The sequence below is a fragment of the Massilia sp. TWR1-2-2 genome, assembly GCF_049897565.1.
GTDB lineage: Bacteria > Pseudomonadota > Gammaproteobacteria > Burkholderiales > Burkholderiaceae_D > JAFCUW01.
Genome location: NZ_JAFCWM010000008.1, coordinates 114,056 through 171,063 on the forward strand (window position 1 = coordinate 114,056; position 57,008 = coordinate 171,063).

The window sequence follows — 57,008 nt, forward strand, 5'->3', positions numbered from 1 at the left end:
TGATGGATCTGATGGAACACGCGCCACAGCCAGTCGCTCTCATGCCCCGCGCTGCTCCTCGCGCCGTGCGCGAGGAGCAGCGCGCACAGCGTCGCGGCAGCGAACAGGGGCAAGTGGACGAGCGAGCGCTTCATTTGGTCCCCGGGTCGGATGCCAGATTGCTGCATTGGTCCGCATGGTGCGACTCTTGTCGGGCAAGTCGCCAGTTTCGCCAACCCGGGCAGCATTATTCGATACCCAATCATGACCGAAGTGACCCAAATCTTCGCAACGCTCAAGCGCCAGCTGAAACTGCAGGGCAAGACCTACCGCGACGTTGCTGCCGCGACGGGCTTGTCGGAGCCGAGCGTCAAGCGCCTGTTTTCGTCGGGGACGCTGTCGATCGACCGGCTCGTCGAAGTGTGCAGCCTGCTCGGCTTCACGCTGGCCGAACTGGCGCAGCAGGCCAGCATCGGCGACAGCCGCCTGCGTACCTTGAGCAGCGCGCAGCAAAAAGAGCTGATGTCGGACCCGCTGCTGCTGCTGCTGGCGGTGTGCGCGCTGAATCACTGGACGCTGCAAGACATGCTGGCTGTGTAGCGCCTGAGCGAAACACACTGCCTGCAACGACTGCTGCGACTGGACCGACTGAAGCTCATTTCTGTGTTGCCGGGCAACCGTATCCGGCTTAACGTGGCGCGCGAATTCGACTGGCTCGTCGACGGCCCGATCCGCCGGTATTTCCGCGAGCAGGGCCTGGTCGACTTCCTCGACAGCAGCTTCGCGCGTGCGAAGGAATCGCTGACGTTTTCGCACGGCATGCTGACCGACGCGGCGATCGACAAGATGCAGGCGGCGCTGCGCCAGCTGCGCCAGACCTTCGCCGAACTGCACGAAGAGAGCCTGGCGTCGCCGCTGCCCAAGCGCGCCGGCAGCGGATTGCTGCTGGCGATGCGCGATTGGGAGCCGGCCAGCTTCACCGGCTTGCGGCGGGCAGCCTGACCCGGCCGGCGCGCTTCACCGTCACTCGGTCAGCACGCTGACCTTGTCGATGACGAACGATGTTTGCAGCGAAAAATCCTCGCGCGAGTCGAACGTCAGAATGACGGTCTGGCCCTTGTAGGCCAGCAGACTGAACCTGCGCATCTGGTAGCCGCTGGCCTGGCTCAGGTTGGTGTAGCTCGCCAGGGTTCTGAGCACCTCGCCTGCAGCATTCCGCACCGACAACGTGATTCGGTCGTACGCCATGTTCGGCGCATTGTCCTCGGCCGTGTCGATGTGCAGGGCGAAACTGAGCTTGGCCGAAGTGGCCTCGGCCGGAATCGATACCGGCTGCGAGATGAGCTCGCGCGCGCCGAAACCGTTGCCGCCGAGCCAGGCGTAGCGAACGCCGTCGTACGGCGCCTGGCCCGCGTGGCTGCCGATGGCGCTGGTCGAGCCGCTCCAGCCGGTGCTGCCGGACTCGAAGCTGCCGTTGCGAATCCGCTCGGTGGCGCTGCTGGACAACACCGTCAGCGTGGCCGTGGCGCTCGTCACGCTGGACGGCGAGGTGGCCGAATCGCTGATGCGCACGCTGTAGCCGGCCCCGTTGTCGGCGCTCAGTGGAACCACGCTGTAGGTCGGGCCGGTCGCGCCGGCGATGGCGGCGCCGTTGCGCAGCCACTGGTAGCGGTACGGTGCGGCGCCGCCGCTGGCGGTGACGGCGAAGGTGGCTGTCGCGCCAGGCGCAACAGTGACGTTGGCCGGTTGCGCGATGATCGACAGCGACGCGCCGCTGCCGGCTTCGTCGATGTCGATGCCGACGTTGATCGCCGCGTAGGCGCGCTGCACGGCAATGGCCTCACGGCTGCCGGTACCGTACAGTTCCTGCGCCGCCAGCAGCACCTTGGCGCGGGCGTCGGCATAGTTGGTCGACGCGGTGAACTTGGTGGTGTTGGCGCGGAACCAGATGCGAAACGCCTTGCCGGTGCCGATGCCGGTCATCGCCCGCGGCAACCTCGTCAGATAGGAGCTGTAGCGCTCGCTCGACGTGCTGGCCTCCGATCCCTGCGCCAGGAAGTAGAACATGCGGTTGTTCGGGCCGCTGATGTAGTGGACGTCGAGGTTGCCCAGGCCGGCGCGCCACGCATCCGGGCTCATCCCGTCCTTGCCGGGCTTGTACATCCAGCGCAGCGGCGTGCCGGTGCGGCTGATTTCGGCGCCGATCAGCCAGTCGTTGCCCGTGCTGGGAATGGTGGTGCCGGTGCCGCCGGCGCGCGCGTAGGCCTCGGTGACTTCGCCGCCGATGTCCGAACTCGATTCGTTCAGCCCGCCCGACTCGCCGAAGTAGGTCAGGTTGGACGTGGCGGCGGTGACGCCGTGCGACATTTCGTGGCCGATGACGTCGATCGAGCCGAGGTTGGTGAAGGACGAGCCGTCGCCGATGAACATGCAGCGGCAGGTGTCGTCGTAGTAGGCGTTGTCGTAGGCGGTGTTGACGTGGACGGCAATGTAGGTGGAGGTATCGTTGCCGTCGAGCGAACGCCAGCCGAGCGTGTTTCGCAGCATGTCGTAGGTGTTCATCACCCCCCACATGGCGTTGACCGCGGCGGTCTGGCCGTTGGCGTTGATGGTGCTGCCGCCCGCGATGTACTGCTGGCCGTCGCCCCAGGTATCGGTGAGACTGGTGTAGATGCTGCCGGCAGTGGTGCCATGGTCGGCGTTGGTGACCGTCATTGCGCCGAAGGTGCCGCCGCTGCCGCGCAACGGATCGCGCAGCAGGTAGATGCCGCCCGACAGCGTGGTGCTGAGCGGAAGCGTGCCGTTGTACTGGCTGTAGCCGCTGCCGACCGCCGTCTGCAGGGCGTTCCACTGCGTGCGCACCCGGCCGTCGGTGGCGCTGACAATGCTGTCGCGGTACAGCGGCCGGCCGCCGGCCAGCATGCGGGTACGCACCAGGTAGGCCAGCTCATAGCCGGTGACCTGTTCTTCCAGGTCCAATGCGTTCAGCTCGCCGTCGGTCTTGTTGACCGCCGCGGGGACCCGCACCGACGCCACCAGCGGATAGACGATCAGTTCGGCGCTCGGCTTGGTGACGTCGATCGCCCTGGGCGCCAGCGCGGTGGCCACCGAGTTCAGCGCGGCGGACGCCGAGATGGCTGGCTGCACGCTGAAGGCGGCGAAGCGGCCGCCCATGGTGGCGCTTGCCGGGCCGTAGCCGAGGCCGGCGCGGCGGTCGCTGGCCGACTCGCTGACGATCTTGCCGATGTCGTTGGTCACCAGCACCGATTCGGACTGGAACACGCGCACGCCTTTGTAGGTGTGCGCCATGCGCGTGATGCGGGTGCCGTCGACGCCGGGATGGTGGCGCTCGACGCGGTAGCCGTGGTCGGGGTCGAGGCCGCGCTTGACGTCGGCGCCGCGCAGGCGCGCGGCCAGCGCCGCGGTGTCGGTCGCGCCGGCGACCAGCGGCGCGGCCATCAGCGGGCCGGCCGCTTGCGCCTGGCCCCACAGCATCAGCGGCAGCACGGCCAGCGAAGCGGCGATCAGGGATCTGCTTATGTGCATTTTTATTCTCCGTCAACTAGGTCGGTGGAATTAGAGTTTTCGGCGCCAGGACAAGCTGTGACTTTTTCAGGACAACACTGCCGCACTGACTCCGCACGCTTTGGGCGCGCTCCAATTCGACCCAGCGGCGTCGCACTTTGTTCAATTTCTCGAAATGCCGCCGTCGCGGGTCGCATTATTTTCGTTTAACTAACAAAAGTAATAGCTATTGAAAGAGTGGCTTGCGTCGGCATTGGCCAAATTAAATATTGTTCAGCGCCATACATATGCTTTCCGGGTGGCATACAGACGTGATGCGGCGAAATTGATACATTCGGAAATTTTTGATGGCGCGATTCGATTGCTATTTTTCCGATGTGCGCGCTACACTCGTTTCCAAAGTAGCCGGCAATCAACGCCAGGCGACATCGATACAAAGCGCGCGGGCACCACTCGCACATAAAGCGCGGTTATTCACGGGAAAAACATGAGCTCATCTACGTACCTGGCATTCGTCTGCTCCTCGCCGCCGACCGCGCCCCCCGGCTTGCCCTGACCGGGCCCCGCCCCGCTGCCGCATCCGCCGTGCAGCCCGCCAGCGAATCCGTCGCGCCGCAAGGCCGCGTCGGCGCGCTGCCTGCCACCGATACAGCGTCCCTTCCAGGGACTGGATGGATATGCTCTCGATCACAAACAAAGTTGAGCAACTGGTGTCCGAATCGCCGTTCCTGACCGAAGGGATGGCGCTGGGCCTGATCAACCTGTCCGAGCTGGCGCGGCAATTGCGCCCGCGCCTCGAGTTGGATCTGTGGAAGCCGGTCGGCCAGGCCGCCGTCGTGATGGCGCTGCGCCGCATCGCCGAGCGCCTGCCGCAGCAGGGCCTGTCGGCGCCGATCGTGCTGGCGCCGCGGATGGGCGAACTGACCACCCGCAGCGACCTGTCGATCACCACCTTCCGGCTATCGGACAACAGCAACGAATGCCAGCGCCAGCTGCTGGCGCTGGCCGAGCCGTATCCGGCCAACTTCATCACCGTCACGCGCGGCGTGCACGAAGTGCTGGTCGTGTGCAGCCGGCCGCTGGCGCACCTGGTCGATGAAGCATTCGATGGCGAGCGGCTGCTCGCGCGGGTCGAGAACCTGACGGCGCTGACCTTGCGGCTCAGTCCCGAGTCGCGCAAGACGCCTGGCGTGTATCACGCGGTGCTCAAGAAGCTGGCGTGGGACAAGATCAGCGTGGTCAACATGATGTGCACGTTTTCCGAGCTGACCATCCTGCTGGAGCAATCGCACACGGCCGCGGCGTTCTCGGCGCTGTCGCACGTCGTCGGCCACTGACGCCGGCGCGCCCGCTAGATCACTGCCGCTTCGAGCAACGTCAGCGTCTGCCGCTCCGTGTCGAGCGTGGCGCGAATTCCCATCGGCAGGGTGAACTGGTGGCGGATGTGGCCGAACGAATAGCCCGTCACCGCCGGTATCGTCAGCGGCTTCAGATGGATGTCGAGCGTCTGGTCGAGCGTCAGCGAACTGGGCTCGTCGCCCGGCCCGCACTTGTCGCAGATGCCGATCATCACGCCGGCCGCGTTCGCCAGGCCGACCGCCAGGTCGAGCTGCGTCATCCAGCGGTCGATCCGGTACGGCGCCTCGTTGACGTCTTCGAGGAACAGGATGCTGTGGCGGAAATCGGCCGCGTACGGCGTGCCGGCCAGCGCGCTGACCATGCTCAGGTTGCCGCCCATTAGCGGGCCGGTGGCCGTGCCGCCCTGTACCGCGCGGATCGCGTAATGCGGCTCGGCCCGCGCGCGCCGCTGGTTTTCCATCGCCATCGGAATGGTGTAGGTCGGCAGCGGATCCATCAGCACCGCCAGCATGTGCGCGGTCGAATAATCGGACTGGCCAGACGACGCCACCGGCCCGTGGAAGGTGACCAGGCCGGCGCGGCGGAAAATGGCCAGGTGCAGCGCGGTGATGTCCGAATAGCCGAGCAGGATCTTCGGATTGGCGCGCACCAGTGCATAGTCGAGCCCGGCCAGCAGCGAGATGCAGCCGGAGCCGCCGCGAATGCACCAGATTGCCTTCACGTCCGGATCGGCGAACATGGCGTGCAGGTCGGCCAGGCGCTGCTGCACCGAGCCGGCATAGTTGCCGTGCACTTCGCGCAGGTGGGCGCCGAGCCGCACCCGAAAGCCGAGCGCTTCGATCTTCGTCACCGACTTCTCGATCGAGGCGTCGCTGGTAAAGCCGCCCGGTGCGATCAGGCCGATCAGGTCGCCATCGCGCAGGCGGGGTGGCTTGAGCAACAGTCGTTTCATCGCATGGCCGGGGCGCCGGGGCGACGATGCCGCGCCAGCGCCGCCGGGCAGCGCCAGCGCGGCGGCGACGAAGGTGCCGAAACCGCGCCGGCTGATCTGTTTGCTACTGCTGGACATCGCTGCTCGCTCGGGCTGTGGGCGCAAAGAAAAGAAAGCCCGTCGCACAGTGCAGAAAGGCAAGTGCGACGGGCCATCAGAATCCTACTTTGACGCAATTACATGAACTTGTAGTTGGCGAACAGATTCAGCGAACGGCCGCGCGGGTCGGCAACGCGTGGCTCCCATGAGCTGCCGGCGCCGGTGTTGCTGTCGTAGGTGATGGCGAACGGTGGATCCTGGTCGAAGATGTTCTTGACGCCCGCGGTCAGGGTCAGGTTCTTGATGCCGGTGTAGCTGACGCTGGCGTGGAAGATCGAGTACGCATCGACGTCGGGGTTGTAATTGCTTGGCTTAACCAAACCGTTGGCAACACCTGGCAACACCTGGTCTTTATACCCGGCGCGGTAGACGTTGTACAAGGCAGCGCTCCAGACACCTTTCTTGAATGTTACGTTGGCGGTGTGCTTCCACTTCAGGCCGAGGTCGCCGGTGAACGTGAATCTGCCCACTTCGCTGGCGCCGAACGGGGTGTTGTCGGTGGCGCGCGATTTCTTCTCCAGCAGGTACGAGCCGTCGATGCCGGCCGACCAAGTGCCGTCCCAAACCTTGCCGTTGGTGCGGGCGCCGACTTCTACGCCGCGCGTGATGCGGGTGCCCGCATTGACCCAGCGCTGGTCGATCTGCACCAGGGTACCGGCGCTGTCGCGGATGAAGTTACCCTGGAACAGATTGTAGTTGGCGAGCAGCGTGGCCAGGGTGAACGAGTCGATCGTGTTTTCCTTGCGCACTTCCCACACGTCGAGGTTGGCCGAGAAACGTGCCGACGGCTCGAACACGACGCCGACGGTGGCCTGCTTGGCCGTTTCCGGACCGAGCGTGGTCTTGCCGCCGGTCAGGGTGTTCGGCGTGATCGATTCGCAGCCTGGCTTGGTGCTGTCGACTTTCAGCGTTGGGCACTTGGCCGGGTCGGCCAGGTCCTTGCCGGCGTACGGCGACTCGGTGATGCCGTTGAACAGCTGATTGAACGACGGCGCGCGGAAACCGGTGTTGTACGAACCACGGAACAGCAGTTGCTCGACCGGCTGGAAACGGAACGACACTTTCGGATTGAACGTGTTGCCAAAGCCGGTGTAATGATCCTGGCGGCCGGCCAGCGTCACTTCGAGCGACTTCAGTACCGGGATCATCACTTCGCCGTAGAAAGCGCGGATGTCGCGCTGGGCGTGTTGCAGCGCATTGGCATCGTCGAACGGCGCGTTGAGGATCACCGGGCGCGCGCTGGCGGCGCGGGCGTCGCCGTTGAACGAGTATTCTTCGCGGCGGATATCGGTGCCGATGGCGCCGAGGATGGCGCCGGCCGGCAGCGTGTACAGCTCGCCCGACATCGAGGCGTCGGCCTGGGTCAGCGTGGTCTTGCCGCCGTACAGGATGACGCCTTTGGCCGACGTGCTGTTGATCAGGTCGATCGCCGCCTGGGTCTGCTTTTCGCCGGCCTTCAGGAACGGGTTGATGATGCCGGTGCCGAGGGCGTTGGCCAGCGCGACCGTGTAGTTGTAGCCGCTGCCGACCCTCGATTGCGACTCGCTGGACGCGCGCGAAATGCCGACGCGGTAGTCAAACTTGCCGATCGTGCCATCGGCGCCGAGCAGGAAGCGGCCGGCCTTGGTGGTCGTCTCGATTTCGCGGTTGCCGCACTCCATGCAGCGCCAGCGGTAAGCCAGCGGCAGGCCACGGTTCGCTTCCAGCGTCGGGAATACCGCGATCAGGCCGTTGACCACGCCGTTGTAGGCCGCGCCGGTGCTCGGGTAGAACGAACTGGCGGTAAATGTCGTCGTGCCCGGCGAAATCTGGTTCGGCGAGAAACTCTTCTTCACCGTGGTCTCCGAACCGACGGCTTCGGCGAACACCTGGGCGCTGCCCAGCTTCATCGTGGCGCGGATCACCCCGTTATCGCTCGAGACGGGCTGCTGCAGCACGGCGGCGCGGCCGGTATCCCAGGCGCAACCATATTTCGCGGAAGCGGTATCCCACAGTTTTTCGTCGTACGCGCCCATCCCGTCGATGGTGGCGCAACCGGCGCCGCCGGGCAGATCGAGCAGGCTGATGCCGTTGTAGGTCTGGGTGCCGCCGCCCGGGATGGTCGGGCCGCTGCTACCCGTGCGCGCCAGGAACGACGGGCCGACGGTCGTGGCGAACAGGTTGGCGAACGGCGCGCCGCGGGTGTCGACCGACAGGCCGCGGTCGGGCTGGAAGGTGTTGACGAAGTCGCGCTGGTTGCCGCGCAGCGCGTCGTTCTGGCTGTGGGCAGCGGTGGCAAGCACGTTAAAGCCGTTGACATTGAGGTCGCCGAAGCCGCCGACCACGGACACCCGTTTGATGTTGCCGCCGCCCGCCTCGGTGACATCGGTAAACGCCTGCGCCTCGAGGCCAGTGTAGTTTTTCTTCAGGATGAAGTTGATCACGCCGCCGATGGCGTCGGTGCCGTAGATTGCCGAGGCGCCGTCTTTCAGCACTTCAACGCGCTCGACGGCCGCAAACGGGATCGAATTGAGGTCGACCGTGGAGCCCTTCATGCCGTATGTCGCGACCCGGCGGCCATTGAGCAGGACCAGGGTACTATCGGCGCCTTGGCCGCGCAGGTTGGCCGACGACGCGCCGTTGTTGCCGCGTTGGGCGCCGGAGGTGACGTCGGCGTTACTGGCCAGATTGTCGGAACCGTTGCCGTTGACGTTGAGCGTCATGATCAGCTGCTCGGCGGAGACGATGCCCTGTTCTTCCAGCTGCTTGCGGGAGATGATCTCGACCGGCAACGCGCCTTCCTTGGCGATCCGCTTGATCGAGCTACCCGTGATCTCCACGCGCTGCATGGCCTGCTGCGCGGGCTGAACCGGTTGCACTACTTGCGACATGGCGGGACCGGCAGCGCCGATCAGTGCAATCAGGTGAGCGAGTTTCTTTAACTTCACGGGTGTATCTCCTTGGGTTTCTCTTGAGCGGTGTATCCAAACTTCTGCCTGGACGACGAATCTTTTTTACGCGTAATGTCTTTGCAATACGTTAAGGTCCATTTCAGAGTAAGCGCAGCGGCGCGCCGCAATCCAATGAAATAACCTGTTGCAACTATAACTTTTAGGAATGTATGCCCGGTGCATAGTTAGCGAGCCATTCTACTGACTCGTTGACGCTGTGCAAGGTCGACATCCAGATAACGCCAATTGGTCAATTCAACCGGGTGACGCTTGTAGTTTTTAAGCCACGGTTGACGCAGGTCGGCCGAAATCACATGGCTTAATGGCACCCACGGGTTGTACGCGTGGATCAGCTGGTTCATCTCCAGGAACAGCTTCTGGCGCGCCGGCGAATCGGCCAGCGCGCGCGCCTGCTCGTAGCGCTGGTTGTAATCAGGCAGGTTGAAGCGCGCGTAGTTGGCGCGCCCGGCGTTCGGCCCGTACAGCAACTGGTAGAAGTTGTCGCCGTCCGGGAAGTCGGCGATCCAGTTGCTCTCGAACATCATCACCTTGCCGAGGCGCGACGCCTTGATGATTTCGGTCTTCTTGTCGGTAACGAAGGTGACGCGCAGGCCGATCGCGTTCAGGTTCTTGCGCCACAGTTCGTCGCGCAGGCGCCCGCCCGCGGTCGCTTCGCTGTGCATCGTCAACGTCAGCGGCACGTTGCCCGGCGCGCGCCGAAAGCCATCCTGGTCGCGCTTGTCGTAGCCGAAACGGTCCAGCAGCGCGTTGGCCAGCACCGGGTCGTACGGCACCGGGCTGCGGTAGGCCGGATCGTAGCCGAGCACGTTCGGCGGCAGCGGTGACTGCGCCTTGATGGCGAAGCCCTTCTTGAGCAGGCGGATGTCCTCGGCGCTGTCGTAGCCGAGCGCGATGGCGCGCCGCAGCGCCACCTTGTCCTTGCCGTAGCCGCCCAGCACCGGGTCGTCCATGTTCATCCACATGTAATACGTCTGCATCACCGGGAAGCGGTACAGCTGCACGCCCTGTGCCGCCAGCGCCGGTTTCAGCTTGCCGTCGGCGATCACCATGTCGGTCATCGATTCGGGCACCTGCTCGAGGTAGTCGTAGTCGCCGCCGAGAAAACCGAGCATGCGGCCCTGGAACTCCTCGGCAATCTTGACTTCGACGCGGTCGACTATCGGCAGGCGCTTGCCTTCGAGCGCGCCGGCGATGGCCTGGTCGGCGGCGTCGGCGCCGGCCGTGGCGTGAAACACCGCCTGCGCATCGCGGTTGGCCAGCAGCACGATCTTGTCGCTGCGCTTCCATTCGCCGATCCTGAACGGGCCGGTGCCGACCGGGTGGTTGCCGACCTGGCCCGGGTAGGCTTCGATGACCTCGCGGGCGACGACGGCGCTGGCGGGCGTGGCCATATAGAACAGGAAATTGTTGTCCGGCGCCGACAGCCGGATGCGCAAGGTGTAGCGGTCGACCGCCTTGATGCCCTCGAACGGGGCGTCGTAGCTGAACTTGTCCTTGAGGGCGGCGTCGCCGGCGATCTTCCCCTCGAACAGGCTCAGCCATGGCGACTTGAGCATCGGGTCGTACAGCCGTTTCAGGCTGTATACATAGTCGGCAGCGGTCAGTTCGCGCTGGGCGCCCTTGAAGGCGGGGTCGGGCGTGAAATGGATGCCCGGCCGGATCTTGAACGTATAGGTCAGGCCGCCATCGCCGACGATGGGCATGGCGACGGCTGTGTTTTCGCGCAACTTGAGAGGACGCGCCAGGTAATCGTAGCGCAGCAGTGGGTCGAACAGGTTCTCGAGCAGGCTGAGCGACGCGATGTCGGACGCCACCGCCGGATCGAGGCCGGTTTCGCTGGTCGACAGGAACAAGTGCAGCGTCTTGACGCCGTCAGGCGCCGCCTGGGCGAGCGGCGTTGCGATGCAAGACGCGGCAAACAACAGGGCGGCGGCGGTTTGGCTGAGTTTCATGGTTGAAGTCCGAATTGGGCGATGGCTATGATATGCGAGCGCGAGCCGGCCGCGCAGAAAATTCCTCCCTTAACGCTGGGGTCAGGTCTGACATTTCGGACATTTTCACGGGGTCAGGTCTGACAGAGGGGGAATGTCAGACCTGACCCCAGCGTTGGCGGGGCTCCGGGCCTTCGCCTGCATAACTTTTTTGCATACAATCAATGCAATCTTTCATCGTTCTCGGCTAACCTGCGCCTATACTCTCGCTGCACAATCGCGCTCACCCAACACGAACATAGTCGACGAATATGGCACTAAATTACATCTGGTCTGGTTTCTTCCTGGTTGGTTTCGTGGCGGCGCTGGGTCAATGGCTGTTTCTTGGCGATAGCGAAATCTTCAAGCGCGTCGTCGACGGCACCTTCAGTTCGGCCAAGATAGCGGTGATGGACATCGCCTTGCCGCTGGCCGGCGTCATGACCTTGTGGCTGGGCATCATGAATATCGGCGAACGGGCCGGCGCGGTCGACCTCATCGCCAGGGTGATCGCGCCGTTCTTTGCGCGCATTTTCCCCGGCGTGCCGCGCAATCATCCGGCCAATGGCCACATGGTGATGAATTTTTCGGCAAACATGCTCGGCCTCGATAATGCGGCCACCCCGTTCGGCCTGAAGGCGATGGAGAGCCTGCAGTCGATCAATCCGAACAAGGACGAAGCCAGTGACGCCCAGATCATGTTCCTGGTGCTGCAGACGTCCGGACTGACCATCATCCCACTGTCGATCATGGCCCAGCGCGCCATTCTCGGCGCCAAGGATCCGTCCGACATCTTTATTCCGTGCCTGATCGCTACCTTCTTCTCCACCCTCACCGCCATCATCACGGTGGCCCTGCGTCAGCGCATCAACCTGTTCGACCGGGTCGTCGTCGCATGGCTTGGCGGCACCACCGCTGTCATCGGCGGCGGTGTCTGGTATCTGGCCAACTTCCTCACCAAGCCCGAAATTGAACTGTTTTCGAAGATCACCAGTAACCTGGTGCTGTTCTCGATCATCGCCGTCTTCATCGCCGGCGCGCTGCGCAAGCGGGTCAACGTCTACGAAGCCTTCATCGAAGGCGCCAAGGGCGGCATCCAGACCTCGCTGACCATCATCCCCTACCTGGTCGGCATGCTGGTGGCGATCAGCGTGATCCGCAATTCCGGCGTGCTCGGCATGATCGTCGGCGCCGTCGACTGGGTGCTGATCAACCTGGGCATCAATAACGACTGGACCGGCGCGCTGCCGACCGCGCTGATGAAGCCGCTGTCGGGCAGCGGCTCGAAGGCGATGATGATCGATACCATGACGACCTACGGCGTCGATTCCTTCGTCGGCCGCCTGTCGGCCATCATGCAAGGCGCCGCGGACACCACGTTCTACATCATCGCCCTGTACTTCGGCTCGGTTGGAATCCGCAAGACCCGCTACGCCATTTCGGCCGGCCTGATCGCCGACGTTGCCGGCGTCGTTGCCGCCATCTTCGTCGCTTACCTTTTCTTCGGCTAATCAAGGACGCCACCATGTTTCGACGCATCGCCATTGCCGCCGCCCTGTTCGCCTGGCTACCGCTTGCCCAGGCGCAGTTGCCTGAACCGGTCGCCTCCCGGATGGCCACCGGCGGCATCGCGCTTGACGCGATCAGCGTGCTGGTGCTGCGCGGCGACACCACGGTCGTGTCGCACCTGGCCGACCGCCCGATGCAGCCGGCCTCGACGATGAAGCTGGTGACCACCCTGGTCGGCCTCGAGCAGCTCGGGCCGGCGTTCAAGGGCCGCACCGAACTGCGCGCCAGCGCCGATGTCGTGCGCGACGTGCTCAAGGGCGACCTGGTGCTGCGCGGCGGCGCCGACGCTGACTTCAGCGGCGAGGTGCTGGAAAAGATGCTGCAGACCTTGCGCAACCAGGGCATCCGCCGCATCGACGGCAACCTGGTGCTGGACCGCTCGCTGTTTTCGCCCAGCCGCACCGACGTCGGCCTGCCGCCGTTCGACGGGTCGCCCGACGCGTACTACAACGTCATCCCCGACGCGCTGCTGGTCAACAAGAACATGCTGCAGATCGACATGCGCTCGACCGACCGCAAGCTGGCGCTGGTGATGCAGCCGCCGCTCGACCGCGTCACGCTCGATTCGGCCATGACCTTGATCGACGCCGACTGCGCCAAGTGGGAAGACGGCTGGAAGCAGCCGCAGGTCCAACAAATGGGCGGCAAGCTGAAGGTGGTGCTGCAGGGCACCTTCCCGAAAAACTGCGCCAAGGGGTACAGCATCAACGTCGTCGACCGCCAGGATTACGTCGGCCGGCTGTTCCGCGGCACCTGGAAAAAGCTGGGTGGCTCGTTCAGCGGCGACGTCACCGAAGGCGTTGCCGCGCCGGACACACGCATCCTCGCCGAGCACGCCTCGCGCCCGCTGCCTGAAGTGGTGCGCGACATCAACAAGCCGTCCGACAACGCGCTGGCGCGCACCGTGTTCCTCAGCCTGGGCAGCCTCGAGGCCGATCCGGTGCTGGGCAGCCGCCCGATCGCCGCCAGCGCCGAAACGACCTTTTCGCGCGCCGACCGCGCGGTGCGCCAGTGGATGCGCCAGCACAATATCAACGACGAAGGCCTGGTGATGGAAAACGGCTCCGGCCTGTCGCGCACCGAACGGATCACCGCGGTGCAGATGGGCGGCCTGCTGCAAGCCGGCCTGCGCAGCGACTGGGCGCCGGAGTTCCAGGCCAGCATGCCGATTGTCGCCGTTGACGGCACCATGCGCCGGCGCCTGAAGGACAGTCCGGCCGCCGGCCGCGCGCGCCTGAAGACCGGCACCTTGAACAACGTGACGGCGGTGGCCGGCTACGTGCGCGATGCCGCCGGCCAGCAGTGCGTGGTGGTGGCGATGCTCAACGGCGACAACATCGGCAGCGGCAAGGGCCGCGTGGTACTCGACGCGCTGGTCGACTGGGTCGCGCGCAGCGGCGTCGAGCCGGCCACGTTAGTGGCCAGGCCACAGTGATCGGCCGCAAGGTCACTGCAGGGGTCCGACCCGTTTTTTTCTGTTAGGGTCAGACCCCGGAGTTACCGGCGTCAACCAAGATGTCAACAGCACCGATGGCGCACAAACGATTCTACTCCGGCATGTTCGCGAACGACATGAACAGAACCAGCGGATTCGATGGGAGGGGAATGAAGCCATACTTCCGATAGAAACCTGCCGCCTGGTCGTCCTTCGCATCGACGAACAATGACCATCCCCCGACCTCCAGCGCGGCGGCGCGCGCTCGTCTCATCGCATCAACTAACAAATATTCGCCGTAGTGCTTTCCCTGTTCGCCTTGCTGAACGCCGAGCCGGGCCAGCGTTATTCCGGGTAGGTTCCTTGGCAATTTTTTCGCTATTTCTCGGGGTAGCGCTTCCTTGGGTGTCATGCTGCGCAGAGCGAGCGCATAATATCCCAGCACTACTTGGGGGAAGTCAGCGTCCACTAAGACAAATGTTTGCGAAAGTGAATTGTCTTGATGCTGCCTGGCGATCGATCCCAACCAATTGTTCAGCACATCGTTCCCGCAATTAAAACTTTTTACGTCATGTATTTTTTCCAGTGCGACTACGAACGGAGTCATCATTTGCCTTATTTCCATGTCTTCCGAACGCTTTCTTCAGCGCTGAATTTGGCGGCGTAGGGTTGTCGAGCATTTTTATGAATAAGGCTGCATCCTCGCGGGAAAAATATATCGTTCGTTCGTGATCGATAATCTTGTCCGCTTTTTCGATCGCAGCTTGGATCAAGAACTGATTCAAAGTTGCGCCCGTCAAGTCTGCTGCCGCCTGCAGCTTTGTTGCTATGGGTTGGGATACGCGAGCCGTGATCCGATCCCTGTTTTCCGTGGCGCTCATAGGTACACCCTTGCGTTTGCGTTTCCGTCATTTTCGCCGCCCTTCTTGACCGCGACAGAGCGAGCATAGCACGCGTGGCGCCATCTTGGCACCAGGCTGGCGCCAAATTGACGGCAGTTAAAGTTTTCCGAAAGTCTGGCACCTCAGCGGCGAAAAGGTCTCAGGGCTAAGGGGAGCGAGAGCGAAGTTGATCAAAGAACGCGCCGGAACGTCTGCCGCACCACGTTGCGGTCGCCGCAATCGTAATGCCACCACTCCGTGGTGATGCCCTGAAAGCCCGCCTGCACCATGGCGTCGCGCAGCAGTTGGCGGTTGGCCACCTGTGCCGCCGTGATCTCGCCGCGCGCCAGGAACTGCGGTTCGAGCGCAGGATGCGAACGGTCCGTCATGTCGTCGAACCCGGTGCCCATGTCGAGCTCGCGCCCGGCCTCATCGAGAATCGTGATGTCGAGCGCCATGCCGAACGAGTGGATCGAGCCGCGCTCCGGATTGGCCAGGTACATCTGCAATTCGGTGCCGGCCAGCGCCTCCCACAGCTGCTCCTGCACCCGCTGCGGGCGCAGCGCGTCGAGCACCAGCGCCGTGCAGCCGGGCCGCTGCTGTGCCAGCCACGCCACCACTTTTTCCAGCGCCGCCGCCGCATCGCGGTGCAGCCAGGCGCAGTCGAACGGAGAGTACAGGTCGCGCCCGACAAAGTTGTCGGCGCCGGCGTATCGCAGGTCCACCGCAATGCCGGCAATCGTCGACAGGTGGCGGAACTCTTCGCTGCCGGCGATGTCTTCGCTGGCCACTGTGTGCTTCATTTGAACCATTCCTATTCGATACAGGCGCGCGCGGTTGCGCCGATGCTGTTGGCCAGTTCGCGTGCGCCGTGCGACAGCGGCGCGTGGCTCGCGGTCAGCAAGAACAGCTGCACCGGAATTGCCGGCGCCCAGGCGCGCCGCTGCACCTTGCTGTCGACCGCCGAGGCGGCCGTGAACGGGTCGACAACGGCCATGCCGGCGCCGGCTTCCACCAGCGAACGGGCGATCTGGTACGTCTGCACCACCGTGTGAAACAGCGGATGCACGCCCTGCGCCTCGCAGGCGGCCACGACCATGTCGCCGAGCGGATCGTTGTCGGCGTGGCCGATCAGTTCGCCGCTGAGGCCGTCCGCCGACACCGGCAGCAGGCTGTCGGCCGCGCTCCAGCTGCCGGCCGGCGCAATCACCGTCATCACGCCTTGCGCGATCGGTTCGGCCACGATGCCGGGGTGGCGCGGATCCTGCAGCGACAGCGCCATGTCCGCTTCGCCGAGGCGCAGCGCGTTGACGATCTCGCTGGTGTGGAACGTGGCCAGCTCGCAGCGCGTGGCCGGAAAATCGCGCCGCCAGGCCGACATCGCCGCCGGCAGCACGCTGATGGCAATCGTCGGCGTCGACACCAGCCGGATGGTTTCCACCGCGCGGCCCTTCAGGCTGGCGGCGAGGCGGCGGATGCCCTGCAGGTCGCGGTTCAGCTTTTCGGTCTCGACGAACAGGCGGTGCGCTTCGGGCTTCGGATACAGCTTGCCGCGCACGCGCTCGAACAGCGGCATGCCCAGTTGCAGCTCGGCGTGCTGCAGCACCTTCGTCACCGCCGGCTGCGAAATATGCAGCACCTGGGCGGCGCCGCTGATCGTGCCAACTTGCATGATCGCGTGAAAGACTTCGATATGACGCAGGCGCATGGCCTCAACCTTCCATTAACGGCAACCCGCGGGCGCCAATCCATTCAGCATATAACAAATAGCTGGCGGCGGCGCCTCAAGGCGCCTTCGGCGCCGGCGTCGTCAGCACTTCGAGCAGCGCCGCCGTCTCGGCGTCCGGTGTGCCGTCGATGATGGCAGGGCGGTATTTCATCTGGAACGACGTGATCACCGACTTGGTGACAGCGTCGAGTTCGCCGGTCTTCGGCACCGCGTAACCGTGCGTGGCCAGCTTCTGCTGGAACCAGGCCACGTCCGGCAGCTGCAGGTCGTACTGCGGCCGCACCGCCACCACGCGCGCCGCGTCCGGCCACACGATCAGGCCGGCTTGCGCCAGCTGGAACCACGGGAACATCGGCCCCGGGTCCTGCTTGCGGCCCGGCGCGATGTCGCTGTGGCCGAGAATGTTCTCCGGCGGCACCTGGTGCTTGGCGACGATTTCCTTCAGCAGCAAGATCAGCTGGTCGATCTGCGCTTGCGGGAACGGATACCAGATGCGCCCGTTCGGCCCTTCGGTAAAGCCCGGGTTGACGATCTCGATGCCGACCGAACTGCCGTTGATCATCGTGTAGCCTTTCCAGTTCGACACGCCGGCGTGGTTGGCCTGGCGCGTCTCGTCGACCAGCTTGTAGATGACCGGCTCGGCCTGGTCGGTCAGCAGGTAGTGGCTGCTGACAACCTGCGTGGTCAGTATCTTGATCGAGCTGGGCAGGTTGCTGACTGTGTAATGAATCACGATGAATTTCACGCGGCTGCTCTGGCCGACGGCGTTGAGCGACGTGTCGATGCGCGGCCCCTGGCTGGCACAACCGGAGAGCAGGGCGATGATCAGGGCGGCAAGCAGTGTTTTCGTTTTCATGGTCGGAATGTGAAGTGGGTTATTTGGCAATCCGCGCCGCGGCGTGGTGCGCCTGGCTGACGGTCTGGGTCAGTGCTATGTCGGACGGCAAGGCGGCGCGCATGGCGCCGAAAATACTCGGGTGCAGCGCGGCCGCGCGGCCTGCCAGCGCCACCGGGCGCACGCCGAAGCGCTCGGTCAGCGCGCGCGCCAGCCGCGCCAGCTCGAGTCCGGCGCTGTGCAAAATGGCGGCGGCGGCCGGGTCTTCGACACTGGCGGCGACGGCCAGCGCCAGCTTGCCCACTTCGCCGCGTTCCTGGCCGTAGATGAACTGGCGCGAGAACGACCAGTCGTCGCCGCCGACGTGCTCAAACACCGCGCGCGCCATCGCCGACTGCCGCCAGCGGCCCGGGCACTCGTCTTCGTTGCGCCAGATCTGGCGCAGCGCTTCGCGGGCGATCCAGAAGCCGCCGCCGCCGTCATCCAGCATCACGCCGCGTCCGCCGGCGCGGTGGAACTGCTGCTCGGCGTCGATGAAGGCGCCGATCGAGCCGGTGCCGGCGTACACCAGGTAGCCTTCGCCCGGCGCGAAACTGTCGAGGTAGGCAATTTCGATATCGTTGCACAGCGTGACGGCCTGGGCATTCAGCCCGAGCAGCTCGGCCAGCCAGCGCTGCAACTGTTCGCCGTCGCCGCCGAACCCGGTCATGCCGGCGCGCACGCAGACCGGACGGCCATGCAGCAGCACCGCGCGGGCCAGCTCGGCAAAATTGGCGTGCACCGTCTGGCGGCCGGCCGCGCTGCCCATCTGCAATGCCGACAGGCCGGCCACCTGGCCTTCGGCGACGATGGCGCCGACCGCGTCGGCCAGCGCCCAGCGCGTCTGGGTGCCGCCGGCGTCGATGCCGAGGCCGAACGCGCCTGGAACAACTGCTTGGTTCATGCTGATCGGTCCTCTATTTGACCGATACCGGCACGCGCGCGCTCTCGTTGCCCAGGCGGTCGACCGCGTTGACGAACACCGCGCTGGCGGCGCCCAGTTTCGGGTCGTCGGCGATGCTGATGTCGGCGCGCGACGCCGGCGTCACGGCGAAGCGCCACTCATTGCCGTAGCGCGACCAGATCGCATACTGTGTGTTGTCCTTGCCTGGCGACAGCTTCAGGCTGACGCCCTTGCCGTCGCGCCGGGCGCTGACGCTCGGCACGCCAGGCGCGACGGTACCGAGCCACGGCGTTGCCGGCACCAGCGCCGGCCCCGCGTAGTGACTCGCCTTGAGCTGGTCGGTGATGCCCTTGCGGTTGCCCATCAGCGCAGCCATGCTGAAGTGCACGTGGCCGGTGGCGCCCGGGCGCGTGCGAGTCACGCCGACCTGCTGGACGATTTCTTGCGGCTGGAAATCCTTGGTCGGCGCGCCGATCCGGCTGGTAAACAGCCCCGGCCAGATGTGGCGGCCCTTGCGGTTCTGCGCTACCCAGTAGTCGAGCAGCACCGGATACGACTGCGGCGGCGCCGCGATCGACCAGTACAGCTGCGGCGACAGGTAGTCGAGCCAGCCGTTTTCCAGCCACAGCTCGGCGTCCGCGTACAGCTTGTCGTACTGGCTGAAGCCGACGATGCCGGCCGGGCGCAGCGCCGGCTTGCCCAGGCCAAACGGGCTGATGCCGAACAGCACCCAGTTCTTTTCGCGGTGAATGCCGGTGTACAGCGCCTCGATCAGGCGGTTGACGTTGTCGCGCCGCCAGGCCGAGCGATCGAGCTTGCCGCCGGACTGCAGGTAGCGCTGCCAGGCCGGCTGGTCGGGGAAGTCGAGCTCGGTCCTCGGCGCATTGCCGTCGAGCGCCGCCGCTTCACCGGCAGCGCCGGGCGCCTCGATCGGGTACGGATAGAAGTAGTCATCGATGTGCACGCCGTCGATGTCGTAGCGGCGCACCACGTCGAGCACGACGTCGAGCGTCTGCTTCGACGCCGATTCCTCGGCCGGGTCCATCCACAGGAACTTGCCGTAGGTCTTCACCGCAGCGGGATTGAGCTTGGCGATGTGGTTGGCGGACACCGGCGACTTGGCGCCCGAGTGGCGTGCCCGGTATGGGTTGAACCAGGCGTGCAGCTGCAGGCCGCGCGCATGCGCTTCGGTCACCCAGAACTTCAGCGGATCGTACATCGGCTGCGGCGCCGCGCCTTGCGTGCCGGTCAGGTATTCGGTCCACGGCTCCAGCTTGGACGGGTAGATCGCGTCGGCGCTCGGGCGCACCTGCAGCACCACCGCGTTCAGGTTCATCGCGCGGGCGCGGTCGAGGATGGCGATCGCCTCGGCCTGCTGCTGCGCCGGATTCAAATTCGGCTTGGTCGGCCAGTCGATGTTGGCCACCGTCGACACCCAGGCGGCGCGAAATTCGCGCGGCGCCGCCGGCGGCAACGACGTCGGACCGGCCGGCAGCGCGCCTGGCGTGACGGCGCCCGGTGCGGCGACGACCGCGGGATCTTTTGGCTTGACCGTGGTGCAGCTTGCCAACAGCGCGGCAATCGACAGCGCGCCGGCGAGCCAGCCGATTTTTTTGGTAGTAGGTTGCACGAGAACTCCGTTTTTTAAACTTTGACAAACCATTTATTGCGCCACATGATCCAGGCGATGCCGAACATGAAGGCGTTAAACAGCAGAGCATAAAGCAAGGACGTATTCACCGGCGCGATCGGCAGCGCGCGGATCGGCGCATACAGCATCCTGCCGAGCGACAGCAAGCTGCCGTCGGGCTGAGTGAATTTGATAAAGCCGAGCATCTTGGCGATCAGCCCGGACATCGCGAAGATGAACAGCGCGTTCATGCCGTAGATGACGAACGGGCGGCTCCAGCGGCCGGCCGCTTCGCGCAGCGCCGCGCTGGGCGTCACGTCCAGCAGCCAGTAAAAAGCGGCGAACGCCAGCAGCGCCCAGCCGCTCATCAACAGGCAGTACGACGGCGTCCACAGGCTCTTGTTGATCGGCATAAGGGTGGCGTCGAGAATCGAGCCGAGCGCCAGCAGCACCAGGCCGGCCAGCAGCAGCCACACGGTCTGTTCGCTGCGCGGCGTGTTCGATAACAGCCAGCGCCCGGCCAGCACGCCGACCAGTTGGCTGCACAGCGCGGGAATGGTGCTGACCAGCCCTTCCGGGTCCCACGTTTTTGCCTGCACCCACAGGTGCTTGCCCAGCACGAGCCGGTCGAGCCAGGCGCCGATGTCCTTGCCCGGCTCCAGTACGCCGGCGCCGATGCCGGGCACCGGCACCCACAGCATCAGCACCGAATACGCAGCCAGAAGGGCGGCGATCCAGCCGAGCTGCTGGCGCCAGCTGCAATACACGACGATCGGCGCGGCCAGCAGGGTGCACACGGCAATGCGCTGCAGCACGCCGGGAATCCGCACGGTGGCGAAATTAAAATTGGGCATCAGGTTCAGCGCGAAGCCGATCAGGAAGATCAGCAGAGCGCGCACGGCCAGCTTGCGCAGCAACGTCGGCTTGTCGAAACCGGCCGCGGCCAGGCGCCCCAGCGACAACGCCATCGACACGCCGCCGATAAACAGAAAGAACGCAAAGATCGTGTCGGTGAAGGTCCAGCCGTTCCACTTGGCATGGGCCAGCTGCGGATACAGGTTGCCCCAGTCGCCGGGATTATTCACCAGCACCATGGCGGCGATGGTGAAGCCGCGAAATGCGTCCAGCGATGTCAGGCGGGTCCCGGTATCCTTCATCGGCGCTACTTCTTGCCGAACTCTGGGTCGATCTTCACCATCGCCGCCATGATGAACGCCGGAATCGTCATCACGCAGACGTAGATGAAGAAGTGCTGGTAGCCAAGGTATTCCTGGATGCGGCCGCTGACCATGCCCGGCACCATCATGCCGAGCGCCATCAGGCCGGTGCAGATGGCGTAGTGGGCGGTCTTGTGCTCGCCGTCGGCCACCATGATCATGTACATCATCATGGCGGTAAAGCCGAAGCCATAGCCGAACTGTTCAAGCGCCAGGAAGGCCGACACCACCACCAGGTCCTGCGGCTGTGCGCTGGCCAGGTAGACGAACACCAGGTCGGGAATGTGCACCGAGAACACCATCAACCACAGGCAGCGCTTCAGGCCAAGCCGCGAAATGACGTAGCCGCCGAGCAGTCCGCCGAGCACCAGCGCGCTCACGCCGACGGTGCTGTAGGCAATGCCAACCTGCGTGGTAGTCAGGCCCAGCCCGCCCTTGACGACCGGATCCATCAGGAACGGCGCGACCAGCTTGAGCAGTTGCGACTCGCCCAGCCGGTACGTCAAGATGAAGCCGAGGATCAGCCAGATGTCGCGTCGCTTGAAGAACGCGCCGAAGGTGGCGAAGAATTCCTTTAAGTAATTATCGGTCTGCACCACCGCGTGGTCCTCGAGCGGGCGCGGCAGCACGAAGCGGTGGTACACGCACAACAGCAGGAACATGGCCGCCAGCACGAAAAAGACAACCGACCAGGCGAAGTGGACATCGCCCGTACGCTCGGTCAGCTGGCCGGCCAGGTACACCAGGCCGCCCTGGCCGGCCAGCATGCCGAGCCGGTAGAAGGTGCTGCGCACGCCGACGAACGCGGCCTGCTGCTGCTGGCGCAGGCCCAGCATGTAGAAGCCGTCGGCGGCAATGTCATGGGTGGCCGAACTGAACGCCATCAGCCACATCACCGCCAGGCTGGCCTGGAAAAAGCCGGGCAGGCGCATCGTCAGCGCCACCATCGCCAGCGACGCGCCGATCACCAGCTGCAGGCCGACGATCCACCAGCGCTTGGTGCGGAACATGTCGACCACGGGCGACCACAGCGGCTTGATCACCCACGGCAGGTACAGCCAGCTGGTGTAGAGCGCGATGTCGGTGTTCGAAATGCCGAGGTCCTTGTACATCACCACCGAGAGCATCATCACGATGACGTACGGAATCGACTGGCTGAAATACAGGGACGGGATCCATGCCCACGGACGGCTCTTCACTGGTGCTTTTTGCATAGGTCTTTCGTGATCGAGCCGTGCATCGTGCTTTATGCGGCGAGTGCCTGGCGCACGCTGCCGCGCGCCACCTCGAGCAAGGCCCTGGCCTGGTCGATACTGGTTTTTTTAGACAGGGCCACGATGGCGACCTTGACGTGGAAATCACATTGTTCCAACGCCGCGCGGGCCGCGCTTTCGTCGGCGCCGGTGGCAAACATCGTCAGCCGTACCGCGCGCAGCACCAGCTTGGCGTTGGTCGGCTTCAAGTCTACCATCAGGTTGCCATAGACCTTGTTCAAACGCACCATCAGCGCCGACGAAAATGTGTTCAGCGCGATCTTTTGCGAGGTGCCCGCTTTCAGCCGCGTGCTGCCGGAAATGATTTCGGCGCCGGTGTCGAGCGTGACGCCGATCTCGGCTTCGCCGGCCACCGGCGAATCGGTATTGTTGGCAAAGCCGACCGTCAACGCACCGGCCGCGCGGGCGGCGCGCAGCGCGCCCAGCACGTACGGCGTGGCGCCGGACGCGGCCAGCAGCAGCACCACGTCGTTGGCCGTCGGCTTGGTGGCGATCAGGTCGGCGGCGCCCTGCTCGAGGTCGTCCTCGGCGCCTTCGACGGCGACGAACATGGCCTGCTGGCCGCCGGCCAGCAGCGCCAGCGCGCGCTCATGCGGCCAGGAAAAGGTCGGGTACAACTCCACGCTGTCGAGCAGGCCAAGGCGGCCCGACGTGCCGGCGCCGACATAGATCAGGCGCCCGCCCGCTTCCATCCGCGGCACCGCGGCGGTGACGGCGGCGGCCAGGCGCGGCGCCGCCGCGCGCACCGCCTTGACGGCGTTGGTCTGGTCGTCGACCAGCGTATTGATCAGTTCGGTCGTCGGATACTGGTCGAGCTGCGCGTGTTCCGCGGAGGGAGTTTCTGTTTTGAGCATGCCGTCTGACGTGGATGGGTGGTTGCTACCAGTGTAATACCAACCACCGGGCGCATCCCATGAAAGGAGATGCCGCGGCCATTCCGAAAAGTTATGCAGACTTCACCATCGTTTTACGAAACCCGTCGCATTTCCGCTACAAAATCGTAGTGGTCGCTGCGGCAATACGAGTGCGTCAGCTCGACCGCCTGGCCCGACTCGAGATAGCCGATGCGCGTAATGAACAGCACCGCCTGGCCTTCCGGAATGCCGAGCTGGCCGGCCAGGATCGCCGGCGCGTTCATCGCGCGGATGTGCTGCAGCGCGCGCACCGGCATGTGGCCCGTCAGCGCCAGGTGTTCGTACAGCGAGCCGCCGACGCTGTCCGGGCGCGGCAGCACGCTGGCCGGAATCACGCTGACCTCGTAGGCCATGACGACGTCATCGGCCAGGCGCAGCCGTTCGAGGCGGGCGACGCGCGCGTGCGGCGACAGCCCCAGGCTCAGTTGCTCGTCGGCGGCGGCGACGACGATGGCGCGCTTCAGCCATTGCGAGCGCGGCCGGTAGCCGCGCTGCAGCAGCTGCTCGGAAAAACTCGACAGGTTCGACAGCGGCTGCTCGATGCGCGGCGCGATGTAGTTGCCCGAGCCGCGGCGGCGCACCACCAGCCCCTGGCCGACCAGCTGGTCGATCGCCTTGCGCGCCGTCACGCGCGACACGTCGAGCTGCTCCGACAGCAGGCGCTCCGACGGCAGCGCCTGATCGACCTGGTAGCGGCCTTCCCGCACATCCTGGATCAGCTTGCGCGCCACCTGCATATATAGAGGGGAATTGTCGTTCAAGTTGGCCCTGAAGTCGGTACTCGTATCGCTCATTGTTGTCTTTCGATCGGTCCGGCACCGGCCTGACCCCGCGTGGCAGCATTTTATCCCGACTTGATCGGCCCAGTCATCAGGCATGATGCCGTATCAAAAGTTATAGCACATTAACTTCAATTCATTGGCTCCCGCCCGAAGCTGTCCCTTATGCTGTGATGAAAACAACCAAGGAGACCACGATGCAACAGGGTAGGCGTACATTGCTTGGACTGGCCCTGCTGGGCGGCATGAGCCGGCTGGTCAATGCGGCGCCGGCCGGCGACGGCGCGCTCGACCGCGAGCTGGCCGCCATTGCCGCCGACCCCGATTGCACCCTGGCCAGCCTGTCGGTGCTCGCCATCCGCGCCGGCAAGGTCGTGTACGAGCGCCAGTTCGGCCAGCGCTTCCTCGGCGCCGCCGCCGCGCCGTCCCGCCCGGCCGACCAGCACACCTTGTACCGCATCGCCTCGATCTCGAAGATGATGACCACGCTGGGTGTGATGATGCTCGTCGAGCAGGGCAAGCTCGCGCTCGACGCCGACGCCGGCGCCTACCTCGGCTTCCCGCTGCGCAATCCCAACTTCCCGCAGCGCGTCGTCACCTTGCGCACCCTGCTGAACCACACCTCGTCGCTGCGCGACGACGCCGGCTATTCGTGGCCGGCCGACACCGCCCTGTCGACCATCCTGGTGCCCGGCGCCAGAGGCCACGGCAAGGGCGGGATGTGGGCCGCCAACGCCGGCCCCGGCGCCTACTTCACCTACTGCAACCTGAACTGGGGCGTCATCGGCACGGTGATGGAGCGCGTCACCGGCGAGCGCTTCGACCGCCTGATGAAGCGCCTGCTGCAGGGCCCGATGGGACTGCACGGCGGCTTCAACGTGTCCGAACTGTCGCCGCAGGACCTGGCCAACCTCGCCACGCTGTACCGCAAGCGCACCGTCGACACCGAGGTCTGGGACACCGCCGGCCCGTGGATCGCCCAGGTCGACGACTACAGCGCCGGGCCGCCCGCGCCGCCGGCCGGTGTCGCCAGCTACGTCGCCGGCACCAACGCCACGCCGTTCAGCCCCACCGGCGGACTGCGCATCTCGGCCCACGACATGGGACAGGTGATGCTGATGCTGATGAACGGCGGGCGCCACCAGGGCCGCCAGATGCTCTCGCCAGCCAGCATCGAACGCATCTTCGCGCGCGAGTGGACCTACGACGGCAGCAACGGCGACACTTCCGGCGGCCTGTTTCAATGCTGGGGGCTGGGCAACCAGCAGTTCCCCGATCCGCAGCTGGTCGAAGGCGCCGCCTTCAAGGGCTTCGGCCACCTCGGCGAAGCGTACGGCCTGATGTCGGTATTCGTGTTCGACCCGGTGACGAAGAACGGCATGGTGGCGCTGGTCGGCGGCAGCTCGTCCGATCCGGCCGCGCGCAAGGGCCGCTATTCGTCGATGGCGCGCTTCGAGGAGCGCATCCTGACGGCGCTGTACCGCCGCGCGATTATCGGCAAAAACCCGCGCAAGAACCTCCGCTAGCATGAATGTTGGTTATGACCGCACCATCTTCATTCATTAGCCCGAACCACGGCCAGCCCCTAAGCTGGATGTATGTATACAAGAATAATGGGTCGGCATGCAGGACGTAATAGTAATTGGCGGGGGTGTGATAGGTCTGACCTCGGCATGGTGGCTGCTGGAAGCGGGCTACGGCGTCACGCTGCTTGAACGCGAAGCGGTGCTCGGCAGCGCCGCCAGCTTCCGCAATGGCGGCCAGCTAAGCTACCGTTACGTCTCGCCGCTGGCCGATCAGGGCGTGCCGCTGAAGGCCGTCCAATGGATGTTCCAGGCTGACGGGCCGCTGCACTTCCGTCCCGAAGCCGACCTGCGCCAGTGGCGCTGGCTGGCCAGCTTCCTGGCCAGCTGCACCGCCGCGTCGAACCGCAAGACCACCGCCAAGCTGCTCGAACTGGGCGAACTGTCGCGCCGCGCGATGGGCGAACTCGAGCTGCGCATTCCGCTCGAGGCGTTTTCGTGGCGCGACGCCGGCAAGATGGTGGTCTACCGCTCCAAAAAAGTATTCGACAAGGCCGTCGCCCGGCCCGACTCGGAAGACGCGCGCCAGGTGCTCTCGCCCGAAGAATGCGTCGCCCGCGAGCCGGCGCTGGCGGCGGCCTTGCCGCAGCTGGCCGGCGGCATCTTCAACCAGGGCGAAGCGGTGGCCGACTGCCACGCCTTCTGCCAGGCGCTGGCCGACCGCCTGCGCGAGCACCCGCGCTTTCGCGGCGTGGTCAACGGCGAGGCGCGCCGCTTCGTCGTCGATGGCGGCAAGGTGATTGGCCTCGACACCAGCGCCGGCATGCTGACGGCCGATGCGTACGTGCTGGCCGCCGGCATCCAGAGCCGCGACCTGGCCGCCAGCGCAGACATCTACCTGCCGCTGTATCCGCTCAAGGGCTACAGCCTGACCGCGCCGATCCGCGCCACCGACTGCGCGCCCGAGATCTCCGTCACCGACTTCGAACGCAAGGTGCTGTATGCGCGCATCGGCGACTCGCTGCGCGTGGCGGCGATGGTCGACATGGTCGGCGAAGACCTGTCATTGGATGCGAAGCGCATCGCCGGCCTGACGCGCCAGGTGCGCGAGACGATGCCCAACGCGGCCGACTACGACCGCATCTCGCCGTGGGCCGGGCTGCGGCCGGCCACGCCCGACAGCGCGCCGATCATCGGCGCCACACGCTATTCGAACCTGTGGCTCAACGTCGGCCAGGGCCCGCTCGGCTTCACCTTCGCTTGCGGCTCGGCCAAGCTGCTGGCCGACTGCGTCAGCGGCAACGCCCCGCCGTTCTCGATGGACGGCCTGACGCTGCGCTAGCAACGCAGTTTCGCCAATAGGCCCGTCGTCCTCGCGAGCGCGAGGACCCCATTTCGGCGAGTCGTCCGCGCCCGGCCACGCAGTCTTCGTCTCCGGAAAGCAACGTGTTCCGCACACACGAAAAAAACTAGAGGTCTCTCACTCGTGAAGTTGCCTCAGATTTCCGTTTGGGCCGGTAATCACGTCAGCGAACTGATCAAGCGAGCGCCACACGCCGTCAGATCATCATGGTAGGCATACGGTGTGCCTTTGTGCTTGGCTCCGGCGCCATCGGGCTTGATTGGAAACTCGCCCTTGCACTGCGGGCAAAAAGTCATGTCTCCCGCAAGCGCCGCGGTAATGCCCATCACGATAGTACCGGATGAGACGGCCGTTACGTGACCGCCATGATCCGTCTTGTCGTTCAAGCGAATAACGCCACGTCCCTTGTGTTTCATGGTTTGCCCGCTCGAGAGTCAATTCTTCGGCTGAAGATGATACGAACCTTCGGAAGCGCCGGGAACCTTGACGCGGAACTTCAATCCAGAAAGGAGCTTGTCCCAAAGAGCTACTGCCTCGTCGTCAGTGACGGACGCTGACTTCGCCGCCCCGACGGTGTTGTGTTCAACTTTGGTGAACATCGTCACGCCAAATTCTGACGGATTGGCGACATCCCGCGGCGTACCCACAAATGCCCATTCAAAATCGTGGACGCCGTCAGCGCGCTTGATGAGAGACTCCTCGCCGTGCCAGTGCTGCACATTGCGCTCGCCCTCGCGTAAAACTGTTCGGCTTGGGTAGTGCATGCCCTGGTCCGTTTTCGCTTGCTTGATGCGAGAAAGCAGCGACAATTCTTTCTTGTATTTTTCGAACTCCGCTGGGGGATAGTCACCATACGCGTCTTTGTTCGAACTGATCGAAAAAGTCACGTCCGGGACGCTTGGCAGGAATAGGCCAGCGCTGGCGGTTTCCTGATCTGAATACAACTTTTCAGGAATGAAAGCATGCTTGATACAAAAGCCGGATTCGGCCGGGACCTCGTCTTCTGCGCGCAACCTAAGGTTTGTGGCCAAGACGGCCTGCCTCCTGGCCGCAGCCGATTCAGTGTCCATTTTTTCATCAAATTTCTTTTCAAGCCTCACGGAATCGTCAATGAGGAATGTAATATCCCCTTTGTTAATATAGGTTTGAAAGTAAAGAGCGCCGCGCTTCTTGTTGTACTCATCTTCAAAGTAACGAAGTTGCCAGCTTGCGTCGACCGGGCCTCTCCCGTTATAAACGATTTCAGCCGTGTTATTATCAGCTTTTATCTTGGCGATATCCCCAGCGACCCATACTTTGCTGGCCTCCTGCCCGCCATTCATGGTCTTAACAAGGGCTGGAAGGCCTACCGATCCGGTGATCAGTTCTGCCTCTAGGGGCACCTCGACCGCATAACGACCGAAGCAGACTAGCTTCGTTTTTGCAAACAGCAACTGCAGACGTGGGCTAAGTTTTACAGACTCTGGCACGGGGTTCTCCTTGAAGGAATAGTTTGGAGTACAAGCTGTGAGTAGTGATAACGCAGCCACCGTCGCGCGAAAGCGAAGTCCGTCCTTATCTTCTGTGTGTAAGGTCATGATCTATGCCCACTTTGCTGTTTTTGCAATCTGAACGATGGAATACAACATTGAAGCTAATACGTGAGGGTCGGCATAGCTATTTTGATGTTCGTAGCCTTGTCCTTCGACACCGTGGGTGAACAGCGTTCCGTTGATGTTTTTTGCTGATCTGTTTGACGGCACCGTTTCATCGCCGGCGGCGCTTGCAGGTTGCAGTTGCAGGGTCAACATTTCGCGCCCGGCCTGAACCGTGATTTTGCCCTTCGCATCATCGGTAAGAAGGGTCCATGTTTCTGGCGGTGGCAGGGTAAAACCGGCGTCGGAAGTGATCTTGAAAACGATCTCCCCGTAACTTAGGCGATTCTGTGACGCGCAATAGCTAGCGAAAGTGTTGGTATGAAACGTCGTTTCAATGGAATGCAGGAATTTGCTCGCTTCCGTTAAGCGCTTCTTTACTTTTTCGATTCCGCCGCCTGCTTTTTCGTTCAAGTTTCCCGGATTTACCCAAAGAGGATTAAGTAGACGCCACCACGCATTTTCCGGTTGTAGATAGATGTGTTCGAGTGCCGTTTGCTTCTCGCTCGGCCAACTCGCTAGCGGTCTATTGAGGCCGTCGATGACCTTTAACCAATTTGCGCCGTAGCCAGCACCAGGCATCATTTCAAGCGGCGCAGGTGCGTTTGCGAGAATCGCCGTGGCATGCCGACCGTCAATCCCGAGGATTTTCGCTTCGGTTTCCGCTGTAAAACCCGACTTTTCTTGGAAACCGAAGCGCATCCGCTTGTACGCGCCTGCAGCTCCCAAGGTCGGCATGACGTTGTGATAGATGCCGAGCACTTTAAGGCTGCTGTCCTTAAGTAAATTTCCGTAGCTCGGATGGATAAGCGCACGCGCCAACAACCCTCCCATGCTGTGCGTAACAATGATCACCTCATCACACTTGAATCCGCGCTGCTGATAGCCCTTAACCATTCCGCGAATCCGCTCCGCAATAATTTTAGCGGACTGACCATTACTCCGGACGAAGTTGTAGCCCATCGCATGGACTGGATACCAACACGGCGCGATTTTCTTGATGTCGCTTTCAGTGATCGCTTTGCCCGCCGCTCCGCCAAACGCCTGAGGTTTTTGGAGCAGAAGCTTGCTCAGCGGCCGGTCCGCGACTGCCAACATCGGCTTGCCATTTTCGTCGGTCGGCATCGATTGCCACAAAGGACCGACGCGACCTTTCGTCATCATATTGTTGAGAAAAAGCTCCGCCGTTTTAAGCATCGTGCCATACGCACCACCGAACAAGACTTCGCTCCAACCTCGCCAACGGGCGATTTGTGCAGGGCTAGCCCTTCTGCTCCGCCCAGTGTTTGGTTTGGCGGCAAAGTCTGCCATGCTCAGTCGAGCGCCCATCAGCGGCGGAATTGCGGAAAGATCGTGTGGCACGTTGTGGTGACGAACATCCTCCGCCAACGTTTCCTTCCCTTCAGGATCGAAACGATCCTTACTTTCGGTGTAGTGGTAGTACTCGACCTCAGTTTCGTTCTGGTCGAAAATGAGCTGACGCTGGGCTGGCGTCGCGTTCTTGAACCATCCGCCGTAACCCCTCCCAGATAGAATATCTGACTTGCTACTAACGATGTCGTCCGGACGCCACGAACGATTATCGTCACGCCGCAGTTCGTCTTGTCGCCGCTTGCTTACACGCAAGTTGCTCCCCATAACACCTGGGAGAAAGATGACGGGAATGACTTTGCCCGGCGGAACAGCAACGTCGTGTCTCACCGTGTCATCGATCTTGGTCATCACGACGGAATATTCAGCCCATCCGCCTACGCCCTGCGTAAACTCGCCCGGTTGATTGCCGTGTTCGTTTAAATTCGACCCTGCGCCGCTCATGGCAGTTCCCCTTTATAGCGGACGGTATATCTCTCCATATCCATTCCTTTCTGCACTTCGGTTGTGCCGCTGACGCCAGTCTTACCACTCAAGGTGGCACCATCTTCCCGTATGAGCTCGTACTCGATATGGGGTGCCGGCGTCCCGTCCACCTGGAGCATCCGGATTTCCTGGTCAAATCGACTAGTCGGCTTTTCGTTGAACGACTGAGAGATGCTTTTCGGCGCCAGCGTTTCCAGATTCCCATGGAACAAAACGGGTGAGGACGTGAAAAACTGGACCTTATCGCTGATTTCCAACATGTGGTTGGCGCCGTGCAGCCGGACTCCCTTCTTGCCGCGGATTTCCACCCAGTCCGTCTCGCTCATCAGGGCGATCACCTTTTTAGCGATGACTTCGACGTCATCGCTTTGCGCCTGGATGCTCACTTTGCCCGCTGCAGCAATGAGCTTCATCCCAGCGTTATGCACAAACAACCGAAATGTCTTGCGGACGCTGGCGAAAAGGCTGTCGCCGGTGGAGATCGACAGGTCTTTGCCGGTTGTCAGTGCGGTATGAGCGGCACTCGCAATATGGGTCGATTGCGAAGTCGTCGTCTCAATGCCGGCGGGACTGGCAAGTACCAGGTGCGGTGCCGAAAGCTCAGGGAAACTACCGCCCGCGCCCTTGATGGCTTCGTTCTGCACTTTGATGACTTCGGCAACATCTTCTTGTTGCCCGCGTTCCTGCGCCTCGTGCTCAACTGCTGCGTCGGCCAAGGCCGAATGCAGCAGCTGCGCGGTACTCAGTTGCTGTACGGTCTCCGCCATATCTTTCATAGGCGAAGCAGCCGAAGGGCGGGCTTCTGTCGTGATCAGCATGCCTTTGCCCGCGCGCGCTACACCCCAGGAATCGGAAAACAGTTCCCATCCTTCGCCGCGCGTGGTGGTGCGTCCTGCATTGTTGTCAATCCGCGTAATGTGTCCAAGCGAAAGCTGGCTGTGCTGATGATCGCTCTTGAGCTGGGCCTGGATTTGTTCGTGGGTGTCGTCAAGAATCAGATGGTTACTTCGGCCGGCCGAGGTGTTACCGCCTTCGCCCTTCAGTTCGCGGCTGCGAAAGCCGGTCAACGCGCGCTGCGAGGGGAGCTTCCAGGGCGGCATGTAGACCTGGTTGTGAACGCAGCCGGTCACAATGGGACGATCTGGCGATCCGTCAAGCCATTGGACGATAACTTCCGAGCCCACTCTGGGAACAGCCGCCGCTCCTAACTCAGCGCCGGCCCAAGAAGTCGACACGCGTATCCAACCCGAACTGAGTTCATTCCCTTCGCCCGCCCGATCCCAGTGGAATTGCACCCGGATTCGTCCATACTCGTCGGTATAGATGCTCCCCTGTCCCTCGGGGCCGACCACTATCGCGGTCTGAGGGGCGAGGATCTTTGTCTCGACACTATTGAAGCCGCGGCCCGGGCGCCACGGAATTGCCTTGCGACTGCAGATCAGACGATTGCTGTAGCGCGGTTGCTCGGCCTTTTGAAGGTAGTTATTGGTCGCCACATGATTGACCTCGACTATGAGGAACTCGTTCATGCTCCCGCCCCTTGATTCCTCGAACGGATATTTCCCGAAGCGGTCAGTGACGCTAAAAGAACGACCGGGCATGACGCGACTGTTGCTGCCAGCAGCCTCGAAGTATTTGGCCGCGCTTTCCATCTCCTCAAGCCGGAGTCTTACCACGCTGTCACCGTTTGTGAAACCCGTGAAACCGTACGCCCCTGCGTATTCGTATGCCTCGACGTTTAACACGCTGCCTTGTTTGTTGAGGGTCGGCAGGTTGAGTTCCGCCGGCCTGGGATCCTTGAAATTGAAACTTCTCAACGTTACGCTTGCCGGCTGCAGGAAGCGCACTGAGGACCACTCGCTAATTGCGTCTGCCTCTTGTGCTCCGCCGACATGCGCATGGAACCGAATTTCAGGATCGCCGTCGATCGTTGCGGCGCGGGTTGAATCGTCCGCAAAAACTAGTTTGTGTCCTTTGTCGTCATGTTCGTAATGATAGTAAATGCCCGCAGATTCCCAGCGCCTGTGCAGATAATTGGCGTCAGTTTCGTTGAACTGACAGGCGTCGGTCATCGCCTTATCTTCGCCATAAATTTTGCAATCCCATACCGCATAGGCACCGTAATCCCTGAAAATGCTTTCGGTCTGTCGGCGCAGGTTCGCGCTATGAAAGAGATAGCAATCCTTTCGCAACGATAGGAATTTCAGCCATGGGCCTAGCTTCGCTTCGTAGAAAGCAATGTTCTCGGCCTTCTTCCGTTGAAAGCTGAAGCAGTAGCCTGAAAAAAAACGCAGCGTGCCTCCCTGCTGAACCAATTCAATGCTGAGGAGCTTCCCCTGAATGTCCTTGAGCTCGATGTTCGGGTTGTTCGACAGGATTTCGACGCTAAATTCGAAATCGCGCGACAGTCCTTCAAATGCCTCAAGCGCCTCGACGACGAACTCGCACTGCGGTCCATCGTCGTTAGGAAAAGATAGGCGAAGAATACGGTTATTCTGACGCGCTTTAATGAGGTCGCGCAGGCTGTCGACAATGTCGCCCATAACTTTTCCCTTTGCAGGCAAGTGAGCATTGATACTAACTAATGACAGAGCCGTGCGTTTCAGAAACACCAGCGACCTTGCGAATTATCAATCGCTTCCAAGTACATCTTTATACGAACAACTCCCAACCAAAAATCGAACTGGCCGCGCCTTTAGCGACAGTGCGGTCGCGCGCCACGCCTGCTACTTAAATGGCGGATAATGAAGCCTTCCGCCAGCAGCTAACTACCATGCACATACCCTCCAATCCAGCTGCCTGCCCGTGCGGCGGCGGCCCCTTTGCCGCCTGCTGCGGCCCGTTCCTGGCCGGCGCCGCGGTCCCGCCATCGGCCGAACTGCTGATGCGCTCGCGCTACTCGGCCTACACGCTGCGCGACGAAGCCTACCTGCGCGCGACCTGGCATCCGAGCACGCTGCCGGCCGGGCCCATCGTCGACCCCGATGAGAGGTTACAGTGGCTCGGACTTGAGGTAGAATCTGCTTTACGTTTACGTCAACGTAAAGCAGACTTGCCTGACTCGCCAGACCGCGATACCGTAGAATTCGTCGCCCGCTACAAGATCGGCGGACGCGCGCATCGCCTGCACGAAGTAAGCCGTTTCGTGCGCGAGCACGGCCCCGGCGCGGCACGCTGGTTTTACCTCGACGGCAGCTTCCCGAACAAGTAGCGCATAGAAGAAGGACAGGAATGCCTCATATCGACAGCAAGCTCAATCCACGCAGCGATGATTTCAAGGCCAACGCGGCCGCCATGCAGATCATCGTCGACGACCTGCACGCCAGGGTCACCGCCGTAGCGGCCGGCGGCGGCGCTGCCGCCAGCGCCAAACATGTCGCGCGCGGCAAGCTGCTGCCGCGCGACCGCGTGCAGATGCTGCTCGATCCGGGCACGCCCTTCCTCGAATTTTCCCAGCTGGCCGCCTACGGCATGTACCAGGATGCCAAGGGCGCCGACTCGGCCCCGAGCGCCGGCATCATCACCGGCATCGGCCGCGTCTCGGGCCAGGAATGCGTAATCGTCTGTAACGACGCCACCGTCAAGGGCGGCACCTACTACCCGATCACCGTCAAGAAGCACCTGCGCGCGCAGGAGATCGCCGACCAGAACAACCTGCCGTGCATCTACCTGGTCGACTCGGGCGGCGCCAACCTGCCCAACCAGGACGACGTGTTCCCCGACCGCGATCACTTCGGCCGCATCTTCTTCAACCAGGCCAATTTGTCGGCCAAGGGTATCCCGCAGATCGCCGTCGTCATGGGTTCGTGCACCGCCGGCGGCGCCTACGTGCCGGCCATGAGCGACGAGTCGATCATCGTGAAAGAGCAAGGCACCATTTTCCTCGGCGGCCCGCCGCTCGTCAAAGCGGCCACCGGTGAAGTCGTCAGCGCCGAAGACCTCGGCGGCGGTGACGTCCACACCCGCCTGTCCGGCGTGGTCGACCACCTGGCGCAAAACGACCTGCACGCACTGTCGCTGGCGCGCACGATCGTGTCGAACCTGAACCGCACCAAGCCGCAGCAGATGGCGCTGAAAGAGTCGGTCGAGCCGAAGTATCCGGCCAAGGAGCTGTACGGCGTGATCCCGGTCGACACCCGCAAGCCGTTCGACGTGCGCGAAGTCATCGCCCGCATCGTCGACGGCAGCGAGTTCGACGAATTCAAGGCGCGCTACGGCACCACCCTGATCTGCGGCTTCGCCCATATCTACGGCGTCAAGGTCGGCATCATCGCCAACAACGGCATCCTGTTCTCGGAGTCGGCCCTCAAGGCGACCCACTTCATCGAGCTGTGCTGCCAGCGCAAGATCCCGCTGGTCTTTTTACAGAACATCACCGGCTTCATGGTCGGACGCAAATACGAAAACGAAGGCATCGCCCGCAACGGCGCCAAGATGGTCACCGCGGTGGCCACCGCGTCGGTGCCGAAGTTCACCGTCATCATCGGCGGCAGCTTCGGCGCCGGCAACTACGGCATGTGCGGCCGCGCCTTCTCGCCGCGCTTCCTGTGGATGTGGCCGAACGCGCGCATCTCCGTGATGGGCGGCGACCAGGCCGCCAGCGTGCTGGCAACCGTCAAGCGCGACGGCATCGAAGGCAAGGGCGGCGCCTGGAGCGCCGCGGAAGAAGCGGCGTTCAAGCAGCCGATCAAGGAACAGTACGAACACCAGGGCCACCCGTACTACGCCACCGCGCGCTTGTGGGACGACGGCGTGATCGATCCGGCCGACACGCGCATGGTGCTCGGCCTCGGTTTGTCGGCCGCGCTCAACGCCGAAATCGGCGACACGAAGTTCGGCGTCTTCCGGATGTAAGGGGAACACAGATGAACTGGCAGGCTATCGACATCACGATGCACGAACGCGTCGCCACCGTCACGCTCGACCGCCCCGACGTGCGCAACGCCTTCAACGAAGCGACCATCGCCGAACTGGCGCTCGCTTTCGATGAACTGGGCCGCGACGAGGATGTGCGCGCCATCGTGCTGGCCGCGAACGGCAGCGCGTTCTGCGCCGGCGGCGACTTGAACTGGATGAAGCAGATGGCCGGCTACTCGGACGCCGAAAACCGCGCCGACGCCGCCAAGCTGGCCGCCATGCTGCGCACGATTTACCTGTGCCCGAAACCGGTCGTCGCCCGCATCCAGGGCGACTGCTACGCCGGCGGCATGGGCCTGGTCGCCGCCTGCGACATCGCCGTGGCGCTCGAGGAAGCGAACTTCTGCCTCAGCGAAGTCAAGCTCGGGCTGATCCCGGCCACCATTTCACCATACGTCATCAAGGCGATGGGCGAGAACGCTGCGCGCCGCTACTTCCTCACGGCCGAACGCTTTTCCGCGCGCGAGGCGCACCGCATCGGCTTCGTGCATGAAGTGGTGCCGGCGGCCGACCTCGATACCACCGTTGCCGCCATCATCAAGGCGCTCGTTGGCAACAGCCCGAACGCGGTGAAGGAAGCGAAGGTACTGGTGCGCGACATGGCCGGGCGCCCGGTCGACGATGCGCTGCTGGCCGACAGCGCCGAGCGCATCGCCGCCATCCGCGCATCGGGCGAAGGACGCGAAGGCGTCGCTTCCTTCCTCGAAAAACGCAAGCCTTCATGGCTGGACTGAGTCCCGTGGAAGCCGATAACTCCGCCACCGACTGGGTCGCCCGCAGCCTGAAAAGCGTCTGGCATCCCTGCACGCAGATGCAGCACCACGAAACGGTGCCGCTGGTGGCGGTCAGCCATGGCCGCGGCGCCTGGCTGTACGACCATGACGGCAAGCGCTATCTGGACGCCATCAGCTCCTGGTGGGTCAACCTGTTCGGCCACGCCAACGCGCGCATCAACGCCGAACTGAAGGACCAGCTCGACCGGCTCGAGCACGCGATGCTGGCCGGCTTCACGCACGAGCCGGTGGTGCGCCTGTCGGAGCAGCTGTCGAACATGACCGGCAATGTGCTTGGCCACGCGTTCTACGCATCCGACGGCGCCTCGGCGGTGGAAATTGCGCTGAAGATGAGCTTTCACGCGTGGCGCAACGCCGGCCGCGCCGCCAAGCAGGAATTCGTCTGCCTGAAGGGCAGTTACCACGGCGAGACGATCGGTGCACTGGCCGTCACCGACGTCGCGCTGTTCAAGGACGCCTACGGCCCGCTGCTGCGCGCCGCCCGCGTGGTCGCCTCGCCCGACGCGCGCGGCGCGCTGGAAGGCGAATCTGCGCAGGACGTCGCCCGCCGCGCCGCGCAGGATGTCGAAGCGCTGTTTGCCGAGCGGGCCGACCACATCGCCGCCATCATCGTCGAGCCGCTGGTGCAGTGCGCCACCGGCATGGCGATGCACGACCCGCTGTACCTGCAGCTGGTGCGCGCGCTGTGCGACCGCTACCAGGTGCACATGATCGTCGACGAGATCGCGGTCGGCTGCGGTCGCACCGGCACCTTTTTCGCCTGCGAGCAGGCCGCCATCTGGCCGGACTTCTTGTGCCTGTCGAAGGGCATCAGCGGCGGCTACCTGCCGCTGTCGCTGGTACTGACGCGCGACGAGATCTACCAGGCCTTCTACAGCACCGACGTCACGCGCGGCTTCCTGCATTCGCACTCGTACACCGGCAATCCGCTGGCCTGCCGCGCGGCGCTGGCGACGCTGGCGATCTTCCGCGACGACGATGTCCTGAACCGCAACAAGCTGCGCGCGGCCAGACTGACTGCGGCGCTCGCGCCACTGGCCGACGACGCGCGCGTGCGCCACTTCCGACAGCGCGGCATGATCTGGGCGTTCGACGCCGTCGAACCGGATCCGGCACGCGCCGCCACTTTCTCGCGCCGCTTCTTTGCCGCCGCGCTCGAGAACGAACTGCTGCTGCGCCCGATCGGCACCACTGTCTACCTGATGCCGCCGTACGTGCTGGATGACGACGAGAGCGCGCTGCTGGCCGCGCGCACCCGCAAGGTATTCGACCAGGTGATGCAAGCCTGATGGACATGATCGCCAACATCGACCGCCTGCTGCTCGACCTCGACGAGCGCAGCCTGACGCGCCGCCGCCGCGCGGTCGACACGCCGTGCGCGCCGCGCCTGGAAGTCGAAGGCCGGCCGCTGCTGGCGTTCTGCAGCAATGACTACCTTGGCCTGGCGTCCCATCCTGCGGTGGTCGCCGCGCTGCGAGAAGGCGCCGCGCTGTACGGCGCCGGCAGCGGCGCGTCGCACCTGATCAGCGGCCATGGCCTCGCCCACACTCAGCTGGAAGAGCGCCTGGCCGAATTCGAAAGCCCCCACCTCGACAACGCCCGCGCCATCACTTTCTCCACCGGCTACATGGCCAACCTGGCGATCCTGACCGCGCTTGGCGCCGACGCCGGCGCGGAGATATTTTCCGAGCAGCTCAATCACGCCTCGCTGATCGACGGTGCCCGCCTGGCGCGCGCGCAGGTGAAGGTGTATCCGCACGCCGGCGTCGCCGAACTGGCGGCGCTGCTGGCAGCCAGCACGGCGCCGACCAAAATCGTCGTCACCGACAGCGTCTTCAGCATGGACGGCGACCTGGCGCCGCTGCCGGACCTGCTGGCGCTGTGCGAACGCCACAACGCCTGGCTGGTGGTGGACGACGCGCACGGCTTCGGCACCCTCGGCGCCAACGGCCGCGGCGCGCTCGAACACTTCGACCTGCGCTCGCCCAACCTGGTCTACATGGGCACCCTCGGCAAGGCGGCCGGCGTGGCCGGCGCGTTTGTCGCCGCGCACGCCAGCGTGATCGAATTGATGATCCAGCGCGCGCGCCCATACATCTACACCACCGCTGCGCCGCCGGCGCTGGCGCATGCGCTCTTGACCAGCCTCGATATCATCAGCGGCGCCGAGGGCGCGGCCCGCCGCGCGCACCTGGCGTCGCTGGTCGGGCGTTTTCGCGCCGGTCTGCGGCTGGAGCGCTGGCAGCACCCGCCGTCGGATACGGCGATCCAGCCGATCATCATCGGCGCCAACGACGAAGCGCTGCGCGCCGGCGCCGGCCTGTACGGCCAGGGCCTGTGGGTGCCGGCGATCCGCCCGCCGACCGTCCCTGCCGATACCGCGCGCCTGCGCGTGACGCTGTCGGCCGCCCACACCCACGAAGACGTCGCGCAGCTTGCCGCGGCGCTCAACCAGCTGGAAAGGACTTGAGATGAGCCTTAACGATCCCGTCGACCCCGCGGTCGCCACCGTCACCGCCGGCGCCCCTGTGCTCGAAACCGAGCCGAAAGCCCAGGCAGTGGGCGGCCTGCCGTCGCGCTTTTCCTGTTTCGTCACCGGCACCGACACCGAAATCGGCAAGACGCTGGTGTCGTCTGCGATCCTTCACAAGCTGGTGTCGGGCGGCGTGCGCGCCTGCGGCATGAAGCCGATTGCCGCCGGCGCCGTGATGGTTGACGGCGAATTGCACAACGACGACGCCGACGCGCTGATCGCCGCCTCCAACGTGCACCTGCCGGCCAACCTGACCACGCCGTACATGCTGCGCGCGGCGGCGGCGCCGCACATCGCCGCCGCGCTCGACGGCGTGACGATCGAATCGGTACCGATCATCGCCGCCTACGCCGAAATCGCCGCCGCCTCCGACGCCGTGGTGGTCGAAGGCGTGGGCGGCTTCCGCGTGCCGCTGTCCGACGACTTCGACAGCGCCGACCTGGCCGCGCAACTGAACCTGCCGATGGTGCTGGTGGTCGGCCTGCGCCTCGGCTGCATCAGCCACAGCCTGCTGACGATCGAGGCAATCGTCGCGCGCAACCTGGTGGTGGCCGGCTGGGTCGTCAACGAGATCGACCCCGACATGGAATTCGCCGACGAAAACGTCGCCGCCCTGCAACAGCGCATTCCGGCGCCGCTTCTCGGCCGCATTCCCTACCTTGACAATCCAACGGCCGCCAGCGCGGCCGAATACATCGAACTCGCGCGGCTGCCTGGCTGGCCGCCCGTGCAAGACTAAACAGCATCAACGCAAAGGATCCACCATGTCCCAATCACTGTCGTTTGTCCGTCCGGGCGCGCCCATCACCTTGCCGGAGGCGGCTACCTGGCCGCTGGCCGACGTGCTGGCGCTGTTCGAGCTGCCGTTCAACGACCTGATGTTCCAGGCGCAGTCGGCGCACCGCGCCAACTTCCCCGAAGGCGACGTCGAACTGGCGACCCTGCTGTCGATCAAGACCGGCGGCTGCGAAGAAGATTGCGGCTACTGCCCGCAGGCGGCGCGCTACGACACCGGCGTCGAGGCCAAGAAGCTGCTCGGCATCGACACCGTGCTCGACGCCGCGCGCCAGGCCAAGGCCAACGGCGCCACGCGCTTTTGCATGGGCGCCGCCTGGCGCGGCCCGAAGGACCGCGATATGGACAAGGTCGAAGAGATGGTGCGCGAAGTCAAAGCGCTGGGCCTTGAGACCTGCGCCACGCTAGGCATGCTCGAAGAAGGCCAGGCCGACCGCCTGAAGAACGCCGGCCTCGATTACTACAACCACAATCTCGATACCGCGCCCGAGTTCTACAACAACGTCATCTCGACGCGCGAATACCAGGATCGCCTCGACACGCTCGGCAAGGTGCGCAGCGCCGGCCTGAAGGTGTGCTGCGGCGGCATCGTCGGCATGGGCGAGACGCGTGCCCAGCGCGCCGGCCTCATCGCCCAGCTGGCAAACCTGAATCCTTATCCGGAATCGGTGCCGGTCAATCACCTGGTGCAGGTCGAAGGCACGCCGCTGCACGGGCTCGATCCGCTCGACCCGTTCGAATTCGTGCGCACCATCGCGGTGGCGCGCATCACCATGCCGAAGGCGCGCGTGCGCCTGTCGGCAGGGCGGCGCCAGATGGGCGAAGCGGTGCAGGCGATGTGCTTCCTGGCCGGCGCCAATTCGATTTTTTACGGCGACAAGCTGCTCACGACGGACAACCCGGAAGCGTCCGACGACCGCGCCCTGCTCGAAAAGCTGGGCCTTGTCACGCGCGCCTCCACGCTCGACTCGGCGCCAAAAGCGGCCTGCGGAGGCTAAGTTCTCTTATTCACTGATCAACCAAGCTTCGGGAATCAACGCATGTTCAATAAAATCCTCATCGCCAACCGCGGCGAAATCGCCTGCCGGGTAGCGGCCACCGCGCGCCGCCTGGGCATCAAGACCGTGGCGGTGTATTCCGAAGCCGACGCCGGCGCGAAACACGTGGCGGTCTGCGACGAGGCGGTCCTGATCGGTCCCGCCGCGGCCAAGGAAAGCTACCTGTGCGGCGACAAGATCATCGCCGTCGCGCTGGCCACCGGCGCCGAAGCGATCCATCCGGGCTATGGCTTCCTGTCCGAGAACGCCGACTTCGCCGACGCCTGCCTGGCCGCCGGCCTGGTCTTCATCGGGCCGCCGGCTTCAAGCATGCGGGCGATGGGTTCGAAGTCGGCCGCCAAGTCGCTGATGGAGCACGCCGACGTGCCGCTGGTGCCGGGTTACCACGGCGACGAGCAGGATCCGGACTTTTTGCAGGCGCAGGGCGACCGCATCGGCTACCCGGTGCTGCTGAAGGCGTCGGCCGGCGGCGGCGGCAAGGGCATGCGCGTGATCGAGAAGTCGGAAGACTTCAAGGCGGCGCTGGCTTCGTGCAAGCGCGAGGCGATCAGCTCCTTCGGCGACGACAAGGTGCTGGCCGAAAAATACCTGACGCGCCCGCGCCACATCGAGATCCAGGTATTCGCCGACAGCCACGGCAACTGCGTCTACCTGCATGAGCGTGACTGCTCGGTGCAGCGGCGCCACCAGAAGGTGCTGGAAGAAGCTCCGGCGCCGAACATGCCGCCGGAGCGGCGCGCCGCCATGGGCCAGGCCGCGGTGGCGGCGGCCAAGGCGGTCGGCTACGTCGGCGCCGGCACCGTCGAATTCATCGCCAACCAGGACGGCTCGTTCTACTTCATGGAAATGAACACGCGCCTGCAGGTCGAGCATCCGGTCACCGAGATGATCACCGGGACCGACCTGGTGGAGTGGCAGTTGCGCGTCGCCTTTGGCGAACCGCTGCCGATGGCGCAGCACGAACTGGCGATCCATGGCCACTCGATTGAAGCGCGCATCTACGCCGAAAACCCCGAGAAGGGCTTCCTGCCGTCGATCGGCACCTTGCGCCACATGGATAGCCCAGGCGCGGTCAGCTTCGAGCTCGGCGCCGGCGCCAACGGCGATCCGGCGCCGGTGCGCATCGATTCGGGCGTGCGCGAAGGCGATGCCATTTCGCCGTTCTACGACCCGATGATCGCCAAACTGATCGTCTGGGGCGCCGACCGCACCCAGGCGCTGGCGCGCATGTCGACCGCGCTGGCCGAGTTCCGCATCGTCGGCCTGGCCACCAACATCGCCTTCCTCAAGCGCCTGGTCGAAGGCAGCGCGTTCGCGCAGGCCGACCTCGACACGGGCCTCATCGAGCGCAACGGCGACTCCCTGTTCCCGGCGCCGGCAGCCGCGCCGCTCGGCGCGCTGGCGTTTGCAGCGGCGGCCCTGATCGCCGCGGAGAAGCAGGCAGCGGTGGCCGTTTCGGCCAACCGCGACGACCCGTTCGGCAACGCGCTCGGCTGGCGCCTGAACGGCAACTACCGGCGCCAGCTCTCGTTCGCCGACGATTACACCGCCGGCACCGAGCAGAACGATTACAAGCTGGGCGTGACGTACCACACAGGCGGCTGGCATCTCGACCTGGACGGCGTCGAAGCCGACATGGAATTGATGGCGCGCGACGGCGCCGAACTGTCGATCAAGCTGGGCGCCGCGTCGATGCACGGCGCGGTGCGCCGCGACGGCAAGAACTTCCACGTGTTCACCGGCGGCCGCCATTTCGTCCTGGCCTACAACGACCCGATGGCGCATGCCGGCGAGCTTGAGGCGGCCGGCGGTCGCCTGACCGCGCCGATGCCCGGCAAGGTGGTGGCGGTGCTGGCGTCCAAGGGACAGCAGGTCAAGAAGGGCGATCCGCTGGTGATCATGGAAGCGATGAAGATGGAGCACACGATCGCCGCGCCGGCCGACGGCCTGGTCGAGGAAATCCTGTACCAAGTCGGCGACCAGGTGGCCGATGGCGCGCCGCTGCTCGCTTTCGCTGTGGAGTAAACACTCAATCGAGGAAACCAGCGTGCGAATTCTTCTCTACCGGCCCGACGGCCAGCTCGATCCCTGGGTGCGCGATTTTGCCGCGGTGATGCCGGGCGTCGGCGTCCTGGTGTGGCGGGAAGAGATGCAGGAAGCGGTGTGCGACTACGCGGTGCTGTGGGCGCCGCCGGCAGCGCTGCTGGCGCAGCTGACGCATGTGAAAGCGATTTTTCTGGCCGGCGCCGGCGTCGACGCGTTGCTCAAGTTCGGCGACGCGCTGCCGGCCGCGCCGATCATCCGTCTGGGCGACGCCGGCATGGCGGTGCAGATGGCCGAATACGTGGCGCACGCGGTGCTGCGCTACTTCCGCCGTTTCGACGACTACGAGAAGCAGGCGCGCCGCGGCATCTGGGCGCCGCTGCCGCCGTTCGAGAAGCAGGACTTCAGCATCGGCGTGCTCGGCATGGGCAAGCTGGGTAGCCGCGTGCTCGAGACGATGGGCCACTTCGGCTTTCCCTTGCGCGGCTGGAGCCGCACGCCCAAGCAGGTCGACGGCGTCGCCTGCTACGCCGGCATGGACAGCCTGGACGCCTTCCTCGCGGGCACGCGCGTACTGGTGTGCATGCTGCCGCTGACGCCTGAGACAACCGCGCTGCTCGACCGCGCCAGGATGTCGCAACTGCCGCAGGGCGCTTACCTGATCAACGTCGCCCGCGGCGCGCTGGTGGCCGAACCGGACCTGCTGACGCTGATCCGCTCGGGCCACCTGGCCGGCGCCACGCTCGACGTGTTCCGCAACGAGCCGCTGCCGGCGCCGCATCCGTTCTGGGAAGAGCCGCGCATCAGCATGACCCCGCATATTTCGGCGCTCACGGTGCTGCACGACAGCGTGCTGCAGATCGCCGGCAAGATCAACGCACTTGAAAACGGCGAGCCGGTGGCGGACGTCGTCGACCGCAGCAAAGGATACTGAGATGAACACACAAGCTAATTTGCCGGGCAAGGTCAAGATCGTCGAAGTGGGCCCGCGCGACGGCCTGCAGAACGAGAAGGAGTCGGTGTCGGCAGCGGTCAAGGTCGAGCTGGTGGACCGCTTGTCGCGCGCCGGATTCCTCAACATCGAGGCGGCGTCGTTCGTGTCGCCGAAATGGGTGCCGCAGATGGCCACCAGTACTGAGGTGATGGCGCAGATCACGCGCCGGCCCGGCACCATCTATTCGGCGCTGACGCCCAACATGCAAGGTTTCGAGGCGGCGCTGGCGGCCGGCGCGGGCGAGGTGGTGATCTTCGGCTCTGCCTCCGAGGCCTTCTCGCAAAAGAACATCAACTGTTCGATCGCCGAATCGATTGCCCGTTTCGAGCCGGTGGCAAAGGCGGCCAAGGCGAACGGCCTGCGCCTGCGCGCATCGGTCAGCTGCGCGTTCGGCTGCCCGTACCAGGGCGAGGTGCCGGAGGATGCGGTGGCCGATGTGGTGGCGCGCATGCGCGACCTGGGCTGCGACGAGATCGACATCGCCGACACCATCGGCGTGGCGACGGCGCGCAAGACGCAGTCGGTGATGCTGCGCGCGGCCGGAGCATTTCGGCTCGACGGCATCTCCGGCCACTTCCACGATACCTACGGCCAGGCGCTGGCGAACATCTATGCCAGCCTGGAAGTGGGCGTGTCGATTTTTCACTCGTCGGTGTCCGGGCTGGGCGGCTGCCCGTACGCGAAGGGGGCGACCGGCAACGTCGCCACCGAGGACGTGCTGTACCTGATGCAGGGGTTGGGAATCGAGACCGGGATCGATCTCGACATGGTGGTGGACGCCGGTCAGTTCATCTCGCAGCAGCTGGGCCGCAAGGGCGCCAGCCGCGCCGGCAATGCGTTAGCCGCACGCCGCCTCGCTTGAGATGCGCGTGCGCCGCAGCGTGTAGCTGCCCAGCGCCAGCCCGGCCGCCAGCAGCATCAAGGAGAACGGCGACGGGCCCGGCGCGAACAGCGCCTGCATGCCGGACTGGCCGCCGGCCAGTTCGCCCGCCGGCGTGCCGAGCGGCGCGTACCTGACGCTGGCGACCGGACCGGTCAACACGGTTCGCGCGACCAGGTCGGGCAACTCGCGCGCCACGGCGACGCTGCGGTTCCACACGTCCATGTCGAGTTGATCGGCGCCCGACAGGGCCAGCAACTGCAGGCTCGCTTCGGCAGGCGCGCCGAGCGACGCGCTTTGCGTGATGGTGCCGGCGTTGGCGGTGAGTGCGCAAAGGCACAGTGCGGCGATGGAGAAACAGCTTGCCTTGTTCATCATGACCTCGGTAGTGAACGGAAGGGATTGACCGTGCGACGAAGTCATATTATTTCCGTGCGGCAATGAGGTCTTTGCACTAGCGCAGAACTTTGGCGATCAATGAAGGTCAGGAAGAAGGAAGAGGCAGAAACGACAAAGCCGACGAAAAATCGTCGGCTTTGTCGTTGATGCTAAATACTGGTCGGAGTACAAGGATTCGAACCTTGGACCCCCTGGTCCCAAACCAGGTGCGCTACCGGACTGCGCCACACTCCGAGGACCCGAATCATAACGGCTCGACCCGGCCCGGTCAAGGGTTGGCCGCCTTTTTTATGAGTTTTCCGGCATACCGGTTGCCATCCGTACAAGTTATGCGACCATAGGCCACCAAAAATTTGCCCAACAGCGTGAACCGAACCCTGACATTCCAAAGCGAAACTAGCGGCCTGCGTGTGCCGCCCCTGCTGGTGGGGCTGGCGCTGTCGTTCCTGCTGCACGCCGCGTGGCTGTTCGCCTGGCGCCAGGAGCCGGCTCCGCGCCAGCAGGCCGAGCCCGCGCGCGCGCCCCTGGTGCTGCGGCTGCGCCCGCCGTCGCCGGAGCCGCCCAAGGCCGAGCCGGCGCCATCGGCCGCCAGCGCGCCGCGCGCGCAGGCCGCCAAGGCGAAGCGGCGCGTGGCGCCCGACGTCATTGCGCTGCCGCAGCAGCCGGATGCGGCACCGCCGGCGCCGGACGCCTTCACGGTGGAGCCGCCGGCGCCGTCCGCGCCCAGGTTCGATCCCGAAGCGGCGCGCAAGATGGCGCGCCTGCTGGCGAACGCGCCTGATCCGGCGCGCGAAGGCATGGCCGTGGCCCAGCTGCCGAAAAAGGAACTCGAGACCGAAACTAGGGCTGCGCGCGCGATCGGCCGGGCCAAGCGGCGCAACTGCAAGGATGGCGTTCCGGGCGGGCTGCTGGCGCCGTTCATCCTGCTGCTCGACAAGAAAGACAGCGGCTGCAAGTGGTGATGTATGCAAACATGCCGCGGTCAGCGCCATGCCCCATCATGCCGGGGTCAGTGCCGACATTCGGACACAGGCTCAACACTAAGGCTGATTGTACCCATCATGCCGGGGTCAGTGCCGACATTCGGACACAGGCTCAACACTAAGGCTGATTGTACCGACGAGGCCGTGTCCGTTTGTCGGCACTGACCCCGCAGGTTCCTCAAAGCGTCCTGTCGCGGCGGCACCCTCCACCCCACCAGGGTCAGTGCCGACATTCGGACACTGGCTCAGCGCTAGGAGCAGACTACCGACGAGCCCGTGTCCGTTTGTCGGCACTGACCCCGGGGGTTCCCCGCAGGTTCGTGTCCGTTTGTCGGCACTGACCCCCGCAGGTTCACTGACCCCGGGGGTTCGTCAAGCCTGGTGGCCCTTGATGGCGAGGGCGCGGTCGTACAACGCATTTTTCTTGCGGCCGGTGATCTGCGCGGCCAGGCTGGCAGCCTGCTTGACCGAGCATTCGCCCAGCAGGATGTTGAGGATGCGCTCGGCCTCGATCTCCTCGGCGTCGCTGCCGGCCACCGCGCCTTCGACCAGCACCACGTACTCGCCCTTTTCGCGGTGGGCATCGGCCTTCACCCACGCCAGCGCCTCTCCAAGCGGACAGCGGTGGATCTCTTCGAACAGCTTCGTCAGTTCGCGCGCGAACACGACCTGGCGCGTCGGCTCGAACACGCCGGCCAGCGCCTCGACGCAATCGAGGATGCGGTGCGGCGCCTCGTACAACACCAGCGTCGCCGGCACCGCAACCAGTTCCTGCAAGGCCGTTTCGCGCTGCCTGGCCTTGGCCGGGAGGAAGCCGACGAAGTAGAAACGGTCGTTGACCAGGCCGCTGGCCGACAGCGCCGTGATGGCCGCCGAGGCGCCCGGCAGCGGCAGCACCCGCAGCCCGGCCGCGCGCACGGCGTCGACGATGCGCGCACCAGGGTCGGACACGCCCGGCGTGCCGGCGTCGGACACCAGCGCGATGCGCTCGCCGGCCAGCAGGCGCGCGATCAGCTTGTCGGCCACTTCACGCTCGTTGTGCTGGTGCGCCGCGATCATCGGCTTGGACAGGCCGAAGCGCGTCAGCAAGTTGCCGGTGTTGCGCGTGTCCTCGCAGGCCACCGCGTCGACCAGCGCCAGCACTTGCAGCGCGCGCAAGCTGATGTCGGTCACGTTGCCGATCGGAGTGGCGACAATGTACAGTGTTGCGGTAGGATAGGATTGGTTGGCCGCTTCGCCGATAACGGGAAGTTGCGCGATCGGACTGGACTGGATTTCTGTCATAAGGATTGTGATGCCGATTAAAAGTCTCAAGGGCCTGTTCGCCGCGCTTGCAGGAATAACGATGCTGTCGCTGGGCGGCTGCAGCACGCCATGCGAGTTGCCGGGCCGATCGTGCGCGCCTGTCGAATCATACAGTGCGGTGCCGCCGCCGGCACGCGCGGTCGACAGGCCGCGGGCCGACGCCGTGCTGCCACCGCCGGCCGCGCGGCCCGAACCGGCCGCGCCGATGCAGACCATGCCGGTCGAGCCGCCCGACGCGGCGCCGGCGGCCAAACGCGCCGTGCGCATCGGCCTGATGCTGCCGCTGCGCTCGGCGGCGCTCGGCACCCCGGCCGACGCCCTGCGCGCCGGTTTCATGGCCGCCTGGGAGCGCGACCGCGCCGGCTTCACCGTCAACCTGATCGACACCGGCGACAGCCCGCAAGAGACGCTCGACGCCTACGTCGGCGCGCTCAGGCAAAACGATATCGTGGTCGGCCCGCTGGCCCGTTCGGCCGTCACCGCGCTGGCCACCAGTGCCCTGGTGACCAAGCCGACCATCGCCCTGAACCACCCGGAAGCGACTGCCCGCGCGGTGACCTTGCCGGCGCAGATGCTGGTGATCGGCCTGTCGATCGAAGACGAAGCGCGCCAGGTGGCCAAGTGGGCCGCGTCCGAGCATCCCGGCGGCGCGGCGCTGATCGTGTCCGGCGCGTCGGCCTGGCAGCGCCGCATCGCCAACAGTTTCGCGGCGCAGTGGAAGCAGCTGGGCTACAAGTCGCAGACGATCGTGCTGGCCGACTCGAACGGCTACCTGAACGAAGCGGCCCTCGGCCAGCTGCGCACGCAGATCACGACGACCCCGCCGACCTTCGTGTTCACCGCGCTCGACCCGAGCCAGGCCGGCCAGGTGCGCGGCGCTGTCGGCGCCGACCTGCCCGCCTACGGCACTTCGTCGGTCAATCCAGGACCGGATGCATCGATCGCTGAACTCGACGGCATGCGCCTGCTCGACATGCCTTGGCAGGTGCAGCCGTCGCACCAGGCGGTGATGGTCTATCCGCGCTGGCTCGGCACCACCCGCACGCTCGACATGGATCGCCTGTATGCGCTCGGCATCGACGCCTTCCGGGTGGCGCGCGAAATCGCGCAGCGCCCGGGCGCCGACTTCGTACTCGATGGTGTCACCGGCCGCCTGTCGGTCAGCTTCGGCAGAGGGCAGGCGCGCTTCGAGCGGGTGCAGCCGGCCGCGGTGTACCAGGGCGGCGGCTATACCCTGGTGCCTGACGGGCGCTGACCATGTGGGGCAGCCGCCTCAGCGCCAAGCAGGAAAAGGGCCGGTACTGGGAGCAGGTGGCGCTGGCGCACCTGCAGCGCCACGGCCTGCTGCTGGTGGAAGCGAATTTCCAGTGCAAGGGCGGCGAGATCGACCTGGTCATGCGCGAGGCCGACACGCTGGTGTTCATCGAAGTGCGACAGCGCGCCGACGCCAGCGCCGGCGGAGCGGCCGCCAGCATCACGCCGGCCAAGATCCGGCGCCTGGTGCGCGCCGCCCAGTTCTACCTGCTGCGATTGCCGAAAACGCCGCCGTGCCGCTTCGACGTGGTGGCGATCGACGCGGGCGAGCTGACCTGGCTGCGCAACGCCATCGAAGCGTGAGTGAAGGTGTAAGCAATTTTTACCGCGCTTGCCCGCCTCAGCTGGTCACTGCACTATAATCGCCACACTATGAATACTCAACGCATCCTCGCCCATTTCCAGGAAAGTGCCGACCTGAAGCTCAAGGCGGCCCCGATTCTCGCCCAGCCCATCTCCGAAGCGATCGACCTGATGTTCGCCGCTTTGTCCAATGGCAACAAGATCCTTGCCTGCGGCAACGGCGGTTCGGCGGCCGACTGCCAGCACTTCGCCGCCGAACTGGTCGGTCGCTTCGAGCGCGAGCGCTTTCCACTGCCGGCGCTGGCCTTGACCACCGACACCTCGATCATGACCGCCATCGGCAACGACTACAGCTACCGCGAGATCTTCTCGAAGCAGGTGCAGGCGTTCGGCCAGGCCGGCGACGTGCTGCTGGCGCTGTCGACATCGGGCAATTCGGCCAACGTGCTGGCCGCCGTCGAAGCGGCGCTCGAGCGCGAGATGCGCGTCGTCGCGCTGACGGGCAAGGATGGCGGCGAGCTTGGCAACATGCTGACCGACGCCGACGTCCACATCTGCGTACCGCATACCCGTACCGCCCGTATCCAGGAAGTTCACCTGGTGACGATCCACTGTATTTGCGACGGCATCGATGTCGCCCTGTTTGGAGGAGATGAGAATGAGTAAGTTTGGCCAGCCACTTCAGTGCCCGCTCGCGAAAGCGATCCTGTGCGCAGCCCTGCTGACCAGCCTGTCCGGTTGCGTCGAGATGATGGTCGGCACCGCCGTGATGGGCGCCGTCGCCACCGCCGACCGCCGCACCCTCGGCGCGCAGACCGAGGACAAGACCATCACCGTCAAGGCCGAATTGCGCGTGCCGAAAATCGCCGGCCCCGACGCGCACGTCAACATCGCCAGCTTCAACCGCAAGGTGCTGCTGAGCGGCGAAGTGGCCGACGCGGCCCTCAAGGCGAAGGTCGAAGCCGAAGTGCAAGCCATCGACGGCGTGCAATCGATCGCCAACGAACTGGTGGTGGCCCCCCCGGCCAGCTACACGTCGCGCTCGTCGGATGCGCTGATCACCACCAAGGTCAAGGCCGGCCTGGTCGACATGAAGACCATCTCGGCCACCTCGTTCAAGGTCGTCACCGAGCGCGGCACGGTCTACCTGATGGGCCGGGTGACGCAGCGCGAAGGCCAGATTGCCTCCGACATCGCGCGCGGCATGTCCGGCGTCGACAAAGTGGTCAAGATCTTCGAATACATCACTGAAGACGAACTGCGGGCCATGCAGCCAACCTCGTCGCGCGTACCGCTGTAAAAACGCTGGGGTCAGGTCTGACATTCGGACATTCATGCGTGAATGTCCGAATGTCAGCGCAATAATCGGCGGCGGGCGCCGAAGATCGCCCCGACGCAAACACCTTTATTACTGCTGGTTCAAGGAAGCTCCACTCTTATGGTGTTTGCTTAAGAGACCTGACCCCACGGTGTAAAGGCCTCGCGCAAGACCGGCACGACGGGTCTATAATGATCCGGTTGCCATTCTCTTCAAGACATCATGACTTCCCCTGCCGCTCGCCGTCCCTGGATCAAGCCGGCCGCAATCGGCGCGCTGGTGCTCGCGCTCGCCGGCATCGGCTATGCGACGCTCGGCACCAGCGTGGCGGCGCCCGACGTCACCTTCATCAGCCTGGCCGGCGACAAGGTCAACACGCAGAACATGCGCGGCAAGGTGGTGATGGTGAATTTCTGGGCAACGTCGTGCACCACCTGCGTCAAGGAGATGCCGCAGATGGTCGAAACGTACAACAAGTTCAAGGGGCAGGGAATGGAATTTATCGCCGTGGCGATGAAATACGATCCGCCCAACTACGTCGTCAACTTCACCGAGACGCGCAAGCTGCCGTTCACCGTGGCGCTCGACTCGGGCGGCGATATCGCCAAGGCGTTCGGCGACGTTACCCTGACGCCGACCACTTTCATCATCGGCAAGGACGGCAAGATCCTCAAGCGCTATGTAGGCGAGCCGGAATTCGGCGAGTTGCACGCGCTGCTGCAAAAGGCGCTGGCCGCCGGCTAGCGACCCGCATCAAAACACGTGCCGCAGCAGCAGCGCGGCCATGACGAACATCGTTGCCCATCACTCCCGCGGTCAACAACATCGCATCGGCCAGCGCGCAAAACAGCACGACGACGCCGACGTGTTGGCGGCGCAGCCCCTGGCGCAGCACGAACGCGTTCTGCGATCCGATCACCACGATGAGGCCCAGGCCCAGGGCGAAACCCTGCGCAAAGACGGCGGAGGCAACAGAAGCGATGGCGGTGGAAGTAGTCATGCCCGAATCTTGCCCGCGGGTGCCGCTAAAGGCAAACTACGTTTACTTCATCCACATTAGTTTTATTTATGCTCAACTACGCCGCCCTGTCCGCCTTGTGCTCGGTGATCCGGGAGGGCAGCTTCGAGGGCGCCGCCCGCGCGCTCAGCGTGACGCCATCGGCGGAGTCGCAGCGCATCCGGCTGCTGGGAGAGCAGATGGGCTGCCCGATGGTGGTGCGCGACCAGCCATGCCGCGCCACCGACACGGGGCGGCGCCTGTGCCAGCACTTCGACCGCGTGCAGCTGCTGGAGCAGGACTTGCAGGAAGCGCTGCCGGCGCTGGCGCCGCAGGGCGTTGCGCGCGTGGCGCTGCCGATCGCGGTCAATGCCGACAGCCTGGCCACCTGGCTGGCGCCGGCCATGATGGCCTTCGCAGCCGAGAACCCTGTCTTGATGGAGGTGGCGGTCGACGACGAGACCCACACCGCGGAGTGGCTGCGCAGCGGCGCCGTGCTGGCTGCGGTGACCACCGTCGCGCGCGCGGCGCCAGGCTGCGACCGCCATCCGCTGGGATCGATGCGCTATGTGGCCGCCGCCAGCCCGGCATTCGTACAACGCTATTTTGCCAAGGGCGTCGGCGCCGGCACGCTGGCACGGGCGCCGAGCCTCGTGTTCAGCCCGAAGGACGCGCTGCAGGCGCGCTGGGTACAGCGCCTGTGCCATCGGCACGTGGAAATTGCGCGCCACACCTTGCCTTCGCCGCAGGCGTTTGTCAGCGCGGCAGTGGCGGGAATGGGATGGGGGCTGCATGCGCGCGCTGCTGGCGCAGCATTTGAAGGATGGTTCGCTGGTCGAGCTGGTGCCGGGCACCCCGCTCGACATCGCGCTGCATTGGCAGCACGCGCGCGCCGCGGCAGGGCTGCTCGATCGCCTCAACCGCGCGGTGCTGGCAGGCGCCCGCTCCGCGCTGATCCAGCCGTGAAGATCAGAAGCCGGCCTGCAGCGACAGGTACATGCCGCGCTGGCGCACCGGATTGAATACCGTGATATCGCCCAGCACCGCGTACGCCGCCGTCACCGACACGTGCTTGCTCGGGAACCAGGCGACGAAGGCGTCGTAATACGCTTTTTCGTTGTCGACGCCCAGGTTGCGCGGTTTCATCCGGTATTCGACGCCGGCCACCAGTTTGCGGCTGATCATGTATGCCGCCGACACCTCGAGCTTGGCCTCGTAGCTGTCGCCCTTGTCGCCGCCGAAACCGAGCAGTCCCATCTGGTTGGCCTTGGTCGCCCGCACCGTGCCGTTCAGCAGCAGGCTGTGGTCGAGCAAGATCTTGGTGGCGGCGACGTAGTAGTCGACGCCGTTCTCGTCCTTGGCGCCCAGCTGGGTGACCTTGGTGACGCCGAGCGCGCCCAGGCCGGCGACGCCCTTGTTGCGCTTGGCCATGACGCCAACGGCGACCTGCGGCAGCGCATCGTCCTGGTCGTACACGGCGTCGCCGATCAGCTTGACCTTGACGCCGATGATGTCCTGCTTGATGCGCAACTCGTTCAGCGGCGCCAGGGCGCCGCGAAAATCCTGCGTCGCCAGCGACAGCTCGACGCGGTCGAACAGGCCGACCGCGACGCCGTAGGTATCGAGCGAATAATCCTGGGTTGTCACGCGTGTATAGTGGGCGTTGGCGCCCCAGCTGTCGCGCGAGCCGTAGCCGCCGATCAGCGCCCAAGGCGTCAGCCCGCCGCCGCCCGCGCCTTCAACCTGGCTGACGCCGCCGGTGGCGGTCAGCTTGCCCATGTCCGGTGTAACTTGGGCCAGTGTGGCGCCGGTGCTCAAACTTGCAGCAAGCAGCAACGCGAAACGCTGTGCGGCATGGCCAAAAATCGGGGGCATCGTATCTCCTGAAGGTGCCCCTAGATTTTATACAATTGCCCCTAAACAACAAAGATCTATTTGGCGAATGCGATCATTTGGTCACAATTGCGCGTTGCATCGGCGCCAATTTGGCTACCAGCTTGTTCTGCACGTGCGACGGCACGCCGTTGCGTTCCATCGCGATCTGCAGGTCTTCGGCCAGCGCGTTGAACTGGGCGTTGGTCACCTTCAGGCCGCGGTGTACATCGTTCATTTCGTCGCCCTTGTAGACGCACGGTCCGCCGGTCAGCGCGCAGAACTGCTCTTCGAGGCGCATCGCCAGGTTCTTCATGTCGGTGTCGACGAACGACTCCTTGATGCGCGCGTCGGCCTTGATCAGCGGGATCAGGGTGGCGACGATGTCCTTGATGCCCTGCTGGCCGCCGAGGCCGCGGTAGGTGGCGTCGTCGGCCGCATGGACCGGGGCGAGCGATGCGAGCGCCAGCAAGGCGATGGCGGAAAACGATGTGCGAGTAAAGTTCATGATGTCTGCTGTTTTCTATTTCGGATAAAGAACCATCTGCGTGCAGCGGAAAACGGCGATGGTCTTGCCGTTGGCGGCATTCGTGACGACCGCGTCCCACACCTGCGTGGTGCGGCCCATGTGCGCCGCTTTCGCCACCACCTCGATGGCGCCGTCGCGCGCGGTGCCGAGGTGGTTCGACTTCAGTTCGATGGTGGTGAAGTTGTCGGCCCCTTCCGGCAGGTTGACGCGGCAGGCGTAACCGCAGGCGGTATCGGCCAGCGTGACGACGCTGCCGGCGTGCAGGAAGCCGTTCGGCGCCAGGTGATGCGGCTTGACGTCCATGCGAGCGGCCACTTCGCCGTCGCCGACGCGGGTGATCTCGATGCCGAGGTAACCCGGGAAGCGGCCTTCGCCGATTTTGTTCAACTGCTCGATCGTTGCTTCTTTGGTATTCATGACGGTCCTTTGTTCGATGCGTCCAGTGCGTCCGCCATCTTATGGGAATTTCACGCTGCATGGAAAACACTGCCTCTGAAAAAACACAACATGGTTTTGCAATGAGGAAATGATATTATTTATGATTGGAAATATTTAATCGAATAACGGTCGGGAATATCCATGCAATTTGAATTCGAGCCCGCGGGCGCACTCGTCACCGCAACGCTGGCCGCTGGCGAAATCGAACGCGAAGGCGCCGCCATCGCCGGCAAGCCGGCGCACGGCCACTGCGCCAACTGCCAGACCGCGCTGACCGGCAGCTTTTGCCACGCCTGCGGCCAGCGCGACCATGTGCACCGCTCGCTGCTGCATCTCGGCGAGGAATTCCTGCATGGCCTGCTGCATTTCGACACCAAGGCCTGGCACACCTTGCCGCTGCTGGCCGCCAAGCCGGGCAAGCTGACGCGCGAGTACATCGAGGGCAAGCGCACGCGTTACGTCTCGCCGCTGGCGCTGTTCTTGTTCATGGTGTTTTTCATGTTCTTCGTTGTCTCGAGCCTCAGCCACAGCACCCTGAACGGGGTGCCGACAGAGGTGTCTGCCGCCACGGCTGGCCTGGAAAAAGATATCGTCAAGGCCAAGGCGAAGCTGGCGAAAGCCGAAACCAGGCTCGCTGCCGCGCGTGAGCGCGGCGACAGCAACAGCGCCGCGCAGGCCGACGTCGACAAAGCACGTTCCGAGGTCAGCGAAGAAGAGACCACGCTGCACGCCATCAACGAAGCCATGGCAGGCACGCAAGCTGGAACGGCGGGACCCAAGCTGGTAAACACGAGCACAACCAGCGTCACCACCGGCAATCCGAAACTCGACGCGACGATCAAGCAGGCGATCGAGAATCCCGAATTCACGATCTACAAGATCAAGAACACCGCATCGAAATTCTCGTTTTTGCTGGTGCCGATCTCGCTGCCGTTCCTGTGGCTGATGTTTTTCTGGAAGCGCGGCGTGACGATGTACGACCATGCCGTCTTCGCGCTGTACTCGCTGTCGTTCATGGCGCTGCTGGTCGTGACGCTGACGCTGCTGCAAAAGACCGGGATGAATTCACTGGTGGCGACGCTGGCGTGCGCAGTGCCGCCGCTGCACATGTTCCTGCAGCTGCGCGGTGCGTATTCGCTTGGCTTTGGCAGCGCGTTGTGGCGCACGGTGGCGCTGCTGTGCGCGTCGGCGACCGTGTTCGTGATGTACCTGCTGCTGATCCTGTACCTGAGCGTGGCCTGACCGCTTCCCCCGCCCCGGTTTTAGTTAGCGGCGTTTTTTCAGACTGCCGCTGCCGGCGCCGCGCTGCTGTTTGCGCGCCGCCGCGTTCTGCGCCTGCAGGATCGCATCGACACGCTCGGACGCGGCGCGCGACAGTTCCTGCGCCACTTCCACGCTCGGAAAATAGGCGGGCTGGCGGTAGGCCAGCCAGGCGTAGGCCGAATAGCGACGGCACGCGTCTTCCACCTCCTGCAGGTTCAGCCATCGCAATGAGCCGCCTTCCGGCTCGAGCTTGCAGATGCGCTTTTTCGCCAGCGACATCGCCCAGTGTTCCCACGCGCCCTGCAGCGACGGCACCTTGGTCGAAATCGGCACCAGCGAGAGCATGAACTTTTCGGCCACCGTCAGCGTCAGCGTGTCGAGCCAGATCGCCCGTTCGTTCTGTTCTTCGGTGATGCGCGGGTAGAAAAAGCCGTCCGGCACATCGATGTTGTGGACGAAGCGCTTGAGCAGCTTGACCAGCGACGTCTCGTTGGTGACGGCGGCGATGCGGTGCAGGTTTTCGATCGACGGCGCCACGGCGAAGCCGCTGGCGGACAGCGGCGCCAGCTTCTCCTTCAGCAGCGCGCGCATCACCTCGTGCGTCTCGTCGTCGTAGCCGGCGACGAAACCTTCCTCGTGTACGCCGTAACGGCCGGCGCGGCCGGCGATCTGGCGCGCCAGCGCGGCCGAAATCTCCTCTTCCTCGTAGCCGTTGTACTTGATCGCGGTGGTCATCACGATGCGCGCGATCGGCATGTTCAGGCCCATCGCCAGCGCGTCGGTGCCGACCACGATGTCGGCCGTGCCGTCGCGGAAGCGCTCGGCCTGGGCGCGCCGCACCTCCGGCGACAGGTTGCCGTACACGGTCGCCACCGACAGGCCCATCTCGGTGATCATGTCGCGCCACATCAACACCTCGCGGCGCGAAAAGCAGATGACGGCATCGCCGCGGCGCAGGTTGCGCAGCTTGCGCACCGCGGTCGGCTCCATCGCCAGCGGCGCCATGCGCTTGAGGACGTGCACCTCGAGCGGCACTTCGAGCCGTTCGGCCAGCGCCTCGACCGCGCGGCGCGCTTCCGGCGCGCCGACCAGGTACACCACCGACGCCGGCGCGCCGCACACGGCGGCGGTCCAGGCGGCGCCGCGGTCGCGGTCCGACAGCATCTGGATTTCGTCGATCACGGCGACGTCGACGCGCCGGCGCGAATCGAGCATCTCGACGGTGCTGGCGACGTGGGTTGCCCCTTCGGCCAGCCGGCGTTCTTCGCCGGTGACCAGGCTGACCTTGAGTTCCTTGCCGTGCGGGCGCGCCGCCTGCATGCGCTCGAAGTTTTCCAGCGCCAGCAGCCGCAATGGCGCGAGGTAGACGCCGCTCGGCGCCTTCATCAACGCTTCCATCGCGCGGTGCGTCTTGCCCGAATTGGTGGGCCCGAGCAGCGCGATGAATTTGCGCGGCATGCGCCTGGCCACGTCAAATGAATCGGGGTACTCGGCCAGGTTGATGCTTTGCTTGGTGCGCGCGGCGTGGCGCTCTTCCTGCTCGCGCTCGACGGCGTGGATGATGCGCTGGCGGATGCGGTCGTACACATGCTCGGCCGGGTCGGACGTCTGCAGCTCGGCCAGCGTCTGCAGGAACGTCATCGCGTCGAAGTCGCAGTCGTCGGCCAGTTCGGAGATCTCGCGCACGAAGGCGGCGGCGCTATTGTGCAGGGCGTCGATGGCGTCGGCGCCGGCGCGTTCGAGCACCAGCGCGCGCTGCGCCTCCGGATCCATCTTGCGCCACTTGCTCGGCTTGGCGAGCACGCCCTGGGCCGGC

General features: G+C 64.5%; 49 protein-coding genes, 1 tRNA gene and 2 pseudogenes (2 of these 52 running past the window's edge). 24 read left to right on the forward strand and 28 right to left on the reverse strand.

Going from position 1 to position 57,008, the window contains the following annotated elements:
* Positions 1-134, reverse strand: the start of a protein-coding gene (locus ACP7DD_RS09820; protein WP_426174595.1) for a sterol desaturase family protein. Its footprint begins 334 nt before the window's first position; only the first 134 of its 468 coding nucleotides appear in the window; the start codon lies at positions 132-134; the stop codon falls past the left edge of the window.
* A 109-nt stretch (positions 135-243) separates the two neighbouring features.
* Here ACP7DD_RS09820 and ACP7DD_RS09825 point away from each other — a divergent pair.
* A pseudogene (locus ACP7DD_RS09825) lies at positions 244-981 on the forward strand (helix-turn-helix domain-containing protein).
* Positions 982-1,002: 21 nt separating this feature from the next.
* Here ACP7DD_RS09825 and ACP7DD_RS09830 read toward each other — a convergent pair.
* Positions 1,003-3,525: a M4 family metallopeptidase gene (locus ACP7DD_RS09830; RefSeq protein WP_426174596.1), complete on the reverse strand. Its 2,523-nt coding sequence runs from the start codon at positions 3,523-3,525 to the stop codon at positions 1,003-1,005.
* Between the two features lie 656 nt (positions 3,526-4,181).
* On the opposite strand from ACP7DD_RS09830, the gene ACP7DD_RS09835 reads away from it, so the two are divergent.
* Positions 4,182-4,841: a hypothetical protein gene (locus ACP7DD_RS09835; protein WP_426174598.1), complete on the forward strand. Its 660-nt coding sequence runs from the start codon at positions 4,182-4,184 to the stop codon at positions 4,839-4,841.
* A gap of 14 nt (positions 4,842-4,855) precedes the next feature.
* Here ACP7DD_RS09835 and ACP7DD_RS09840 read toward each other — a convergent pair whose 3' ends face one another.
* From ACP7DD_RS09840 to ACP7DD_RS09850, 3 genes are all read right to left on the reverse strand, one after another.
* The gene (locus ACP7DD_RS09840; RefSeq protein WP_426174599.1) at positions 4,856-5,932 is read right to left on the reverse strand and encodes a S66 peptidase family protein; all 1,077 of its coding nucleotides are present in this window, start codon (positions 5,930-5,932) and stop codon (positions 4,856-4,858) included.
* Positions 5,933-6,030: 98 nt separating this feature from the next.
* Positions 6,031-8,880, reverse strand: coding sequence for a TonB-dependent receptor domain-containing protein (locus tag ACP7DD_RS09845; protein ID WP_426174601.1), 2,850 nt, complete (start codon positions 8,878-8,880; stop codon positions 6,031-6,033).
* 188 nt (positions 8,881-9,068) lie between these two features.
* Positions 9,069-10,856 carry an ABC transporter substrate-binding protein gene (locus ACP7DD_RS09850; protein WP_426174603.1) on the reverse strand — a complete coding sequence of 596 codons (1,788 nt, stop codon included), beginning with the start codon at positions 10,854-10,856 and terminating at the stop codon, positions 9,069-9,071.
* A 290-nt stretch (positions 10,857-11,146) separates the two neighbouring features.
* Between ACP7DD_RS09850 and ACP7DD_RS09855 the strand changes: the two genes are divergently transcribed.
* Complete coding sequence (locus tag ACP7DD_RS09855; protein ID WP_426174604.1) at positions 11,147-12,385, forward strand: nucleoside recognition domain-containing protein; 1,239 nt, start codon at positions 11,147-11,149, stop codon at positions 12,383-12,385.
* A 14-nt stretch (positions 12,386-12,399) separates the two neighbouring features.
* Positions 12,400-13,878 (forward strand): D-alanyl-D-alanine carboxypeptidase/D-alanyl-D-alanine endopeptidase, encoded by a 1,479-nt coding sequence (dacB, locus tag ACP7DD_RS09860; RefSeq protein ID WP_426174605.1) that lies wholly within the window; start codon positions 12,400-12,402, stop codon positions 13,876-13,878.
* A 112-nt stretch (positions 13,879-13,990) separates the two neighbouring features.
* Here the strand turns inward: dacB and ACP7DD_RS09865 are convergent, their stop codons facing one another.
* The 11 genes from ACP7DD_RS09865 to ACP7DD_RS09915 all read right to left on the reverse strand — a co-directional run bounded on the left by ACP7DD_RS09865 (position 13,991) and on the right by ACP7DD_RS09915 (position 24,095).
* Positions 13,991-14,488, reverse strand: coding sequence for a GNAT family N-acetyltransferase (locus tag ACP7DD_RS09865; RefSeq protein WP_426174606.1), 498 nt, complete (start codon positions 14,486-14,488; stop codon positions 13,991-13,993).
* Positions 14,448-14,759 (reverse strand): DUF1778 domain-containing protein, encoded by a 312-nt coding sequence (locus tag ACP7DD_RS09870; RefSeq protein WP_426174608.1) that lies wholly within the window; start codon positions 14,757-14,759, stop codon positions 14,448-14,450. Before ACP7DD_RS09870 ends, ACP7DD_RS09865 begins: the two co-directional genes overlap by 41 nt.
* A 191-nt stretch (positions 14,760-14,950) precedes the next feature.
* Positions 14,951-15,562 (reverse strand): M15 family metallopeptidase, encoded by a 612-nt coding sequence (locus ACP7DD_RS09875; RefSeq protein WP_426174609.1) that lies wholly within the window; start codon positions 15,560-15,562, stop codon positions 14,951-14,953.
* A gap of 11 nt (positions 15,563-15,573) precedes the next feature.
* Positions 15,574-16,467, reverse strand: coding sequence for a LysR family transcriptional regulator (locus ACP7DD_RS09880; protein WP_426174611.1), 894 nt, complete (start codon positions 16,465-16,467; stop codon positions 15,574-15,576).
* Positions 16,468-16,543: 76 nt separating this feature from the next.
* On the reverse strand, positions 16,544-17,344 hold the full coding sequence (locus ACP7DD_RS09885; RefSeq protein ID WP_426174612.1) for an N-acetylmuramoyl-L-alanine amidase: 801 nt from the start codon (positions 17,342-17,344) through the stop codon (positions 16,544-16,546).
* Positions 17,345-17,363: 19 nt separating this feature from the next.
* Positions 17,364-18,266, reverse strand: a complete 903-nt coding sequence (locus ACP7DD_RS09890) for an N-acetylglucosamine kinase (protein ID WP_426174614.1) — start codon at positions 18,264-18,266, stop codon at positions 17,364-17,366.
* A 13-nt stretch (positions 18,267-18,279) separates the two neighbouring features.
* Positions 18,280-19,896 carry a glycoside hydrolase family 10 protein gene (locus ACP7DD_RS09895; RefSeq protein WP_426174616.1) on the reverse strand — a complete coding sequence of 539 codons (1,617 nt, stop codon included), beginning with the start codon at positions 19,894-19,896 and terminating at the stop codon, positions 18,280-18,282.
* 14 nt (positions 19,897-19,910) lie between these two features.
* Complete coding sequence (locus ACP7DD_RS09900) at positions 19,911-21,053, reverse strand: acyltransferase family protein (protein WP_426174617.1); 1,143 nt, start codon at positions 21,051-21,053, stop codon at positions 19,911-19,913.
* Between the two features lie 5 nt (positions 21,054-21,058).
* Complete coding sequence (locus tag ACP7DD_RS09905; protein WP_426174618.1) at positions 21,059-22,327, reverse strand: MFS transporter; 1,269 nt, start codon at positions 22,325-22,327, stop codon at positions 21,059-21,061.
* A gap of 32 nt (positions 22,328-22,359) precedes the next feature.
* Complete coding sequence (locus ACP7DD_RS09910; RefSeq protein ID WP_426174619.1) at positions 22,360-23,241, reverse strand: N-acetylmuramic acid 6-phosphate etherase; 882 nt, start codon at positions 23,239-23,241, stop codon at positions 22,360-22,362.
* A 113-nt stretch (positions 23,242-23,354) separates the two neighbouring features.
* Complete coding sequence (locus ACP7DD_RS09915; protein WP_426174620.1) at positions 23,355-24,095, reverse strand: GntR family transcriptional regulator; 741 nt, start codon at positions 24,093-24,095, stop codon at positions 23,355-23,357.
* 182 nt (positions 24,096-24,277) lie between these two features.
* On the opposite strand from ACP7DD_RS09915, the gene ACP7DD_RS09920 reads away from it, so the two are divergent.
* Together ACP7DD_RS09920 and ACP7DD_RS09925 are read left to right on the forward strand one after the other, a co-directional pair.
* The gene (locus ACP7DD_RS09920; protein WP_426174621.1) at positions 24,278-25,606 is read left to right on the forward strand and encodes a serine hydrolase domain-containing protein; all 1,329 of its coding nucleotides are present in this window, start codon (positions 24,278-24,280) and stop codon (positions 25,604-25,606) included.
* Positions 25,607-25,703: 97 nt separating this feature from the next.
* Positions 25,704-26,945: a D-amino acid dehydrogenase gene (locus ACP7DD_RS09925; RefSeq protein ID WP_426174623.1), complete on the forward strand. Its 1,242-nt coding sequence runs from the start codon at positions 25,704-25,706 to the stop codon at positions 26,943-26,945.
* 179 nt (positions 26,946-27,124) lie between these two features.
* Here the strand turns inward: ACP7DD_RS09925 and ACP7DD_RS09930 are convergent, their stop codons facing one another.
* The 4 genes from ACP7DD_RS09930 to ACP7DD_RS09945 form a co-directional block, all read right to left on the reverse strand.
* Complete coding sequence (locus tag ACP7DD_RS09930; RefSeq protein WP_426174624.1) at positions 27,125-27,382, reverse strand: PAAR domain-containing protein; 258 nt, start codon at positions 27,380-27,382, stop codon at positions 27,125-27,127.
* Between the two features lie 18 nt (positions 27,383-27,400).
* Entirely contained in the window at positions 27,401-28,435 is a 1,035-nt protein-coding gene (locus tag ACP7DD_RS09935; RefSeq protein ID WP_426174626.1) for a T6SS immunity protein Tli4 family protein, read from the reverse strand.
* Positions 28,436-28,546: 111 nt separating this feature from the next.
* A complete protein-coding gene (locus ACP7DD_RS09940; RefSeq protein ID WP_426174627.1) occupies positions 28,547-30,415 on the reverse strand; it encodes an esterase/lipase family protein in 1,869 nt (622 codons plus the stop codon).
* Positions 30,412-33,000: a type VI secretion system Vgr family protein gene (locus ACP7DD_RS09945; RefSeq protein ID WP_426174628.1), complete on the reverse strand. Its 2,589-nt coding sequence runs from the start codon at positions 32,998-33,000 to the stop codon at positions 30,412-30,414. Before ACP7DD_RS09945 ends, ACP7DD_RS09940 begins: the two co-directional genes overlap by 4 nt.
* Positions 33,001-33,230: 230 nt before the next feature.
* Here ACP7DD_RS09945 and ACP7DD_RS09950 point away from each other — a divergent pair, with 230 nt between their 5' ends.
* From ACP7DD_RS09950 to ACP7DD_RS09995, 10 genes are read left to right on the forward strand one after another with little or no spacing between them, the layout of a single operon-like run.
* Positions 33,231-33,668 (forward strand): YchJ family protein, encoded by a 438-nt coding sequence (locus tag ACP7DD_RS09950; RefSeq protein ID WP_426174629.1) that lies wholly within the window; start codon positions 33,231-33,233, stop codon positions 33,666-33,668.
* 20 nt (positions 33,669-33,688) lie between these two features.
* On the forward strand, positions 33,689-35,311 hold the full coding sequence (locus tag ACP7DD_RS09955; RefSeq protein WP_426174630.1) for a carboxyl transferase domain-containing protein: 1,623 nt from the start codon (positions 33,689-33,691) through the stop codon (positions 35,309-35,311).
* A gap of 11 nt (positions 35,312-35,322) precedes the next feature.
* Positions 35,323-36,108, forward strand: a complete 786-nt coding sequence (locus tag ACP7DD_RS09960) for an enoyl-CoA hydratase/isomerase family protein (protein WP_426174631.1) — start codon at positions 35,323-35,325, stop codon at positions 36,106-36,108.
* Positions 36,109-36,113: 5 nt separating this feature from the next.
* On the forward strand, positions 36,114-37,457 hold the full coding sequence (gene bioA, locus ACP7DD_RS09965) for an adenosylmethionine--8-amino-7-oxononanoate transaminase (protein WP_426174633.1): 1,344 nt from the start codon (positions 36,114-36,116) through the stop codon (positions 37,455-37,457).
* A complete protein-coding gene (gene bioF / locus ACP7DD_RS09970; protein ID WP_426174634.1) occupies positions 37,457-38,638 on the forward strand; it encodes an 8-amino-7-oxononanoate synthase in 1,182 nt (393 codons plus the stop codon). Before bioA ends, bioF begins: the two co-directional genes overlap by 1 nt.
* 1 nt (position 38,639) lies before the next feature.
* On the forward strand, positions 38,640-39,440 hold the full coding sequence (gene bioD / locus ACP7DD_RS09975) for a dethiobiotin synthase (protein ID WP_426174636.1): 801 nt from the start codon (positions 38,640-38,642) through the stop codon (positions 39,438-39,440).
* Between the two features lie 25 nt (positions 39,441-39,465).
* Positions 39,466-40,494 (forward strand): biotin synthase BioB, encoded by a 1,029-nt coding sequence (gene bioB / locus ACP7DD_RS09980; protein WP_426174638.1) that lies wholly within the window; start codon positions 39,466-39,468, stop codon positions 40,492-40,494.
* Positions 40,495-40,536: 42 nt separating this feature from the next.
* Positions 40,537-42,579, forward strand: a complete 2,043-nt coding sequence (locus ACP7DD_RS09985) for an acetyl/propionyl/methylcrotonyl-CoA carboxylase subunit alpha (protein ID WP_426174639.1) — start codon at positions 40,537-40,539, stop codon at positions 42,577-42,579.
* A 22-nt stretch (positions 42,580-42,601) separates the two neighbouring features.
* Entirely contained in the window at positions 42,602-43,531 is a 930-nt protein-coding gene (locus tag ACP7DD_RS09990; RefSeq protein WP_426174640.1) for a 2-hydroxyacid dehydrogenase, read from the forward strand.
* A gap of 1 nt (position 43,532) precedes the next feature.
* A complete protein-coding gene (locus tag ACP7DD_RS09995) occupies positions 43,533-44,453 on the forward strand; it encodes a hydroxymethylglutaryl-CoA lyase (protein WP_426174642.1) in 921 nt (306 codons plus the stop codon).
* On the opposite strand, the gene ACP7DD_RS10000 is transcribed toward ACP7DD_RS09995, so the two are convergent.
* Both ACP7DD_RS10000 and ACP7DD_RS10005 read right to left on the reverse strand, forming a co-directional pair.
* Entirely contained in the window at positions 44,430-44,846 is a 417-nt protein-coding gene (locus ACP7DD_RS10000; protein ID WP_426174643.1) for a hypothetical protein, read from the reverse strand. The two genes, ACP7DD_RS09995 and ACP7DD_RS10000, sit on opposite strands and share 24 nt — an antisense overlap.
* A gap of 181 nt (positions 44,847-45,027) precedes the next feature.
* Positions 45,028-45,104, reverse strand: a tRNA-Pro gene (locus tag ACP7DD_RS10005).
* A 131-nt stretch (positions 45,105-45,235) separates the two neighbouring features.
* Here ACP7DD_RS10005 and ACP7DD_RS10010 point away from each other — a divergent pair.
* Positions 45,236-45,832, forward strand: a complete 597-nt coding sequence (locus ACP7DD_RS10010; RefSeq protein WP_426174645.1) for a hypothetical protein — start codon at positions 45,236-45,238, stop codon at positions 45,830-45,832.
* 393 nt (positions 45,833-46,225) lie between these two features.
* Here ACP7DD_RS10010 and rsmI read toward each other — a convergent pair whose 3' ends face one another.
* Positions 46,226-47,137 (reverse strand): 16S rRNA (cytidine(1402)-2'-O)-methyltransferase, encoded by a 912-nt coding sequence (gene rsmI / locus ACP7DD_RS10015; RefSeq protein ID WP_426174647.1) that lies wholly within the window; start codon positions 47,135-47,137, stop codon positions 46,226-46,228.
* 10 nt (positions 47,138-47,147) lie between these two features.
* On the opposite strand from rsmI, the gene ACP7DD_RS10020 reads away from it, so the two are divergent.
* From ACP7DD_RS10020 to ACP7DD_RS10040, 5 genes are all read left to right on the forward strand, one after another.
* On the forward strand, positions 47,148-48,413 hold the full coding sequence (locus ACP7DD_RS10020) for a penicillin-binding protein activator (RefSeq protein ID WP_426174648.1): 1,266 nt from the start codon (positions 47,148-47,150) through the stop codon (positions 48,411-48,413).
* 2 nt (positions 48,414-48,415) lie between these two features.
* Complete coding sequence (locus ACP7DD_RS10025) at positions 48,416-48,775, forward strand: YraN family protein (protein ID WP_426174649.1); 360 nt, start codon at positions 48,416-48,418, stop codon at positions 48,773-48,775.
* Between the two features lie 69 nt (positions 48,776-48,844).
* Positions 48,845-49,441: a phosphoheptose isomerase gene (locus ACP7DD_RS10030; RefSeq protein ID WP_426174650.1), complete on the forward strand. Its 597-nt coding sequence runs from the start codon at positions 48,845-48,847 to the stop codon at positions 49,439-49,441.
* Entirely contained in the window at positions 49,434-50,075 is a 642-nt protein-coding gene (locus ACP7DD_RS10035; RefSeq protein WP_426174651.1) for a BON domain-containing protein, read from the forward strand. Before ACP7DD_RS10030 ends, ACP7DD_RS10035 begins: the two co-directional genes overlap by 8 nt.
* A gap of 240 nt (positions 50,076-50,315) precedes the next feature.
* On the forward strand, positions 50,316-50,837 hold the full coding sequence (locus ACP7DD_RS10040) for a peroxiredoxin family protein (protein ID WP_426174652.1): 522 nt from the start codon (positions 50,316-50,318) through the stop codon (positions 50,835-50,837).
* A gap of 10 nt (positions 50,838-50,847) precedes the next feature.
* Here ACP7DD_RS10040 and ACP7DD_RS10045 read toward each other — a convergent pair.
* A pseudogene (locus ACP7DD_RS10045) lies at positions 50,848-51,093 on the reverse strand (LysE family transporter); the annotation flags it as partial.
* A gap of 68 nt (positions 51,094-51,161) precedes the next feature.
* Here ACP7DD_RS10045 and ACP7DD_RS10050 point away from each other — a divergent pair.
* Positions 51,162-52,112 (forward strand): ArgP/LysG family DNA-binding transcriptional regulator, encoded by a 951-nt coding sequence (locus ACP7DD_RS10050; protein ID WP_426174654.1) that lies wholly within the window; start codon positions 51,162-51,164, stop codon positions 52,110-52,112.
* On the opposite strand, the gene ACP7DD_RS10055 is transcribed toward ACP7DD_RS10050, so the two are convergent.
* The 3 genes from ACP7DD_RS10055 to ACP7DD_RS10065 all read right to left on the reverse strand — a co-directional run bounded on the left by ACP7DD_RS10055 (position 52,060) and on the right by ACP7DD_RS10065 (position 53,908).
* On the reverse strand, positions 52,060-52,965 hold the full coding sequence (locus tag ACP7DD_RS10055; RefSeq protein WP_426174655.1) for a DUF3034 family protein: 906 nt from the start codon (positions 52,963-52,965) through the stop codon (positions 52,060-52,062). The two genes, ACP7DD_RS10050 and ACP7DD_RS10055, sit on opposite strands and share 53 nt — an antisense overlap.
* 73 nt (positions 52,966-53,038) lie before the next feature.
* On the reverse strand, positions 53,039-53,470 hold the full coding sequence (locus tag ACP7DD_RS10060) for a group I truncated hemoglobin (RefSeq protein ID WP_426174656.1): 432 nt from the start codon (positions 53,468-53,470) through the stop codon (positions 53,039-53,041).
* Between the two features lie 15 nt (positions 53,471-53,485).
* Positions 53,486-53,908: a PaaI family thioesterase gene (locus tag ACP7DD_RS10065; RefSeq protein ID WP_426174658.1), complete on the reverse strand. Its 423-nt coding sequence runs from the start codon at positions 53,906-53,908 to the stop codon at positions 53,486-53,488.
* A 162-nt stretch (positions 53,909-54,070) separates the two neighbouring features.
* Here ACP7DD_RS10065 and ACP7DD_RS10070 point away from each other — a divergent pair, with 162 nt between their 5' ends.
* Complete coding sequence (locus ACP7DD_RS10070) at positions 54,071-55,171, forward strand: DUF3667 domain-containing protein (protein ID WP_426174659.1); 1,101 nt, start codon at positions 54,071-54,073, stop codon at positions 55,169-55,171.
* A 24-nt stretch (positions 55,172-55,195) separates the two neighbouring features.
* Here ACP7DD_RS10070 and ACP7DD_RS10075 read toward each other — a convergent pair whose 3' ends face one another.
* A protein-coding gene (locus ACP7DD_RS10075) for a helicase-related protein (protein WP_426174660.1) crosses the window boundary here: on the reverse strand, positions 55,196-57,008 show its 3' portion. 185 nt of this gene lie beyond the right edge of the window; only the last 1,813 of its 1,998 coding nucleotides appear in the window; its start codon lies beyond the right edge, outside the window; its stop codon occupies positions 55,196-55,198.

Bases quoted from the DNA above. Each gene is read 5' to 3' on its own strand.
- ACP7DD_RS09830 (WP_426174596.1), bottom strand. From the start codon at position 3,525: ATGCACATAAGCAGATCCCTGATCGCCGCTTCGCTGGCCGTGCTGCCG.
- ACP7DD_RS09835 (WP_426174598.1), top strand. From the start codon at position 4,182: ATGCTCTCGATCACAAACAAAGTTGAGCAACTGGTGTCCGAATCGCCG.
- ACP7DD_RS09840 (WP_426174599.1), bottom strand. From the start codon at position 5,932: ATGTCCAGCAGTAGCAAACAGATCAGCCGGCGCGGTTTCGGCACCTTC.
- ACP7DD_RS09850 (WP_426174603.1), bottom strand. From the start codon at position 10,856: ATGAAACTCAGCCAAACCGCCGCCGCCCTGTTGTTTGCCGCGTCTTGC.
- ACP7DD_RS09855 (WP_426174604.1), top strand. From the start codon at position 11,147: ATGGCACTAAATTACATCTGGTCTGGTTTCTTCCTGGTTGGTTTCGTG.
- dacB (WP_426174605.1), top strand. From the start codon at position 12,400: ATGTTTCGACGCATCGCCATTGCCGCCGCCCTGTTCGCCTGGCTACCG.
- ACP7DD_RS09865 (WP_426174606.1), bottom strand. From the start codon at position 14,488: ATGATGACTCCGTTCGTAGTCGCACTGGAAAAAATACATGACGTAAAA.
- ACP7DD_RS09870 (WP_426174608.1), bottom strand. From the start codon at position 14,759: ATGAGCGCCACGGAAAACAGGGATCGGATCACGGCTCGCGTATCCCAA.
- ACP7DD_RS09875 (WP_426174609.1), bottom strand. From the start codon at position 15,562: ATGAAGCACACAGTGGCCAGCGAAGACATCGCCGGCAGCGAAGAGTTC.
- ACP7DD_RS09880 (WP_426174611.1), bottom strand. From the start codon at position 16,467: ATGCGCCTGCGTCATATCGAAGTCTTTCACGCGATCATGCAAGTTGGC.
- ACP7DD_RS09885 (WP_426174612.1), bottom strand. From the start codon at position 17,344: ATGAAAACGAAAACACTGCTTGCCGCCCTGATCATCGCCCTGCTCTCC.
- ACP7DD_RS09890 (WP_426174614.1), bottom strand. From the start codon at position 18,266: ATGAACCAAGCAGTTGTTCCAGGCGCGTTCGGCCTCGGCATCGACGCC.
- ACP7DD_RS09900 (WP_426174617.1), bottom strand. From the start codon at position 21,053: ATGAAGGATACCGGGACCCGCCTGACATCGCTGGACGCATTTCGCGGC.
- ACP7DD_RS09905 (WP_426174618.1), bottom strand. From the start codon at position 22,327: ATGCAAAAAGCACCAGTGAAGAGCCGTCCGTGGGCATGGATCCCGTCC.
- ACP7DD_RS09910 (WP_426174619.1), bottom strand. From the start codon at position 23,241: ATGCTCAAAACAGAAACTCCCTCCGCGGAACACGCGCAGCTCGACCAG.
- ACP7DD_RS09915 (WP_426174620.1), bottom strand. From the start codon at position 24,095: ATGAGCGATACGAGTACCGACTTCAGGGCCAACTTGAACGACAATTCC.
- ACP7DD_RS09920 (WP_426174621.1), top strand. From the start codon at position 24,278: ATGCAACAGGGTAGGCGTACATTGCTTGGACTGGCCCTGCTGGGCGGC.
- ACP7DD_RS09925 (WP_426174623.1), top strand. From the start codon at position 25,704: ATGCAGGACGTAATAGTAATTGGCGGGGGTGTGATAGGTCTGACCTCG.
- ACP7DD_RS09930 (WP_426174624.1), bottom strand. From the start codon at position 27,382: ATGAAACACAAGGGACGTGGCGTTATTCGCTTGAACGACAAGACGGAT.
- ACP7DD_RS09940 (WP_426174627.1), bottom strand. From the start codon at position 30,415: ATGAGCGGCGCAGGGTCGAATTTAAACGAACACGGCAATCAACCGGGC.
- ACP7DD_RS09945 (WP_426174628.1), bottom strand. From the start codon at position 33,000: ATGGGCGACATTGTCGACAGCCTGCGCGACCTCATTAAAGCGCGTCAG.
- ACP7DD_RS09950 (WP_426174629.1), top strand. From the start codon at position 33,231: ATGCACATACCCTCCAATCCAGCTGCCTGCCCGTGCGGCGGCGGCCCC.
- ACP7DD_RS09955 (WP_426174630.1), top strand. From the start codon at position 33,689: ATGCCTCATATCGACAGCAAGCTCAATCCACGCAGCGATGATTTCAAG.
- ACP7DD_RS09960 (WP_426174631.1), top strand. From the start codon at position 35,323: ATGAACTGGCAGGCTATCGACATCACGATGCACGAACGCGTCGCCACC.
- bioF (WP_426174634.1), top strand. From the start codon at position 37,457: ATGGACATGATCGCCAACATCGACCGCCTGCTGCTCGACCTCGACGAG.
- bioD (WP_426174636.1), top strand. From the start codon at position 38,640: ATGAGCCTTAACGATCCCGTCGACCCCGCGGTCGCCACCGTCACCGCC.
- bioB (WP_426174638.1), top strand. From the start codon at position 39,466: ATGTCCCAATCACTGTCGTTTGTCCGTCCGGGCGCGCCCATCACCTTG.
- ACP7DD_RS09985 (WP_426174639.1), top strand. From the start codon at position 40,537: ATGTTCAATAAAATCCTCATCGCCAACCGCGGCGAAATCGCCTGCCGG.
- ACP7DD_RS09995 (WP_426174642.1), top strand. From the start codon at position 43,533: ATGAACACACAAGCTAATTTGCCGGGCAAGGTCAAGATCGTCGAAGTG.
- ACP7DD_RS10000 (WP_426174643.1), bottom strand. From the start codon at position 44,846: ATGAACAAGGCAAGCTGTTTCTCCATCGCCGCACTGTGCCTTTGCGCA.
- rsmI (WP_426174647.1), bottom strand. From the start codon at position 47,137: ATGACAGAAATCCAGTCCAGTCCGATCGCGCAACTTCCCGTTATCGGC.
- ACP7DD_RS10020 (WP_426174648.1), top strand. From the start codon at position 47,148: ATGCCGATTAAAAGTCTCAAGGGCCTGTTCGCCGCGCTTGCAGGAATA.
- ACP7DD_RS10025 (WP_426174649.1), top strand. From the start codon at position 48,416: ATGTGGGGCAGCCGCCTCAGCGCCAAGCAGGAAAAGGGCCGGTACTGG.
- ACP7DD_RS10030 (WP_426174650.1), top strand. From the start codon at position 48,845: ATGAATACTCAACGCATCCTCGCCCATTTCCAGGAAAGTGCCGACCTG.
- ACP7DD_RS10035 (WP_426174651.1), top strand. From the start codon at position 49,434: ATGAGTAAGTTTGGCCAGCCACTTCAGTGCCCGCTCGCGAAAGCGATC.
- ACP7DD_RS10040 (WP_426174652.1), top strand. From the start codon at position 50,316: ATGACTTCCCCTGCCGCTCGCCGTCCCTGGATCAAGCCGGCCGCAATC.
- ACP7DD_RS10050 (WP_426174654.1), top strand. From the start codon at position 51,162: ATGCTCAACTACGCCGCCCTGTCCGCCTTGTGCTCGGTGATCCGGGAG.
- ACP7DD_RS10055 (WP_426174655.1), bottom strand. From the start codon at position 52,965: ATGCCCCCGATTTTTGGCCATGCCGCACAGCGTTTCGCGTTGCTGCTT.
- ACP7DD_RS10060 (WP_426174656.1), bottom strand. From the start codon at position 53,470: ATGAACTTTACTCGCACATCGTTTTCCGCCATCGCCTTGCTGGCGCTC.
- ACP7DD_RS10065 (WP_426174658.1), bottom strand. From the start codon at position 53,908: ATGAATACCAAAGAAGCAACGATCGAGCAGTTGAACAAAATCGGCGAA.
- ACP7DD_RS10070 (WP_426174659.1), top strand. From the start codon at position 54,071: ATGCAATTTGAATTCGAGCCCGCGGGCGCACTCGTCACCGCAACGCTG.